The sequence below is a fragment of the Microvirga sp. 3-52 genome (assembly GCF_018383585.1).
GTDB lineage: Bacteria > Pseudomonadota > Alphaproteobacteria > Rhizobiales > Beijerinckiaceae > Microvirga.
Map to the genome: position 1 here is coordinate 55,125 of NZ_JAHAMK010000011.1, position 55,413 is coordinate 110,537.

56 protein-coding genes and 1 tRNA gene (2 of these 57 running past the window's edge) are annotated in these 55,413 nt (G+C 64.7%); 28 read left to right on the forward strand and 29 right to left on the reverse strand.

Annotation, left to right across the window (positions count from 1 at the left end; translation table 11 throughout):
* Together KHP60_RS10860 and KHP60_RS10865 are read left to right on the forward strand one after the other, a co-directional pair.
* Window positions 1–1,160 carry the 3' portion of an AI-2E family transporter gene (locus KHP60_RS10860; protein ID WP_213563913.1) on the forward strand. Its footprint begins 1,255 nt before the window's first position, so 1,160 of the gene's 2,415 nt are visible here — the last part of the coding sequence; its start codon lies off the left edge, out of view; it ends in the stop codon at window positions 1,158–1,160.
* Window positions 1,161–1,249: 89 nt separating this feature from the next.
* Window positions 1,250–1,603 (forward strand): RidA family protein, encoded by a 354-nt coding sequence (locus KHP60_RS10865; RefSeq protein ID WP_213563914.1) that lies wholly within the window; start codon window positions 1,250–1,252, stop codon window positions 1,601–1,603.
* A 14-nt stretch (window positions 1,604–1,617) separates the two neighbouring features.
* Here KHP60_RS10865 and KHP60_RS10870 read toward each other — a convergent pair whose 3' ends face one another.
* On the reverse strand, window positions 1,618–2,415 hold the full coding sequence (locus KHP60_RS10870) for a glycosyltransferase family 2 protein (RefSeq protein ID WP_213563915.1): 798 nt from the start codon (window positions 2,413–2,415) through the stop codon (window positions 1,618–1,620).
* A gap of 105 nt (window positions 2,416–2,520) precedes the next feature.
* Window positions 2,521–3,330, reverse strand: a complete 810-nt coding sequence (locus KHP60_RS10875) for an endonuclease/exonuclease/phosphatase family protein (protein ID WP_213563916.1) — start codon at window positions 3,328–3,330, stop codon at window positions 2,521–2,523.
* A 251-nt stretch (window positions 3,331–3,581) separates the two neighbouring features.
* Between KHP60_RS10875 and KHP60_RS10880 the strand changes: the two genes are divergently transcribed.
* Entirely contained in the window at window positions 3,582–6,119 is a 2,538-nt protein-coding gene (locus KHP60_RS10880; protein ID WP_213563917.1) for a heavy metal translocating P-type ATPase, read from the forward strand.
* Window positions 6,116–6,571: a Cu(I)-responsive transcriptional regulator gene (cueR, locus tag KHP60_RS10885; RefSeq protein ID WP_213563918.1), complete on the forward strand. Its 456-nt coding sequence runs from the start codon at window positions 6,116–6,118 to the stop codon at window positions 6,569–6,571. Before KHP60_RS10880 ends, cueR begins: the two co-directional genes overlap by 4 nt.
* Before the next feature lie 183 nt (window positions 6,572–6,754).
* Here cueR and KHP60_RS10890 read toward each other — a convergent pair whose 3' ends face one another.
* Window positions 6,755–7,333, reverse strand: a complete 579-nt coding sequence (locus tag KHP60_RS10890; protein WP_213563919.1) for a tyrosine phosphatase family protein — start codon at window positions 7,331–7,333, stop codon at window positions 6,755–6,757.
* A gap of 329 nt (window positions 7,334–7,662) precedes the next feature.
* Here KHP60_RS10890 and KHP60_RS10895 point away from each other — a divergent pair, with 329 nt between their 5' ends.
* The 3 genes from KHP60_RS10895 (at window position 7,663) to KHP60_RS10905 (ending at window position 9,637) form a co-directional block, all read left to right on the forward strand.
* Window positions 7,663–8,322 (forward strand): L,D-transpeptidase, encoded by a 660-nt coding sequence (locus KHP60_RS10895; RefSeq protein ID WP_249688690.1) that lies wholly within the window; start codon window positions 7,663–7,665, stop codon window positions 8,320–8,322.
* 212 nt (window positions 8,323–8,534) lie between these two features.
* Complete coding sequence (locus tag KHP60_RS10900) at window positions 8,535–8,759, forward strand: DUF2892 domain-containing protein (RefSeq protein ID WP_311924905.1); 225 nt, start codon at window positions 8,535–8,537, stop codon at window positions 8,757–8,759.
* A gap of 494 nt (window positions 8,760–9,253) precedes the next feature.
* Entirely contained in the window at window positions 9,254–9,637 is a 384-nt protein-coding gene (locus KHP60_RS10905) for a DUF1622 domain-containing protein (protein WP_213563921.1), read from the forward strand.
* Here KHP60_RS10905 and KHP60_RS10910 read toward each other — a convergent pair.
* Complete coding sequence (locus tag KHP60_RS10910; protein WP_213563922.1) at window positions 9,620–10,579, reverse strand: homocysteine S-methyltransferase family protein; 960 nt, start codon at window positions 10,577–10,579, stop codon at window positions 9,620–9,622. The two genes, KHP60_RS10905 and KHP60_RS10910, sit on opposite strands and share 18 nt — an antisense overlap.
* 471 nt (window positions 10,580–11,050) lie before the next feature.
* Here KHP60_RS10910 and KHP60_RS10915 point away from each other — a divergent pair, with 471 nt between their 5' ends.
* Window positions 11,051–11,881 (forward strand): alpha/beta fold hydrolase, encoded by an 831-nt coding sequence (locus KHP60_RS10915; RefSeq protein WP_213563923.1) that lies wholly within the window; start codon window positions 11,051–11,053, stop codon window positions 11,879–11,881.
* A 108-nt stretch (window positions 11,882–11,989) separates the two neighbouring features.
* Here KHP60_RS10915 and tyrS read toward each other — a convergent pair whose 3' ends face one another.
* Complete coding sequence (tyrS, locus tag KHP60_RS10920; protein WP_213563924.1) at window positions 11,990–13,243, reverse strand: tyrosine--tRNA ligase; 1,254 nt, start codon at window positions 13,241–13,243, stop codon at window positions 11,990–11,992.
* Window positions 13,244–14,550: 1,307 nt separating this feature from the next.
* On the opposite strand from tyrS, the gene KHP60_RS10925 reads away from it, so the two are divergent.
* Window positions 14,551–15,372 (forward strand): hypothetical protein, encoded by an 822-nt coding sequence (locus KHP60_RS10925; protein WP_213563925.1) that lies wholly within the window; start codon window positions 14,551–14,553, stop codon window positions 15,370–15,372.
* Between the two features lie 90 nt (window positions 15,373–15,462).
* On the opposite strand, the gene KHP60_RS10930 is transcribed toward KHP60_RS10925, so the two are convergent.
* The 4 genes from KHP60_RS10930 to galE form a co-directional block, all read right to left on the reverse strand.
* Entirely contained in the window at window positions 15,463–16,437 is a 975-nt protein-coding gene (locus KHP60_RS10930; RefSeq protein ID WP_213563926.1) for a phosphoribosylaminoimidazolesuccinocarboxamide synthase, read from the reverse strand.
* Window positions 16,438–16,688: 251 nt separating this feature from the next.
* Window positions 16,689–17,780: an outer-membrane lipoprotein carrier protein LolA gene (locus KHP60_RS10935; protein WP_213563927.1), complete on the reverse strand. Its 1,092-nt coding sequence runs from the start codon at window positions 17,778–17,780 to the stop codon at window positions 16,689–16,691.
* 381 nt (window positions 17,781–18,161) lie between these two features.
* Window positions 18,162–18,704 (reverse strand): DoxX family protein, encoded by a 543-nt coding sequence (locus KHP60_RS10940; RefSeq protein ID WP_213563928.1) that lies wholly within the window; start codon window positions 18,702–18,704, stop codon window positions 18,162–18,164.
* A gap of 118 nt (window positions 18,705–18,822) precedes the next feature.
* Complete coding sequence (gene galE / locus KHP60_RS10945) at window positions 18,823–19,815, reverse strand: UDP-glucose 4-epimerase GalE (RefSeq protein ID WP_213563929.1); 993 nt, start codon at window positions 19,813–19,815, stop codon at window positions 18,823–18,825.
* Window positions 19,816–19,937: 122 nt separating this feature from the next.
* Here galE and KHP60_RS10950 point away from each other — a divergent pair, with 122 nt between their 5' ends.
* Window positions 19,938–20,243, forward strand: a complete 306-nt coding sequence (locus KHP60_RS10950) for a hypothetical protein (RefSeq protein ID WP_213563930.1) — start codon at window positions 19,938–19,940, stop codon at window positions 20,241–20,243.
* Between the two features lie 498 nt (window positions 20,244–20,741).
* Here KHP60_RS10950 and msuE read toward each other — a convergent pair whose 3' ends face one another.
* A complete protein-coding gene (gene msuE, locus KHP60_RS10955) occupies window positions 20,742–21,326 on the reverse strand; it encodes an FMN reductase (RefSeq protein WP_213563931.1) in 585 nt (194 codons plus the stop codon).
* Between the two features lie 480 nt (window positions 21,327–21,806).
* Here msuE and KHP60_RS10960 point away from each other — a divergent pair, with 480 nt between their 5' ends.
* Together KHP60_RS10960 and KHP60_RS10965 are read left to right on the forward strand one after the other, a co-directional pair.
* The gene (locus KHP60_RS10960; RefSeq protein ID WP_213563932.1) at window positions 21,807–23,183 is read left to right on the forward strand and encodes a cystathionine beta-synthase; all 1,377 of its coding nucleotides are present in this window, start codon (window positions 21,807–21,809) and stop codon (window positions 23,181–23,183) included.
* A complete protein-coding gene (locus KHP60_RS10965; RefSeq protein ID WP_213563933.1) occupies window positions 23,180–24,340 on the forward strand; it encodes a cystathionine gamma-synthase in 1,161 nt (386 codons plus the stop codon). The genes KHP60_RS10960 and KHP60_RS10965 overlap by 4 nt, the downstream gene beginning before the upstream one ends.
* A gap of 108 nt (window positions 24,341–24,448) precedes the next feature.
* On the opposite strand, the gene hutC is transcribed toward KHP60_RS10965, so the two are convergent.
* Window positions 24,449–25,153, reverse strand: a complete 705-nt coding sequence (gene hutC / locus KHP60_RS10970) for a histidine utilization repressor (RefSeq protein ID WP_213563934.1) — start codon at window positions 25,151–25,153, stop codon at window positions 24,449–24,451.
* A gap of 7 nt (window positions 25,154–25,160) precedes the next feature.
* The gene (locus KHP60_RS10975) at window positions 25,161–26,519 is read right to left on the reverse strand and encodes a formimidoylglutamate deiminase (protein WP_213563935.1); all 1,359 of its coding nucleotides are present in this window, start codon (window positions 26,517–26,519) and stop codon (window positions 25,161–25,163) included.
* 150 nt (window positions 26,520–26,669) lie between these two features.
* On the opposite strand from KHP60_RS10975, the gene hutI reads away from it, so the two are divergent.
* From hutI to KHP60_RS11015, 8 genes are all read left to right on the forward strand, one after another.
* Window positions 26,670–27,872: an imidazolonepropionase gene (hutI, locus tag KHP60_RS10980; protein WP_213563936.1), complete on the forward strand. Its 1,203-nt coding sequence runs from the start codon at window positions 26,670–26,672 to the stop codon at window positions 27,870–27,872.
* Window positions 27,873–27,883: 11 nt separating this feature from the next.
* A complete protein-coding gene (gene hutH, locus KHP60_RS10985; RefSeq protein WP_213564012.1) occupies window positions 27,884–29,419 on the forward strand; it encodes a histidine ammonia-lyase in 1,536 nt (511 codons plus the stop codon).
* Complete coding sequence (hutG, locus tag KHP60_RS10990) at window positions 29,416–30,246, forward strand: N-formylglutamate deformylase (protein ID WP_213563937.1); 831 nt, start codon at window positions 29,416–29,418, stop codon at window positions 30,244–30,246. The genes hutH and hutG overlap by 4 nt, the downstream gene beginning before the upstream one ends.
* A 16-nt stretch (window positions 30,247–30,262) precedes the next feature.
* Window positions 30,263–31,927, forward strand: coding sequence for a urocanate hydratase (gene hutU / locus KHP60_RS10995; protein ID WP_213563938.1), 1,665 nt, complete (start codon window positions 30,263–30,265; stop codon window positions 31,925–31,927).
* On the forward strand, window positions 31,927–32,538 hold the full coding sequence (locus KHP60_RS11000) for a HutD family protein (RefSeq protein WP_213563939.1): 612 nt from the start codon (window positions 31,927–31,929) through the stop codon (window positions 32,536–32,538). Before hutU ends, KHP60_RS11000 begins: the two co-directional genes overlap by 1 nt.
* Window positions 32,539–32,895: 357 nt before the next feature.
* Entirely contained in the window at window positions 32,896–33,837 is a 942-nt protein-coding gene (locus KHP60_RS11005) for an ABC transporter substrate-binding protein (RefSeq protein ID WP_213563940.1), read from the forward strand.
* Window positions 33,838–33,942: 105 nt separating this feature from the next.
* Window positions 33,943–34,719 carry an ABC transporter permease gene (locus KHP60_RS11010; RefSeq protein WP_213563941.1) on the forward strand — a complete coding sequence of 259 codons (777 nt, stop codon included), beginning with the start codon at window positions 33,943–33,945 and terminating at the stop codon, window positions 34,717–34,719.
* Window positions 34,716–35,507: an ABC transporter ATP-binding protein gene (locus KHP60_RS11015; protein ID WP_213563942.1), complete on the forward strand. Its 792-nt coding sequence runs from the start codon at window positions 34,716–34,718 to the stop codon at window positions 35,505–35,507. The genes KHP60_RS11010 and KHP60_RS11015 overlap by 4 nt, the downstream gene beginning before the upstream one ends.
* Window positions 35,508–35,638: 131 nt before the next feature.
* Here KHP60_RS11015 and KHP60_RS11020 read toward each other — a convergent pair whose 3' ends face one another.
* Window positions 35,639–35,836 (reverse strand): hypothetical protein, encoded by a 198-nt coding sequence (locus KHP60_RS11020; RefSeq protein ID WP_213564019.1) that lies wholly within the window; start codon window positions 35,834–35,836, stop codon window positions 35,639–35,641.
* Between the two features lie 139 nt (window positions 35,837–35,975).
* Between KHP60_RS11020 and KHP60_RS25465 the strand changes: the two genes are divergently transcribed.
* Both KHP60_RS25465 and KHP60_RS11030 read left to right on the forward strand, forming a co-directional pair.
* The gene (locus KHP60_RS25465; protein WP_283770694.1) at window positions 35,976–36,500 is read left to right on the forward strand and encodes a hypothetical protein; all 525 of its coding nucleotides are present in this window, start codon (window positions 35,976–35,978) and stop codon (window positions 36,498–36,500) included.
* Window positions 36,501–36,544: 44 nt separating this feature from the next.
* Complete coding sequence (locus KHP60_RS11030; protein WP_213564021.1) at window positions 36,545–36,775, forward strand: hypothetical protein; 231 nt, start codon at window positions 36,545–36,547, stop codon at window positions 36,773–36,775.
* Window positions 36,776–36,860: 85 nt separating this feature from the next.
* Here KHP60_RS11030 and KHP60_RS11035 read toward each other — a convergent pair whose 3' ends face one another.
* Window positions 36,861–37,280, reverse strand: a complete 420-nt coding sequence (locus KHP60_RS11035; protein ID WP_213563943.1) for a hypothetical protein — start codon at window positions 37,278–37,280, stop codon at window positions 36,861–36,863.
* 333 nt (window positions 37,281–37,613) lie between these two features.
* Between KHP60_RS11035 and KHP60_RS11040 the strand changes: the two genes are divergently transcribed.
* Both KHP60_RS11040 and KHP60_RS11045 read left to right on the forward strand, forming a co-directional pair.
* Window positions 37,614–37,838, forward strand: a complete 225-nt coding sequence (locus tag KHP60_RS11040) for a hypothetical protein (protein ID WP_213563944.1) — start codon at window positions 37,614–37,616, stop codon at window positions 37,836–37,838.
* 140 nt (window positions 37,839–37,978) lie between these two features.
* Window positions 37,979–38,746 carry a calcium-binding protein gene (locus KHP60_RS11045; RefSeq protein ID WP_213563945.1) on the forward strand — a complete coding sequence of 256 codons (768 nt, stop codon included), beginning with the start codon at window positions 37,979–37,981 and terminating at the stop codon, window positions 38,744–38,746.
* Between the two features lie 178 nt (window positions 38,747–38,924).
* On the opposite strand, the gene KHP60_RS11050 is transcribed toward KHP60_RS11045, so the two are convergent.
* The 7 genes from KHP60_RS11050 to KHP60_RS11080 all read right to left on the reverse strand — a co-directional run bounded on the left by KHP60_RS11050 (window position 38,925) and on the right by KHP60_RS11080 (window position 45,872).
* Window positions 38,925–39,000: transfer RNA gene (locus KHP60_RS11050), tRNA-Phe, on the reverse strand.
* A gap of 100 nt (window positions 39,001–39,100) precedes the next feature.
* Window positions 39,101–39,304, reverse strand: coding sequence for a DNA gyrase inhibitor YacG (yacG, locus tag KHP60_RS11055; RefSeq protein WP_213563946.1), 204 nt, complete (start codon window positions 39,302–39,304; stop codon window positions 39,101–39,103).
* An 84-nt stretch (window positions 39,305–39,388) separates the two neighbouring features.
* Window positions 39,389–40,039, reverse strand: coding sequence for a Maf-like protein (locus KHP60_RS11060; RefSeq protein ID WP_213563947.1), 651 nt, complete (start codon window positions 40,037–40,039; stop codon window positions 39,389–39,391).
* 96 nt (window positions 40,040–40,135) lie between these two features.
* Window positions 40,136–40,990 (reverse strand): phosphatidylcholine/phosphatidylserine synthase, encoded by an 855-nt coding sequence (locus tag KHP60_RS11065; RefSeq protein WP_213563948.1) that lies wholly within the window; start codon window positions 40,988–40,990, stop codon window positions 40,136–40,138.
* A gap of 255 nt (window positions 40,991–41,245) precedes the next feature.
* Window positions 41,246–41,947 (reverse strand): phosphatidylserine decarboxylase, encoded by a 702-nt coding sequence (locus tag KHP60_RS11070; RefSeq protein ID WP_213563949.1) that lies wholly within the window; start codon window positions 41,945–41,947, stop codon window positions 41,246–41,248.
* A 159-nt stretch (window positions 41,948–42,106) separates the two neighbouring features.
* Complete coding sequence (locus tag KHP60_RS11075) at window positions 42,107–44,017, reverse strand: ABC transporter ATP-binding protein/permease (RefSeq protein WP_213563950.1); 1,911 nt, start codon at window positions 44,015–44,017, stop codon at window positions 42,107–42,109.
* A 559-nt stretch (window positions 44,018–44,576) separates the two neighbouring features.
* Window positions 44,577–45,872 (reverse strand): LysM peptidoglycan-binding domain-containing protein, encoded by a 1,296-nt coding sequence (locus KHP60_RS11080; protein WP_213563951.1) that lies wholly within the window; start codon window positions 45,870–45,872, stop codon window positions 44,577–44,579.
* 128 nt (window positions 45,873–46,000) lie between these two features.
* On the opposite strand from KHP60_RS11080, the gene KHP60_RS11085 reads away from it, so the two are divergent.
* A complete protein-coding gene (locus KHP60_RS11085) occupies window positions 46,001–46,609 on the forward strand; it encodes a TIGR00730 family Rossman fold protein (protein ID WP_249688686.1) in 609 nt (202 codons plus the stop codon).
* Window positions 46,610–46,618: 9 nt separating this feature from the next.
* On the opposite strand, the gene KHP60_RS11090 is transcribed toward KHP60_RS11085, so the two are convergent.
* The 4 genes from KHP60_RS11090 to cysS form a co-directional block, all read right to left on the reverse strand.
* Window positions 46,619–47,068, reverse strand: coding sequence for a DMT family transporter (locus KHP60_RS11090; protein ID WP_213563952.1), 450 nt, complete (start codon window positions 47,066–47,068; stop codon window positions 46,619–46,621).
* Between the two features lie 244 nt (window positions 47,069–47,312).
* Entirely contained in the window at window positions 47,313–48,908 is a 1,596-nt protein-coding gene (cimA, locus tag KHP60_RS11095; RefSeq protein WP_213563953.1) for a citramalate synthase, read from the reverse strand.
* Window positions 48,905–49,414, reverse strand: coding sequence for a GNAT family N-acetyltransferase (locus KHP60_RS11100; RefSeq protein WP_213563954.1), 510 nt, complete (start codon window positions 49,412–49,414; stop codon window positions 48,905–48,907). The genes cimA and KHP60_RS11100 overlap by 4 nt, the downstream gene beginning before the upstream one ends.
* Before the next feature lie 151 nt (window positions 49,415–49,565).
* Window positions 49,566–51,035, reverse strand: a complete 1,470-nt coding sequence (cysS, locus tag KHP60_RS11105; RefSeq protein WP_213563955.1) for a cysteine--tRNA ligase — start codon at window positions 51,033–51,035, stop codon at window positions 49,566–49,568.
* 293 nt (window positions 51,036–51,328) lie between these two features.
* Between cysS and KHP60_RS11110 the strand changes: the two genes are divergently transcribed.
* The gene (locus KHP60_RS11110; protein ID WP_213563956.1) at window positions 51,329–51,652 is read left to right on the forward strand and encodes a hypothetical protein; all 324 of its coding nucleotides are present in this window, start codon (window positions 51,329–51,331) and stop codon (window positions 51,650–51,652) included.
* A 12-nt stretch (window positions 51,653–51,664) separates the two neighbouring features.
* Here the strand turns inward: KHP60_RS11110 and KHP60_RS11115 are convergent, their stop codons facing one another.
* Entirely contained in the window at window positions 51,665–52,555 is an 891-nt protein-coding gene (locus tag KHP60_RS11115) for a LysR family transcriptional regulator ArgP (protein WP_213563957.1), read from the reverse strand.
* 70 nt (window positions 52,556–52,625) lie between these two features.
* The gene (locus KHP60_RS25645) at window positions 52,626–52,754 is read right to left on the reverse strand and encodes a hypothetical protein (protein WP_311924923.1); all 129 of its coding nucleotides are present in this window, start codon (window positions 52,752–52,754) and stop codon (window positions 52,626–52,628) included.
* Between KHP60_RS25645 and KHP60_RS11120 the strand changes: the two genes are divergently transcribed.
* Entirely contained in the window at window positions 52,695–53,261 is a 567-nt protein-coding gene (locus KHP60_RS11120; protein WP_311924943.1) for a LysE/ArgO family amino acid transporter, read from the forward strand. The two genes, KHP60_RS25645 and KHP60_RS11120, sit on opposite strands and share 60 nt — an antisense overlap.
* Before the next feature lie 251 nt (window positions 53,262–53,512).
* Here the strand turns inward: KHP60_RS11120 and KHP60_RS11125 are convergent, their stop codons facing one another.
* Window positions 53,513–54,019, reverse strand: coding sequence for a CreA family protein (locus KHP60_RS11125; protein WP_213563958.1), 507 nt, complete (start codon window positions 54,017–54,019; stop codon window positions 53,513–53,515).
* 169 nt (window positions 54,020–54,188) lie between these two features.
* Window positions 54,189–54,572 carry a VOC family protein gene (locus KHP60_RS11130; RefSeq protein WP_213563959.1) on the reverse strand — a complete coding sequence of 128 codons (384 nt, stop codon included), beginning with the start codon at window positions 54,570–54,572 and terminating at the stop codon, window positions 54,189–54,191.
* A 157-nt stretch (window positions 54,573–54,729) separates the two neighbouring features.
* On the opposite strand from KHP60_RS11130, the gene KHP60_RS11135 reads away from it, so the two are divergent.
* Window positions 54,730–55,413, forward strand: partial view of a DUF2865 domain-containing protein gene (locus KHP60_RS11135; RefSeq protein WP_213563960.1) — the 5' portion only. Its footprint extends 438 nt past the window's final position; only the first 684 of its 1,122 coding nucleotides appear in the window; its start codon is at window positions 54,730–54,732; its stop codon lies beyond the right edge, outside the window.

Sequence of the window (55,413 nt, forward strand, 5' to 3'; positions counted from 1 at the left end):
GCGAGTTCTACGACAATGTCGGCATCCCGGCCCTTCGTCTGGCCGAAAACGACCGCCAGCGCAGCACCACGGATACCAGTTACAGGCGGCTCGTCGCCGATACCGCCATCTGCGTCGTCCGGGAGGTCGAAGATCACGTTCGGGAAAAGGCAACCTCCGACGACGAGCCGAACGACAAGGCGGGCGGAGGCCGCGTGCCGCCTGCCGATGAGGCGCGTATCCTCTGTCTGGCCGGACGTACGGAACTTGATCGCGCGGCGGCCGAGATGATGGCGCAGGCGCTTGGAGAGCGTGGCATCGGTGCGCGTGTCCTACCGCCGATCGCCGTCACCCAGGGGGCTTTGGGGCAACTCGATCTCCAAGGCGTGAACGTCGTCTGCCTGTCCTATCTCCACCCGCAGCCGCAGGTGTATGCACGCTACATCTGCCGCCGCCTCCGCCGCCGAGCGCCCCACGTGAAGCTCGCCGTCTGCTGCTGGAACCCGGCGCCCGGCATAGGGCAGACGGATGCGCTCGCAAAGCAGATGGCGGCCGATGCGGCGTTCACCTCCCTTGAGGTCTGTATCGATCAGGTGGATGCATGGGTGACCCGCACCCCGTCTTCGGCCGGGACGTCCCCGGCCCATCCCGGCACAGAGCAAGAGCAACTCGAGGCGCTGCACGAACTCGGCGTGGCCTCCGTGAGCGGGCGGCGTTTTGACGAGGTATCCAGGAAAGTCGCCCAAGCATTTGGCGCACCGATCGCCCTCGTGTCCCTGTACAACGAGGGCGGCCGCCCCAGGAATGAGGCCGCGGATGCTGCCGTAGATCCCCATGCCAGCGGGCGGCCGGCTCACGAGTCGTTGGACGCCCACGTCATGGCGGCGAACGAAGTGCTCGTGTCCGAGGACGTAACCGAGGATCCGAGGTTCGCCGATGATCCGCTCGTTCTTGAGAAAGGCATCCGCTTCTACGCCGGAGCCCCTCTGCGGACGCGCTCCGGAGTGGTGGTTGGTTCCCTCTCCGTCATCGATACCCGGCCGCGCCAGTTCCCGGAACCCGACCGCCAGCGTCTTCAGGCGATGGCCGACGAGCTGGTGGCCGACCTCGAGCGTCAAACCTCGGACAGCGAAAGCCACTCCCGGATGGCTGTTCCAAGCGCAGGTGCCAACCGGCTCTGATGAGGCATTGGAGCGGCTTTGCTGTCGCAGAGGCCTGACCTGTGGTAGGAGCCGGAACGGTGGTGGCCGGACATGAGGAGAGCGGGACCGTGACAGACATCAGACGGGTCGGCATTGCCGCCCGCTACAGCGACCTCGTGATCCATGATGGGACGGCCTACTTCTCCGGCTACGTGCCAGAGACGACCCTGGGCCTAGCGGTCTCGGACCAGACCAAGGACATCCTCGGGCAGATCGAGCAGTCTCTCGACGAGGTCGGCAGCGACAAGTCCAAGCTTCTGCAGGCGACGATCTGGCTGGCGGACATTGCCTTCTACGACGAGATGAACGCGGTCTGGGACGCCTGGGTGGTCCCGGGGCAGGCTCCGGCGCGTGCTTGTGTCGAGGCGAAGCTGGCCGACCCGGACTACAAGCTCGAGATCCAGGTCATCGCCGCCCTCTGACCCGCGATTGCCGCTCAGGCGCGCTCCGTCCGGGCGCTCGATTTCGCGAGAGCTCCCAGACGCTTGCGCTCGTAGTGCTTCGCCAGGCGAAGGTGACGCCACGTGGCGTAGTTCATGGCGATCAGGAAGCCATAGGTGCCGCGCAGAAAGTGCAGTCGCCCGAAATAGGCCTTCAGGAAGGCGGCGGGAAACTCGAAATAGACCCGCCATGTGGGAATCGAGATTCCCCTCACCTCGAGATCTACGGCCTGCTGGTCGGCATAGCTGTTGAGCTTGGCGAGCTGATCGCCGAGAGAGCGCACGGACCTGTGATGCACGAGCCCCTTCAGCTTGCCGATATTGATTCCGGGCCTCAGATCGACCCGGTCATGGACGAGGGAGGAGGAATACCGGCCGGCATCCCGGCGATAGAGGCGGACGGGGGCGATCCGATAAGCCAAAGGATGGGGGGCGGTCTCGCCTGGATACGTCTCGGCGATCCGGATTCCATAAGCTTGGCAGGGCGGCTCGCCATGGGCAAACAGAGCGCGCATCTCGGCCAGCAATTCCGGTGAGACCTCCTCATCCGCGTCGAGGTTCAGCAGCCACTCGTGCCGGCACTGGTCCTCTGCGAAGCGCTTCTGGAGCCCGTAGCCAGGCCAGGGATTGAAGATCACCCGGGCGCCGAGCTCCTGGGCCACCGCCTGGGTTCCATCCGTCGAGCCCGAATCGACCACGATGATATCGTCCGTCAGCCCTCGGATGGCACGGATGGTCGCTCCGATCCGGTCGGCCTCGTTCTTGGCAATGATGAAAACGGAAACAGGAAGCATGGCACCGGGTGCCTAGCCGCCCTGAAGTGCCATGGCAAGGGCTTTGGAATCCTTCAGGGGGCCTGCTGCCGTCACCTCGCCCTTGTGATCCAGCGAGAGTGATCGTCAGAGAAGCTCGCCCTCACGGGCTTGACCTTCCGCGGAAAGCCCGATCCGCTTGCGCACGCGCAGCTCTGCCAGAAGCGGAAAATGATCGGAAGCCACCCGGGTCAGAGGGTTCCGAACCGGCCCGGCATCCACCACTTCGATGGCTTTCGTCACGAAGACATGATCGAGGCGCAGAACGGGTGCCCTCGTATGAAAAGTCGGTTGAGGCTCCCCGAAGGAGTTGGAGAGCTGGGCATCCTGCATCCGGTTTGCGATCAGCCGATAAGACCGGGAGTAAGGCGGCGCATTGAAGTCGCCCAGCAGCACGGCTGGTTCTGCGCAATCCGGATGGCCGACCCAATCCGGCCCAATGAGAGCCGCTGCCTGCGCCCGCCTCTCCCCGGAGCGCAGCGACAGGTGAGCGTTGACGACCTGGATCGTCTGACCGTCGACCTCGACGGCGACCCAGAGCGCGCTGCGCTTCTCGAAGGAAGGCCTTGTCGATTGCGTGGGAAGCCGCTCCGACCTCACGATTCTGGAGGAGTGGCGGGTCAGCACGGCAATGCCGTACTGCTCGCCCAGGATGCGGATCGTGGGCTGGAAATGCAGATCCATGCCGAGCCTGGATGCCACGGCGGCCGCCTGATCGATCTCCCCTGCCCGCGCGCGGCCGACGCGAACCTCCTGCAGCGCGACGATGTCCGGGTCGCAGGACGCGATGACCTCAGCTATCCGATGCGGTGAGATCTGCCTGTCCGTGCCGAGCCAGCGATGGACATTGTAGGTGAGGATCCGAAGGGTTCGCCCCTGTTTGTCGCTATGCTTCAAAGGTGAGTACCGGCTCAATTCGTTCGTTACAGGTAAAAGCACCGCGTCATTCGGCACAAGCAGGAAATCGTCCCAGCCACCTAAGCGGCAAACGTGTCGGATCAATGACCCAGGCTCGACCATGGTTCCGCCGGGAGAGGCCTTGGAGCCATCGGATGGGCACCTCCCCGAAGAATTTTTCGTGCCCGCTTGACCTTCCCATGATTGGAAGGATTACACCGTCTTCCCATATGAGGATCAGGAGATTCACCATGGCCGCCGGCAAGCCCGTCCCTACCGACAGCATCGACATTCCCGTTCAGGGCATGACCTGTGCCTCCTGCGTTGCCCGGGTGGAGAAGGCAATCCGCTCGGTGGAGGGCGTTGCGGCTGCAAACGTCAACCTGGCGACTGAACGGGCCCATGTGGAATTCGCTTCTTCCGAGGCTAACCCTACGGCCGTCGCGGACGCCATCCGGGCTGCAGGCTACGAGCCGTCCGAAAACACAATCGAATTGAAGATCGACGGAATGACCTGCGCCTCCTGCGTCAATCGGGTCGAGAAGGCGCTCAGGCGCGTTCCCGGGGTGGCGGATGCATCGGTCAATCTTGCCACCGAGCGGGCCTCCATCCGCTATCTCGGCAACGCGGACCTCGTGGACCGCCTGATCGGCGCGGTCGAACAGACGGGCTACAAGGCCAAGCCGGTCGGACAAGAGGATGATCAGGCGGACCGAGAGCGGAAGGCTCGGGACACCGAGATCGCCGCTCTCCGGCGCGCCGTGCTGATCGCGGCGATCCTGACCCTGCCGGTGTTCGCGCTCGAAATGGGCTCCCACTTCATCCCCGCCGTCCATGACTGGGTGATGGGAACGCTCGGGCACCGCAACAGCTGGTATCTGCAGTTCGCCCTGACGACCCTCGTCCTGTTCGGCCCCGGTCTGCGCTTCTTCCGGAAGGGCGTCCCCGCCCTCCTGCGCCGGTCGCCGGACATGAACTCGCTGGTCGTTCTCGGTACGAGCGCTGCCTATGCCTATTCGGTGGTGGCGACCTTCCTGCCGGGCCTCCTGCCCGAGGGCATGGACAACGTCTACTACGAGGCGGCGGCCGTCATCGTGACCCTGATCCTGCTGGGTCGTTCTCTCGAAGCAAAAGCCAAGGGCCGCACCTCCGAGGCGATCAGGCGGCTCGTGGGGCTGCAGGCGAAGACCGCCCGCGTCGTGCGCAACGGCGAGGCACGGGAGATCCCCCTCGACCAGGTTGTGGCCGACGATCTCGTCCAGGTGCGCCCCGGCGAGAAGATTCCGGTCGATGGTGAAGTGGTGGAAGGTTCTTCCTTTATTGATGAATCCATGATCACCGGCGAGCCTGTTCCGGTACAGAAATCTCATGGCAGTGAAGTGGTAGGCGGTACCATCAACAAGACCGGCAGCTTCACCTTCCGCGCCAACCGCATCGGGGCCGATACGGTCCTCGCCCAGATCATCCGGATGGTCGAGCAGGCTCAAGGATCGAAGCTCCCGATCCAGGCCCTCGTCGACAGGGTGACGGCCTGGTTCGTTCCGGCCGTCATGGCGGCGGCCGCCCTCACCTTCCTGGTCTGGCTCGTCCTCGGTCCCGATCCGGCCCTCACCTTCGCGCTGGTGAATGCGGTCGCCGTGCTGATCATCGCCTGCCCCTGCGCCATGGGTCTGGCGACCCCGACCTCGATCATGGTCGGCACGGGCCGGGCGGCGGAGCTCGGCGTGCTCTTCCGCCAGGGCGAGGCCCTGCAGAGCCTCAAGGAGGTCGGCGTCGTCGCTTTGGACAAGACCGGCACCCTGACCCAGGGGCGTCCCGAACTGACCGATTTCGTGACGGTTCCCGGCTTCTCCGAATCCGAGGCCCTGCGGCTCGTCGCCGCCGTGGAAAGCCGCTCCGAACATCCGATCGCCCAGGCCATCGCGGCGGCCGCCGCGGCGGCCGCCGAGCGGCGGGGCCTAGCCCTGCCTGCCACGGATAGCTTCGAGGCCGTGCCGGGCTTCGGCGTCTCGGCCCTGGTCGAGGGCCGGAAGGTGGATGTGGGGGCGGACCGCTTCATGACGAAGCTCGGCCTGACCGTCTCCGACTTCGCAGCCGTTGCGGCCCGTCTGGGCGCCGAGGGTAAGAGCCCGCTCTATGCCGCCATCGACGGCGAACTCGCGGCCGTCATCGCGGTCGCCGATCCGGTCAAGCCTTCGACTCCGGAAGCCATTGCGGCACTCCATGCGCTCGGGCTGAAGGTCGCCATGATCACCGGGGACAACCGCAAGACCGCCGAGGCCATCGCGAAGCGGATCGGGATCGACGAGGTCGTCGCCGAGGTGCTGCCCGACGGCAAGGTCGAGGTGGTCAAGCGCCTGCGCCAGCAGCACGGCAGGATCGCCTTCGTGGGCGACGGCATCAACGACGCTCCTGCGCTGGCGGAAGCCGATATCGGCATCGCCATCGGCACCGGCACGGACATCGCCATCGAGAGCGCCGACGTGGTGCTCATGTCCGGGGACGTGCGCGGCGTCGTCAATGCCATCGCCCTGTCGAAGGCGACCATCCGCAACATCCGGCAGAACCTTTTCTGGGCCTTCGCCTACAACGTGCTGCTGATCCCGGTCGCGGCGGGCGTGCTCTATCCGGTCGACGGCACCCTGCTCTCGCCGATCTTCGCCGCCGGCGCCATGGCGTTGTCCAGCGTGTTCGTTCTCGGCAATGCCCTGCGCCTGCGCGGCTTCAAGGCTCCGATCGCACCGGCGCCGGCAGCGCCTCACATTCAGACCGTCGAAGGTGTCGCATGAATATCGGACAGGCAGCAGCGGCCTCGGGCGTTTCGGCCAAGATGATCCGCTATTACGAGTCCATCGGACTGATCCCGAAGACCGTGAGGACGGAATCGGGATACCGGGTCTATTCGGATCACGACGTGCATACCCTGCGCTTCATCCGCCGGTCGAGGGACCTGGGCTTTTCGGTCGAGCAGATCGCGGATCTCGTCTCCCTCTGGCAGGACCGCGAGCGGGCGAGCAAGGACGTGAAGGCGATCGCGCTCGAACATGTCGGCGTGCTCGAGCGCAAGATCCGGGAGCTGCAGGAGATGGCTTCGACCTTGAAGCATCTCGCCAGGAACTGTCACGGCGATGCCCGTCCCCATTGCCCGATCATCGAGGAACTGGCGAACGATGATGTCACGCCGCCTGCGACGAAGCCGGACGCGAAGTTCGGCGCTTTGGGGAAGGCGTCCGCGCGTTAAACCAGCCGTAGACAATCCTTGTGCGTCATCCCCTCCACGTCATGGCCGGCCTTGTGCCGGCCATCCCGATGATGGGAGGCGCGGCGCTTTTCCGCATCGGGATCACCGGGACGAGCCCGGTGATGACGGGAAGAGTGTCAGAGCTGGCAGTAACGAGGCAGGTCGGTGATTTATGCGCCACCCTCACGCCGCCATCTCGACCTCTCGGCCTCGCCCGAGATCGTGCATCAGCTGCACGTAGTTCGGCATGCGCTGGATCTGGCGGCGGTAATGCCGGCGCAGCGCCTCCGTGAGCCGTCCGTTGCGCGACAGGAGTTCGTCCGCGAAGTCGATCATGAGGGAGTTCGGCCAGGCCTGCGGCCGGATTTCCACCAGGCGCTCGAACAACCTGTCTTCGCTCTCATTCGGGTTGGCCTGGACCATGAGGGTCAGCATTGCGGCGGTCGAGCGGGAGACGCCCATGTGGCAGTGGACGAGCAGGTGACCCTCCGCAGGCTCCGCCCGTCCGCCGGCCACCTCGTCTCCGAAGCGAAGGATGGCCTCCACATCCCTCGGAGCCGGCAGGATCATGCCCGGCAACGGATTGATGATGTCGTGAAAGCGCAGGATCGTCCTGTGATGAGGATCATAGGCCCCGAAGGCCTCCGGATCGGGATGATCAGGGTCGAGAATCGAGAGAATATGGGTCACGGACCGGTCGCGTTGGTCCGGCAGTTCCGAGATGCCGCAGATCGTGAGCATCTGAATGGGTATGGATTGCATGGAAAACGCTCGCTCGACACCTGAAATGGGACAAAAACCTTAGCGAACCTGTCGAAAGAGTTAACTCGCGTCTGCCGAAATGGATCGATGCGTTCAAAATACTGTGTCTTGCAAACCACAGTCCGGATTTGCCACATTTCCGCCATGCGAGATCCACCTTGTCGTCACCGCCAAGGCTATGTCTCTTTGAGAGTAACGCCGCCGCTCCCAAGGGTCGGCGAATGAAGCAAAAACAGAAACTGCAGGTCACCCCACTGATGTTTGCTGCCACGGCATCGAGCCCCTCACCGTTGAAAAACGCAATCCGCTTCTTTGCGGTTATTCTTCCGATGGCCCTAGCGGCCTGTGTCTCGACACAAGCGCCTCCGCAGCAAGCTTTGCGTCGCATCGATCCCGTCTATGCGGCCATGTACGGACCCCGCCCCGACGAGCCGCATCCGCTGCCCGCGACCGACATCTCCGAGGTCGATCCGCGCTTCCTGCGCCGCGAGGTTGCCTATTACGGCCGCGAGGAGCCCGGCACCATCGTGGTCGACACGGCCGCCCGCTACCTCTATCTCGTGCGCGAGGGCGGCCGGGCCATCCGCTATGGCATCGGCGTCGGCAAGGAGGGCCTTGCCTGGGGCGGTCGCGCCCGGGTCGGCCGCAAGGCCATGTGGCCGAACTGGACGCCGACCGCCTCCATGATCCGGCGCGAACCCGAGCGCAATGCCAAGTGGGCCGGAGGCATGCCCGGCGGCTTGAACAATCCGCTCGGTGCACGCGCGCTTTATCTCTACGACGGCGGCCGCGATACGATGTACCGGATCCATGGCACCACCGAGCCCTGGTCGATCGGCCAGTCGGTCTCAAGCGGCTGCATCCGCCTGTTCAATCAGGATATCATCGACCTCCACAGCCGCGTGCCGGTCGGCTCGCCCGTGGTCGTGCTCCAGGGCCAGCGCCTGTTCGACGTGGAGGATGAAACGCGGGTGTCCTCCGCCTATTGAGACAATGGCGAATAAACCAAAAGGCTGGCTGCAGGCCGGCCCTTTTTCTTTTGTCCCGTCTGGGCTTGAAGTAAGATCGGCCGGTCTCTGCTGGAGGCATGGTCATGACACGCATCGTGCGGACCCGAAGGGCCGCGCCAGCGAAAAGTGGCCCCGGTTTTCCGCGTCGAACGATGCGCTTTCCCATGAGGAGCATCGGATGAGCCCCAAAAGTGGATTCCACTTTTGGGTCCGATGCGCTGGAACGCGCGATCCTTCTGACCGTCGGCGGGCTCATCATCGTCAGTGTCCTGCTCGCGGTATACGTCAACATCAACTGGCTCTGGCTCACCGGACTCCTCGGCGCACACCTGGTTCAGGCATCCTTCACCGGCATGTGCCCCGTGGTGATGATGTTCAAGCGCGTGGGACTGCCGAGCAAACCGGGATTCACTTGATTGGCGGTCGAACAAGATCGTCTTCGACCGCGACCTCATCCTCGGTGCCTAACCGGATATTCCCCTCGGTCGTCATCACCGGGCTTGTCCCGGTGATCCCGGTTGTGTGGAGCGCCGCGCTTTCCGATCGGGATGGCCGGGTCAAGCCCGGCCATGACGGCAGAGGGTGTGACTCAGGTGGGTGCGGAACGAAGCCGGGTGCAGGACGCAGGAGGGTGGAATCCAAGACAGCGGCATGCTTCACCGCGTCATCACCTCCTCCACGTCATCACCGGCCCTGCGCCGGTGACCCCGATCGGAAAGGCACCGCGCCTCACCGGATCGGGATGGCCGGCACAGGCCCGGCCATGACGGCGAGAGAGTCACGTCATGAGCCGTCCTCTCGGACGGGAGGTTGGAGCGGGGTCGAACGGGGGAACAGCTCAGGCACCTTCCCCTTGGAGCCTTTGCCCGGCTGACCTATGAATCCAGTCCATGAACCTCAAGGATTGCTCATGGACGATTGGTTCTTCTCGGCGCTCAAACTGACCACTCGCGCCATCGAGGTCGGCGGGATCGCCATCATCGTCCTCGGGATCCTCGGAGCGAGCATCGCCGTGCTCTGGCAGATCCTGCACGGCCGCTCGGGATCGGACGCGTTCAACCTCTACCGCTCGAATCTGGGACGGGCCATTCTGCTCGGCCTCGAATTCCTCGTCGCCGCCGACATCATCAACACGGTGGCCATCGAGCCGACGCTCCAGAGCCTCCTCATCCTCGGTGGCATCGTCCTCATCCGGACCTTCCTCAGCTTCTCGCTGGAAGTCGAGATCGAGGGCCGCTGGCCCTGGGACCGACACAAAGGTGAAAGCGACAACGCCTCACGCCGCACGGCCTGAGGCCGGAACGCAGGCCTCGCAGATCGCCGCGATATGGCGATGGTCGGTGCCGCAGCATCCTCCGAGCACGGAGAGCTGCGTCATGCGCTGGCGCAGACCTCGATAGCGCCGGGCAAGATCGCCGGGATCGCCCGGATCGAGCTCGGTGGATTCATCGAGTTCGGCGTGACTTTTAGCCGATGCATTGGCTCTCAGCCCACGGATGCGCCGGGTCCATCCGCCGCTCTCCGACAGTATCCCGTCGAAGTGGCTCGGGTGCGCGCAGTTGATCATGTAATAGGCCGGACCATGGCCGGTCTCGCGGTCCGTCCGCTCGATGGCGGAGTGGAGCGTCTCGCCGGTTGCCATCCTGCCATCCGTCTCGACCGTGAACGAGATCACCACGGGGACACCGAGCGCCTCCGCGGCGCGCGCGATGCCGATGGCCTCCTCGGCATAATTCATGGTGACGGCGCTCACCATATCGGCCCCGGCCTCACGAAAGGCTTCCACCTGCGGCGCATGATAGGCCTGCGCCTCCTCCGCGCTCATCTGCGCATCGGGTCGATAGCCGTCCCCGCGCGGACCGATGACGCCGTTGATCAGGATCCGCTCCCTGGTGTCGGAGAGCCTGTCGCGCAGACCGGAGGCCCAGCGCACCGCATCCTGATTCACGGTCGCGAGGTCGTCGGCCGAGACGTCGAGCTTCGCGCCCCAATCCGTATTGGCCCGCCAAGTGGGCGTGTCGAGAATAAACCCGACGTCGTGCTCGACGGCGGTGCGGATATAGGGCTCGAAATAGCGTTCGAGCCTGGCTTGCCCCTCCGGGCTCCGCAAAAGCGGAAACGCCGCAAAGCAGGGGAGATCGACACCCTCGAGGAAGACGAGAGTCGTCTCGAGACCGCCATCGGTGAGAAAGATCGCATCGCTCGAGGGTGGAAAGGCAAATCGGCTGCTGGTCATCGGAGTGCCTCCCGCATTCCTTGCGACAAGGGTCCACCGTCAGCCCGATCCAAGAAAAGGATCCGCATCATGATCCGTCCGTCGATGCGGGACCGCGGGCTGCGGCAGGCAGCGAGATTGCCCGAACGCGCACGCTCTTGATGTGCCATTCCTCACGTTAGGGCAATCGCAAGATCTTTCCCCTATCGTCCTGTGGAATTCTTCAACTTGCGACCCGTGCGAACGCGGCAGTTGACGTAACAGTCGAGTCCGATTAGGAACCTCCTCCCGGCCGCAAGCCGTCGCCACTCTTCCAGTGTCCGACGGCTCCATTCCTGCCCGTTCAGGCAGCTTCAGCCTCGTGGCTGGAGCGTTCCGTCGCTCGTCTCCATGGGAGGCGACATTTCGGGCAGATGTCACTTCCCTGCAGCCGCACCGATCAGACGATTTCACGCTCTCGGCCCGGCTCGCTTCCGACATTGCGTATCCCCCATGAAGGACTTTCGAACAGGTCTCTTCCTGAACAAGATTCCCTATGTGCAATCTGGTTCGGGCCCCCATCCCGTCGTCGTGCTCAACGGTGGACAGGCTTTCGTCAGGCGCCCTACTCCGGCGCGTGCGCACCGGGACGCCAAGCGCATCGCCCGGCTGCTGCCCAAGGGGCGGTCGATCCATGTGCTGGGATACGAGCCGTCGCCACCGGCCGGCTATTCCATCGCGACCATCGTCGACGACGTCGCGCGGATCCTGCGAGAGGAGATCGGCCCCGCAACCGTGATGGGCATCTCCTTCGGCGGCTTCGTCGCCGCACGGCTTGCCGCGGACCATCCCGATCTCGTGAAGGAGATGATCCTGATGGTGAGTGCGCACCGCTTCTCACCGGAGGGACGCCGCAGCGTCGACCGGCAGATCGCATGCGCCTGGTCCGGCGACTTCGAAGGATTTCTCGACGAGTTCGGCCTCGTCTTCCGCCGTCCCTGGCTCAATTGGCTGGTCCGCTGGAGGTTCAGGCAGGAGCGGACGCGACTGCATGAGACGATGAACGATCCCGCGGCGATCGTCCGCGGTCTCAATGCCGTCGCGGGAGAGGATTTCGGCGGCGACCCGTCATGGCTCGCACATGTCGCGGCGCCGACCCTGATCGTCGGCGCGACGCGCGATCCCTTCTTCGATGTCGCGGCCCTCGAGGAGACGGCGCGGCACATTCCGTCCGCGCAGCTGCAGCTCTTCGAGCACGAGACGCACATGCTTCCCGTCGAGCGGGCCAGGGATGTGGCGAAGGTGGTCACGCGGTTTCTTGCGACGCAACGATGCGCTCGGTGAGACCCATCAACACTCCTCTCCCCGTCATGGCCGGCACGAGGCCGGCCATGACGGGGAAGTTTCGCCCAGCTGAACCACCTTCTCCCGTCTGAGAGAGGACGCAACCGTTCAATCGCTCACATGCACCAGCACATGCCGCTTCTTGCCGGCCGTCAGCTTGAAGGACCCATCGGTCAGATCCGCGGTGCCGACTTGGGCATCCGCGTCCTGCACGACCGTTCCGTTGAGTCTTGCCCCGCTGTTGAGGACCAGGCGGCGGGCCTCGCTCCTGGAGGTTGACAGGCCCGCGCGCACGAGAAGCTGCGCGACCGTGACGCCGCCATGGAGCTCGGACCGGGAGAGACCGATGCTCGGAAGCCCGGATGCGTTCTCGCCCTTCTCGAAGGCGCGGCGTGCGGTGTCGGCCGCGTCCCGTGCGGCCTCCTCTCCGTGGGCGAGACGCGTCGCCTCATTGGCCAGGATCTGCTTCGCCTCGTTGATCTCGGAGCCCTTCAGCTCGCCGAGACGATGCACGTCCTCGAGCGGCAGCTCCGTGAAGAGCCGCAGGAAGCGCGCGACATCGTCATCCTCGGTGTTGCGCCAGAACTGCCAGAACTCGTAGGGACTGAGCTTTTCGGCGTTGAGCCACACGGCGCCACTGGCCGTCTTGCCCATCTTGGCCCCGGCCGAAGTGGTGAGCAGCGGCGTCGTCAGCCCGAAGAGCTGGCGCTGGTCGATGCGGCGCGCGAGCTCGATGCCGTTGACGATGTTGCCCCACTGGTCCGAGCCGCCCATCTGCAGCTCGCAGGCGTGATGGCGCGACAGCTCGAGGAAGTCGAACGCCTGGAGCACCATGTAGTTGAACTCTAGCAACGTGAGCGGCTGCTCGCGTTCAAGGCGCTGGCGCACGCTGTCGAAGCTCAGCATCCGGTTGATGGTGAAGTGGGTGCCGAAATCGCGCAGGAACGGCAGGTAGCGCAAGGGATCGAGCCAGGCGGCATTGTCCACCATCACCGCATCGGTCGGTCCGTCGCCGAACGTGAGGTAGCGGGAAAAGACCCGCTTCAGCCCCGCGGCATTCCTGGCGATCTGCTCGTTGTCGAGCAGCGGCCGGCTCGCATCGCGAAAGCTCGGATCGCCGATCTGCGTGGTGCCGCCGCCGATGAGCACGACAGGCTTGTGGCCCGACTTCTGAAGCCAGCGCAGGGTCATGATCTGCACGAGGCTGCCGACGTGGAGGCTGTCGGCCGTGGCGTCGAAACCGATGTAGGCGGCCACCGGCCCGGCCGAGAGCCGCTCGTCGAGGGCGCCGAGGTCCGTGCATTGGTGAATGAAGCCGCGCTCGGCGAGCGTCTTCAGGAAGGTCGATCTTGGGGTGCTCATCTTTTCGTCTCCTGGGGATTGGCGGGAGCCGCTGCCCGGAGACCTGATCACCTAATGAAGATGCCGCCGGAGAGCGGCGGCATCGAACGTCTGGTCGCAACCGAACGGAGCCGCCCTATGGGGACGGCGTAAAATAGTTCACGAAGCTGTGGCGACCGGTGATCATGGGGGCAAAATACGTGCGCTGAGCCGCATCGTCAATCGGTTCCTGCGCGATGCGTCCGCCGACCGGTGCTGGATCAGCCAAGACCCGCGAAGCCGCTGTCGGATTGCCGCAGACCGAAGCCGTATCGCGCCCTCCCGCCCAAGCCGCGGCCCTCCGCCCATGCCGAACACAAGCGCGCCGGCAGGGACCTAAAGGGCTAGGTCTATCCCTACTGAAGTTTAGTCTAGTATTACTTCGTAGGTATTAATACTGGATATTGCAAGGCTTTTCCTGAACTTAGCCTAAGATGATGACGTTATCCGCCCGAGAATGTGTTTCGGCAAATACTTCCAAGAGTATGGAGCGTTCATGAAAGTCCGGCTTTTAATCGGGGCCTTCGCCCTTTTATCTTCAACAAGTGCGTTCGCCGCAGACTTAAGTACCCGGAACACTACACGTAATACTTCATCCGGTCATTACACGGCCGCGGCACCACGGCAGGCGATTACTCCTGGCATCCGCGCCGCGAGACGCTCCGAAACCGCCGGAACGCGGTCCGTGGCGCCCCGTAGCCGTGCCGCGGCGAACCGGGCGGCCCCCGCAACGGGCCGGAGTGTCAGGGCTGCCCCTGTCTATACCGAGAACGTGGACGCCTCCTTCCAGCAAAACTGCCGGCCGGTCACGATCCGCGGCCTCTTCGGTCCGCGTCAGGTGTGGGAATGCCCGACGTACCCAGGCGCTCAATACGCAACCGGCCTCATCAACACGAGCCGGGATAGAGGCGAAAGCCCGCGGGATAGCGCCAGCCTCGCCGGATCTCCGCCGTCCGGCCCCGCCACGGGCGGTCCGAGCAATCCTCCCGCATCAGGCGGCGGCAATCCTCCCACATCAGGCGGCGGAACGAGCGGAAGCAACAATCCACCGCAGAGCGGCGGAGGCGGACAGTCTTCCGGCGGCGGCACTGCCGGCGCGGGCGGCGGTACGGGACCGAGCACGGGCGGCAACGCGCCCGATCAGGGTGGCGGCACGACCAATCCAGGCGGGGGGACCAACCCCGGTGGCGGCACGAATCCGGGCGGCGGCACTCCGGGAGGTGGCACCAACCCTGGGGGTGGAACTAATCCCGGCGGCGGCACTCCAGGCGGAGGAACCAATCCCGGCGGTGGTACGAACCCGGGAGGCGGCAATCAGTGCGGTTGCGGCGGTTCGGGCGGCGGTCACCACGGCGGTGGACACCACGGCGGTGGACACCACGGCGGTGGACACCACGGCGGTGGACACCACGGCGGTGGACATCACGGCGGTGGACATCATGGAGGCGGTCACCAGGGTGGCGGTCATCAGGGCGGCGGTCATCAGGGCGGCGGTCACCATGGTGGTGGACATCAGGGTGGCGGTCACCACGGCGGCGGGCACCAGGGTGGTGGGAGCGGCCATGGCGGCGGACATTCGGGTGGCGGCTGGTCCGGTGGCGGCCACGGCGGACATCATGGGGGCGGCGGCTGGTCCGGCGGCCATGACGGGAAGCCCGACCGCGACGGCCACGGCGGTGGCCGCGGCGGTGGCCGCGGAGGCAAAGGCCACGACGGTGGTGACCGCGACGGCGGCAAGGGCCACGGAGGCAGGGACCATGGTGGGAACGACCATGGCGGCAAAGGCTCCGACGGCAAGGGCTCAGGCGGCAAGGGATCCGATGGCGGCAAAGGCCGTGACGGCGGTCACGATGGCGGCCGGGGCGGAGATCGCGGCGGCCGCGACGGTGGCCATGGAGGTGGCGGCAGCGGCGACCGCGACGGCGGCAGGGGAGATGGCGGTGGCCACGGCGGCGGCAGGGACGGCGGCGGCGGCAGCAGGCGCTGACCTCCGAGCAGCTTCAATCCGAGAAAGGGGCGCTTCTGCGCCCCTTTTTTACGTCGCCAGTCAAGTGCTACGGATCGCCCTCATCGACTGCGTTCCGGCTGTCATCATCATTGGAACGCGTTGACCAGGTGGACCTGTGCCTCCGCGCCTTCATCAGAGCCGTCCAGAGGCTCGGGACCATGCCCCCGGCGAAGGTGAACGTCGACGTGGCAGTTCAGAAATACGTCTTCAAATTCCGCCGCACCCTCTCCAGCACCGGCACATCCTTCGGCGGCAGCACAAATGTCTGGCCCGTGATGCGCTCGAAGGCGTCGATGTAGACGCGCGAGGTCTCCATCACCACGTCCTGCGGGATCTCGGGGATCGCGTCCCTGTAGGGATCGCAGCGGGCGACCACCCAGGTGCGGATGAAATCCTTGTCGAAGCTCTCGGGCCGCTCGCCGGCCTCGAAGCGCTCCTGGTAGCTCTCCAGGAACCAGTAACGGCTGCTGTCCGGCGTGTGGATTTCGTCGGCGATCATGATCGTGCCGCTCTCGTCGATGCCGAACTCGTATTTGGTATCGACGAGGATGAGGCCGCGCTCGCGCGCCAGTTCCCTGCCCTTCGCAAAGAGTGCGAGGGCGTAGTCGGAAACGGTCTGCCACTGCCCGGCGGTCAGCAGCCCGCGCTCGACGATCTCCTGCGCGGTCAGAGGCTCGTCATGGCCCCCGTCGAAGGCCTTGGTGGTCGGCGTGATGATCGTCTGCGGCAGCTTCTGGTTGTCGCGCAGGCCCTCGGGCAGGCGGATGCCGTACATTTCGCGCTGGCCGGTCTTGTAGAGGGAGAGGATCGAGGTGCCGGTCGTGCCGGCGAGGTAATCGCGCACCACGATCTCGACCGGCAGGATGGTGAGCCGACGGCCGACGAGCACGTTCGGGTCCGGATATTCGATCACGTGATTGGGGCAGATATCCGCCGTCGCCTCGAACCAGAATTTGGCGGTCTGCGTCAGCACCTGACCTTTGAGCGGAATGGCGGCCAGGTTCCGGTCGAAGGCGCTGATGCGATCGGACGCGATGATGATGCGACGCCCGTCCGGCAGATCGTAATTGTCGCGTACCTTGCCGCGATAATGGTTCGGCAGTTCCGGGATGGTCGCGTCCTCGAGGACGTAACCGGTATAGGCTCCAAGGGCTGCTTTATCCACCATGCTCACCTGCCAGGAAATTCGGGTGCCGCGCTCGGCGGCGCGCAGGCCGAGTTCTAAACCGAAATCCCCGGCACGCTAGGCCCAAACCGGCAGAAACAGCTTTTTCAGGGGCACAGTCGGCGAGCACCGGAAACATCCCCACGTCATCACCGGGCTTGTCCCGGTGATCCCGCTTAGATAAGGCCCTGCGGCCTTCGGATCGGGATGGCCGACCCTTTGCCGGCCATGACGGGGAGGAGAATGGAGCGCGGCTATTGGGTCGCCCTGGCATCCCGGCGATAGGTGGCGTTGATGCCCGACAGGGTCACAGAGGTCTCGTACCCCTGGGCGTCGATGATGGTCCATTGCTTGAGCGCATTGGCCCGGCTGTCGAAGCGCAGAGTGATCTTCGAGGTGCCGCCCAGGGTCGCGCTGTCGTCGAACCGGACCGTGACCATGCCGTCCCGGCCAACCTGGACGTCGCGCACCTTGGTGTCTCGCGCCAGATCGATGCTGTCCTGGACCAGGAATTTCAGGGGCGTCTGCCCGACGGGATAGACGTCGTTGGTGCCGAGCTTCTTGTCGCGGATCGCCACGTTACGCCCATCGGAGATCACCTCGAGGGTGCTCGGCGGGGCATAGGCGAAGTGGAACTGGCCCGGGCGGCGCATGGACAGCGTGCCCTCGGCCTGCTGGCCGTTGGGGTTCTTCTGCACGAAATAAGCCGACATCACGTCGAGGCTGTTGAAATAGGCATTGACCCGGTCGAGAGCCTCATCGGGCGTGCGGGGCCCGGGCGGGGATGTCGGCGTAGGGGCCGAGGACGGGGCGGCGACGGCGGTCGGAGGAGGCGCGGACGGCGCCGGGGTGGACCGGGCAGGCTTCGGCGGCTCCGCCACCTTGGCCGGGGGCGGCGTGGCGGGTTTAGCCGGCTCGGCTGCCTGCACGGGCGCTTCGTCCGCGGGCTTCTGCGGTTCGGGGGCGGCCGGTTTCGCCTCCACCTTCTCGGGAGCGGGCGCCTGCGGCCGGGACTCGGGCTTCGCTGCGGTCTGAGGCGCGGGTTTCGGTTGCGGCTGGGCGGCCCGCTGCGGCGGCGTTTGAGGCTTCTGTACCGTCGCCTTCGGCTTGGGCGCCTGTTGCTGGCGCGCTTGCGGCTGCGCCTGAGGACGCGCCGCAGCCGGCGGCTGGGGGGCTGCCTGCGGCGCATTCTGCTGGGGAGCGCTGCCGGCCGGAGCCGAAGGCCTCTTGAAAACGCCGTCGAGGAAGCGAGTCAGGGGATCGGAGGGCTGCTGGGCAACGGCGGGAGATGCGCACGCAAGAGCGACGGCAAGACCAAGAATGCAACGCACAGACGAATTGAGCATGACGCCACTGCTAACCTGAAAGTTCACCGATGCCCGTGCGCAAAAGCACGGCACAGCAATGCTTTATGGCTTGGATAAGAGGCTGAATGAAGGCAGGAGCCTTGCAGGCAAAAGCGAGTCGTGTCCAGAGCGGGCGCGCTTGGTCTCAGAGACTGGCCCCATATTCGGCACCTTCCAGGCCCTCATCCTGAGAGTCCGACTCATCAAGGACCGCCAACCTCCTCACGTCATCACCGGCCTCGTGCCGGTGATCCCGATGGCCTGAAGCGCTGCGCTCGTCCGATCGGGATGGCCGGGACTGATCCCCGGATCAAGTCCGGGGACGGCCATGACGACGGCGGGGTGGATGACGGCAAGGGAAGCGCGGGCTGAGCCCGCATATCAGGCGGCATCAGCCAGTTCGTCCTCATCCGCCACGGGGCGAGTCGGCGCCGGCCGGGGCTTGGGTGTCCGTGGGCGGGACGGCTGCTTCTTCCTGCCCTTGGCGGGCTTCGCCTTGCCGTTCAGGCCCCGCCACCAGCCCTGCCAGCTCCAGGCGCCGGGGCCGGTCACGCCATAGAAGAGAAGACCGGCCAAAACCCCGAGGTGAGACAGGAACACCGCCTGCTCGGCTTGGCGGTTGAGGCCGCCGTAATCCCAGAAGCGATGCAGGGTGCCTGTCGTCACCACCAGCGCCACAATGAGAGCGGAGGCGCTCAGACGCGGTGCGAACCCGAAGATCAGGGCCAGCGGCCCGAACACCTCGGCCAGGACGATCATGGTCGCCACCGCATCGCCATAGGGCATGCCCTTCAGGGTTAATGCGGCGGCAAGCCCGGAAATGTTCGAAAGGCGCCCGATCGCGACCGGCAGGAAGCAGCCTGCCAGAAGCAGGCGGTTCAGCAGCAGAATTCCATTGATGCCCGCGCCTCTGTCCTCGCCCATGCCTTCGCCCTTCCGCTCGCCAGTTCCGGCGGGGCCGGGAATCGGCCGGCCGCCTGACGAGCATTTGAGGCAGAGGTTCTTAACCCGCTCTTAGCGGCGGGCCGGGATCCACCGGTCTTCAGAGCCTGAGGTTTCTTTCCCGGAGCATGGTCTCCCAGCGCAGGGTGTGGTCCACGATGGTCGCGAGATCGTCATGGCGCGGCTCCCATCCCAGCCTGGAGCGGATGCGGGACGGATCGGCCACGATCGTCGCCGGATCGCCGGCTCGCCGCGGCCCGATCCGTGCCTCCACCGGTTTGCCCGAGACCTGCCGGACCGTCTCGATGACCTCGGACACGGAATAGCCGTGCCCGTAGCCGCAGTTCATGACGAGGCTCTCGCCGCCGCTGTCGAGATGGGTCAGCGCCTGCATGTGGGCGGCGATCAGATCGCTCACATGGATGTAGTCGCGGATGCAGGTGCCGTCCGGCGTCGGGTAATCCGTGCCGTAGATTTCCATGTGCGACCGCATGCCGAGCGCCGTCTGGACCGCCACCTTGATCAGATGAGTGGCATTCGCCGTCGACTGGCCGTGGCGCATCAGGGGATCCGCCCCCGCCACGTTGAAATATCGCAGGACCACGTAGCGCATGTCATGGGCGGCCGCGACATCGCGCAGCATCACCTCCGTCAGCTGCTTCGAGCTGCCGTATGGCGACAGAGGTCCCAGGGGCGCGTCCTCGTCGATCGGCTTGTCGGAGGTGTCGCCATAGACGGCGGCGGTCGAAGAGAACACGAATTTCTGCACGCCTGCCGCGACGGCCGCTGCCATGAGGGAGCGGCTCTTGACCGTGTTGTTCAGGTAGTAGCCGAGGGGATCCGACACGGATTCCGGCACGATGAGCTTGGCGGCGAAATGCGCGATGGCATCGATCCGATGCTGCTGAAGCGTCCGAAGGACGAGCTCGTAATCCCCCACATCGCCGACGACGAGAGGTACGCCGTCCGGAACCGACCAGCGGAAACCGGTCGACAGATTGTCGAACACGATCGGCTCGTGGCCCGCATCGAGGAGGGCCAGGACCATGTGGCCGCCGATATACCCTGCCCCGCCTGTTACGAGAACGTTCATGGAATCTCCTGAAAAACCCTGCTTACCTTTTTTGCCACGCTGGCTTTATTGGCTCTGGATTTCCAGATCAAGCTAGGCCCAATAGCCGTTCGGGCAACCTCCTGAGCTTGGAAGACTGCAGAATGGACGATCGCAAGGAATACTGGTGGGTTCATCATGACGCCAGGGTCCAGCCGGCCGAGGTCGATTTCGTCGGCGGAATTCCCGTGAGCTTCAGATTCATCGGAACGGCCGGCAGCATTGCCGCCGCATCGGCCGAACTGATCGAGCGCCTGCCTGCGCCTCCGACACCTGTCATCCGGCCTCATGTGCCCCATCTGCCTCCCACCACGCCGCAGCGGAGCGGATCCTGGCTCTGGTTCATCGGCATTCTTCTGCTCATCCTCGTCGCCCAATGTTCCGGACAAGTTTACGATCTCATCAAGTGATCAGGGGCTCGCGCGAAAGCCGATCGACAGAGGTATCGCGCCCTATCAAAAAGGCTTCGTCCCATTCGGGTCTATGCTTCAACCGCATCGCGCCTGTTCATGGCGTCGAGTCCTTCAACTCCGAACTGTCCCACGCGTAGAAAATCGATCCATGTCACTTTGGCCGTTATGCCGATTTAATTCTGCGCAACCAGGCCGATACCGCGGAGGAAAATGCCCCGATGCTCATGACTGGGAGAAGGACAACGACCTGATCGACAACAGGAAGACGGGCGTCCTTGGCTACGATGCCGACGGATCGGATTGAGGCCGTGGCATTCGCGCAGCGTTCGAAGAACCTCACGCTGACCTGCAAGGACTTGTTCGTGATCTGACGCGTCGGAATGAATGAGGGCCCCGGCCGCGGGCGCGGGTCCCTTTCTTTTTGATCTTTTGACCAGAACAGGAATGCGGCCGGCCTAAGCCGCTTCAGGAGCGACCGCTCACGCGGGCCGCTCCTCAGCGGACGGCGGCGAGCCGCACCGGTTCTCGGTTGTGGGTCTGCTCGACCCGTTGGCCCAGCACGGCCGAGAGCTGCGCGGCAGCCGTCGACGCCCGTTCGCGCACGGCGGCGTCCACGAGCGTGCCGTCGATGAAATTGCTCTCGCTCGCATAGACGGCCGTGGGAATCGTGAGCGCCTCGAAGAAGCCGAAGAGCGGGCGCAGGTAGTGCTCGACCACGAGGGCGTGGCGCAGCCCGCCGCCGGTGGCGGTCAGCAGCACGGGCACGTCCTTCAGAGCGTCCGGCTCGACGAGGTCGAAGAGATGCTTGAACAGGCCTGTATACGATCCCTTGAAGACAGGGGTTCCCACGATCAGGGCGTCCGCGGTCTCGATGTCTCTGAGAACGCGGGCAGCGTCCGGCGCCAATTGCATGCGCGAAAAGGCACTGCCGAGGCCAGGCCCGATTTCCACCAGATCGTGAACGACGAAGTCGACCGGCCTCGTCCGCCCGATCTCGGCGCCGATCGTTTCGACAAGAGATCTTGTCTTGGACGGGCGGCGGAAGCTGCCGGCGATGCCGACGATCCGAGGGTGAGTCATGGAGAACCCTTTCCGATGTGAAGCGGACAACGCTTCACAGCATCCGAGCAACGGACTCAAAAGTGGAATACACCTTTGATCCTCGTCCGATACTCAATCGTTTCGGTCGCGCATCGTTTGATGCGGAAGACCTGATCCACATTTCCGCGCGATGCGCTTACGTTTGATCATGCGGTTTTCGCAGCCTCTTCAGCCTCGAAAACAAGAGCAGGTTCATCTGCGATATCCGCTCTGTCAACGCGTTTGTTCTTTAAACCGAACAAAAAGAAAATTTTTCTCTTTTGCGGGGCTTTGGGAGATTCTGCCGAGTGGGCTTCAACCGAAGCAGATCAGGCCCTTGGTCCCAGGAGACCCAAGGCGGCGGATCGCAGTTGAGTGATTAGATCGACAGGTGACAATCTACAGATGCATCTGTATGGACAATCCTGTTTCACGTCAGAAAAGAAACAAATAATCTATTCTACATTGGAAAGATGCTAAATGTCTGCCCATGGAGCCCTGGACCTCATCGGAAAAACCCCTCTCGTCGAGGTGACGAGTCTGGACACCGGTCCGTGCAGGCTCTTCCTCAAGCTTGAGAGCGCCAACCCCAGCGGTTCCATCAAGGACCGACCGGCGCGCGCCATGATCGAAGCGGCGGAAGCCGACGGGCGCCTGAAGCCCGGCGGCACGATCGTCGAAGCAACCGCCGGCAACACCGGTGTCGGCTTGGCGCTCGTCGGGGCCAGCAAGGGCTATCGCACCCTCCTCGTGGTTCCGGACAAGATGTCGCGGGAGAAGGTCCTGCACGCCAAGGCCCTGGGCGCCGACGTCGTCATCACCCGCTCCGACGTGGGGAAAGGCCACCCGGATTATTACCAGGACCTCGCCCAGGCGATCACCAACAAGACCCCGGGGGCCGTCTACATCAACCAGTTCGAGAATCCCGCCAACCCGGCCGCCCACGAGGCGAGCACCGGCCCCGAGATCCTGGAAGGGATGGAGGGCGATGTGGATGCGGTGGTGGTCGGCGTCGGCTCCGGCGGTACGCTCACGGGCGTCGGGCGCTTTCTCAAGCAGGCCTCGCCCAAGACCGCGATGGTTCTGGCGGATCCGGCAGGCTCGATCCTCGCACCGCTGGTCGAGACGGGCCGGATGACCGAGGCCGGCTCCTGGGCGGTCGAGGGGATTGGCGAGGATTTCGTGCCGCCGAACTGCGACCTCTCCCTTGTCAAGAAGGCCTATTCCATCGGCGACAAGGAGAGCTTCTCGGCCGCCCGCGAGCTCCTGCGCAAGGAGGGCATCCTGGCAGGCTCCTCCTCCGGCACGCTCCTAGCAGCGGCCCTGCGCTATTGCCGCGAGCAGACCAAGCCCAAGCGGGTCGTCACCCTCGTGTGCGATACGGGCGCCAAGTACCTGTCGAAGGTGTTCAACGATGCCTTCATGGCGCAGGAAGGCTGGCTCGACCGCAAGGCGACCGGCACCGCGCGCGACGTGGTGATCAACCCCTTCGGCGAAGGCGCCACCATCTTCGTCTCGCCCAGCGAAACCCTGCGTTCCGCTTTCGCCCGCATGCGCTCCTCCGACATTTCGCAGCTGCCGGTGATCGACGATGGCCAGGTGGTCGGGCTGATCGACGAGAGCGACATTCTCGATGCGCTCGTCGCCAACGAGGGCGCTCCTCAGCGCGTCTTCGACAAGCCGGTGCGGGACGTGATGGTGACGCGCCTTCAGACGATCTCCGCCGACGCTCCGGTCAAGGAGCTTCTGCCCCTCTTCGCCGCCGGCCTCGTGCCGGTGATCATGGACGGCGCGTCCTTCGTCGGTCTCGCCACCCGCATCGATCTCATCAACTTCTTCCGGATCCAGGCCCAATGACCGCCCGCAACCAGCTCGATTTCTCCACCCGCTGCATCCATGCAGGCCAGTCGCCGGATCCCACCACGGGCGCGGTGATGATGCCGATCTACGCCACCTCGACCTTTGCCCAGGAGAGCCCGGGCGTTCACAAGGGCTTCGAATATGCCCGCTCGCAGAACCCGACCCGCATGGCTTTCGAGCGCTGCATCGCGGATCTCGAGGGCGGCACTGCGGCCTTCGCCTTCTCCTCCGGCCTTGCGGCGAGCGCCACCGTGCTCGACATGCTGGAGCATGGCTCGCACATCGTCGCCTCCGACGATCTCTATGGCGGCACGCGCCGCCTCTTCGAGCGCGTCCGCAGGCGGTCGGCCGGGCTCGACATCACCTATGTCGATCTCGGCAACCCCGATGCGGTGAAGGCGGCTCTGCGACCCAACACCAAGCTCGTCTGGGTCGAGACGCCCACCAACCCGCTCCTGAAGCTCGCCGACCTGGAAGCCATCGCGGCCGCGACGCGCGGGCACGGCACCTGGCTCGTCGCCGACAACACCTTCGCCAGTCCTTACGTGCAGCGCCCGCTCGAGTTCGGCTTCGACATCATCGTGCATTCCACCACGAAATATCTCAACGGCCATTCGGACATGGTCGGCGGCGTGGTGATCGTCGGCCAGAACCAGGAAGTGCGCGAGAAGATCGCGTTCCTGCAGAATGCCGTCGGTTCCGTCTCCGGCCCCTTCGACAGCTTCCTGGCCCTGCGCGGCCTCAAGACCCTGTCGCTGCGCATGGAGCGGCACTGCACCTCGGCGCTCAGGATCGCACAGTTTCTTGAAAACCATCCGGACGTAAATGGCGTGATTTATCCGGGCCTCGCCTCGCATCCGCAGCACGAGCTGGCCAAGCGCCAGATGCGTGGCTTCGGCGGCATCATCACCGCCCGCATCAAGGGCGGCCTCGACGGTGCAACACGCTTCCTGGAGCGTTGCCAGCTCTTCACGCTTGCCGAGAGCCTGGGCGGCGTGGAGAGCCTGATCGAACATCCGGCGATCATGACCCATGCCTCCGTGCCGCCGGACGTGCGGGCCGAGCTCGGCATCGACGACGGCCTCGTGCGCCTGTCGGTCGGTATCGAGGATGCGGACGATCTGATCGAAGACCTGCGCTCGGCTTTGGGGTGAGAGACCCGACGGATCGACATCGGTTCGATGTAAGGCCCAAGCGCTATTTCCCTCCCCCTTGTGGGGAGGAGAGTTCCAGCACCGGACTAATCCGCACCAGCCGCCATTCTACGCAACCGGCGAGAAGCGACCGACGAGCTGGTGACGATCACCGGGATAGGTGATCCGCGCCTCGGTCACGAAGGCTCCCGCCTGCCAGGTGCGCCTCTCCAGCACGAGACAGGCCGTCCCCGTCTGGACCTGCAATCGCTTCGCCGTCGCGCTGTCGGCATTGACGGCGCGCACGATGTGCTCCGCATCCGTCCATGGAACACGCCGTAGCAGCCAGGTGCCCGGCGGGTGTTCCTCGAACGGCTCCTCGCCGGCTTCGGGCACGGTGGCGAGATTGATCAGACGCTGCTCGAAGGCCTGCGGCACGTCATCCATCACGTGAAGCGTGGAGAGACAGAGCATCTTGGCTCCTACCGGCTGCCCCGTGCGCTGCGCGGCGGCGGCATCGAGCCTATCGATGCCGCGATGCAGGATCTTGAAGCGGTACTCGACGCCCGCCCGCGCCGCCTCGAGGGCGAAATCCTGGATCTGCAGCACGGCCTGCTGGCTGCTCGGCTCCGCCACCACCGTACCGGCGCGCCGCCGGCGCGTGATGAGGCCGTTGGCCGCGAGCGTGGACATCACTTTGTTCACCGTCATGCGCGAGCAGCCGTATTCGGCCATCAGCTCGTGCTCGTAGGGAATCCGGTGGCCCGGCGGCCACTCGCCGGACATGATCCGGGCCTCGATATCGTCGCGGATGCGCTGGTGCAGATGCTTCATGGTTGTCTCACGCCAGGATGCGGGCCATGGCGCGTCCATAGCGGGCACGGATCGCCTCGTGCTTCACATGCCGGCCGCTCCTGACCAGGTCCTTGCCCGCGACGAACACGGTGTCGATGGCGGCCTTGCCCGCGACGAACACGTACGCGTCGATCCAGCGGTCGTCTGAGACGGCGGCAAGGTCGGGATGATCTCCATCGAGCACCACGAGATCGGCGCGCTGCCCTGCCTCGATGGCACCGATACGGCGACCGAGAGCCTGAGCGCCGCCCGCCAGGGCCTTGTCATAGAGACTGCGCCCGGTCGATTGGCCCTGGTGCTGGGCCAGGACATTGCGGGCGCGGTGCCTGAGGCGCTGGCTGTACTCGAACTGCTTGAGTTCTGCCGACACCGATATCTCGATGTTGGAATCCGACCCGACACCGAACCGGCCGCCGGCTCCGAGATAGTCGACACCCTCAAAAATGCCGTCGCCGAGATTGGCCTCGGTGATCGGGCACAGGCCCGCCACCGCGCCGCTCATCGCGGTGCCTTCGACCTCCCGCGCATCGAGATGGGTCGCGTGGATCAGGCACCAGCGCTGATCGACAGGTGCGTGGTCGAGCAGCCATGCGACGGGGCGCTGGCCCGACCATGCCAGGCAATCCTCGACCTCCTGCACCTGTTCGGCGATGTGGATGTGGATCGGCCCCTCGCCTGCCAGTGCCATCACCTCGCGAAGGCTCTCGGGCGTGACGGCGCGAAGGCTGTGGGGCGCGACGCCGACGATGGCGTCGTCGAGCCCAGCAACGGCCCTGCGCGCACCTTCGAGCAGGCGGGTATAGCCTTCCACATCGTTGATGAAACGCCGCTGACCCTCCGCCGGCGCCGCAGCGCCGAAGCCGCCCTGCGCATAGAAGACCGGCAGGAGCGTCAGGCCCATGCCGGTTTCCTGCGCGGCGGCCACGATGCGGCCGGAGAGTTCCGCGATATCGGTGTATGGACGGCCGTCGGCGTCGTGATGCAGATAGTGGAACTCCGCAAGCGCGGTGAACCCGCCCTCGAGCATTTCCATCATGGCGAAGGCCGCGATGGCCTCCACATCGTCCGGCGCGAGGGAGCCGAGGAACCGATACATCACCTGCCGCCAAGTCCAGAAGCTGTCCCCTTCCGGTCCTCGGGTTTCGGCAAGCCCAGCCATGCCGCGCTGGAAGGTATGGCTGTGCAGGTTCGGCAATCCGGGTAGCGCAATCCCGGCGATGCGCTCGCGTGTCTCGCCGCGTGCATTCGGCCGGACGGCGGCAATCGTCCCGCCCTCGATGTCGATCCCGACGTTCGCCGCCCAACCGTCCGGCAACAAGGCGTGATCGAGAATGAGCCTGCGCATGCTGACACCTTCACTGTCGATGGTCCCGGACCGCAGCCGCCAAAAAGCCACGCCGAGGCGGGACCATCAAAAACGATCGAATACGTCTAGACAATATCGATCTTTCGCGATTATGTATAGACATTATCGCAACCTCACCGGAGCAGGAACATGCGCTTCGATCGGGTCTGGTTCAACGCTCGCCTTGCTACGCTTGCCGGTGACGATCTCGGGATCGTCGAGAGCGGGGCCGTTGCCGCCAAGGATGGCCGGATTGCCTTTGCCGGATCGGCGGCGGATCTCCCGAGCGGCTGGGATGCCGCCGAGCGGATCGACTGCCGAGGTCGCTGGATCACCCCCGGCCTTATCGACTGCCACACCCACCTGGTTTTCGGCGGCAACCGGGCCCATGAGTTCGAGTTGCGGCTGAACGGCGCGAGCTACGAGGAGATCGCCCGTGCCGGTGGCGGCATCGTGTCCACCGTGAAGGCCACCCGCGCGGCGACCGAGGATGAGCTTGTAGCGACCGCCCTGCCCCGCCTCGATCACCTGATTGCCGAAGGCTGCACCACCATCGAGATCAAGTCGGGCTATGGGCTCGACCTGGAGACGGAGGCCCGGTCGTTGCGCGCCGCGCAGCGCCTCGCCGACACGCGGCCCGTATCCGTCACCACCACGTTCCTCGGCGCCCATGCGCTGCCGCCGGAGGCGAACGGCGACAAGGACGCCTTCATCGACAAGGTCTGCTGCGAGATCCTGCCGGCGCTCGCCCGGGACGGGCTGGCCGATGCGGTCGACGCCTTCTGCGAGGGCATCGCCTTTTCTCCCGAGCAGACCGCCCGCGTGTTCGATGCCGCCAAGGCGCATGGCCTGGCGATCAAGCTCCACGCCGACCAGCTGTCCAACCTGCATGGCGCCAAACTTGCTGCCGATTACGGAGCCCTCTCCGCCGATCATCTCGAATACACGGACGAGGAAGGCGCTGCCGCCATGGCGAAGGCGGGCACGGTCGCGGTGCTGCTGCCGGGCGCCTTCTACGTGCTGCGCGAGACGAAAGCGCCGCCGGTCGCCGCCTTCCGCAAGGCAGGCACGCGCATGGCCCTGGCGACCGATTGCAACCCGGGCACCTCGCCCCTCACATCGCTCCTGCTCACCATGAACATGGGCGCGACCCTGTTCCGCATGACGGTCGAGGAATGCCTCGCCGGGATCACCCGCGAGGCGGCCCGTGCGCTCGGAAAACTCGACGAGATCGGCACGCTGGAGCCGGGCAAGTCCTGCGATCTCGCGATCTGGAACATCGAACGGCCGGCGGAGCTCGTCTACCGCATCGGCTTCAACCCGCTTCACGCCCGTGTCTGGAGGGGACAGTGACCAAAGAAGTAATGCTTCATCCCGGCTCCGTTTCGCTCGCCGATTGGCGCCACGTCTATTTCGGCGCCGACGTCGCGCTCGATCAGGATTGCCGTGCCTCCATCGAGGCCGGTGCGAAGACCATCGAGGCCATCGTTGCCAAGGGCGAGCCGGTCTATGGCATCAATACCGGGTTCGGCAAGCTTGCAAGCGTACGCATCGGTTCTGCCGATCTCGCGACGCTCCAGCGCAACATCGTGCTCTCGCATGCGGCCGGTGTCGGTGAGCCATTGCCGATTGCGATTGTGCGGCTCGTCATGGCCCTCAAGCTCGCGAGCCTCGCGCAAGGCGCATCGGGCGTGCGCTGGTCTACCATCGAGCATCTGACAGCCTGCTTGCGCGCCAACCTCATTCCCGTCGTTCCCGGGCAAGGGTCGGTCGGCGCATCAGGCGATCTCGCCCCACTCGCACACATGACGGCAGCCCTCATGGGTGTCGGCGAGTTCTTCGTCGACGGCGCACGCATTCCCGCGGAGGCGGCCCTCGCACGCGCGGGTCTCTCGCCCCTCTCGCTCGGTCCCAAGGAGGGCCTGGCGCTTCTCAACGGCACGCAGGTTTCGACCGCGCTCGCGCTGGCAGGCCTGTTCGAGGCCGAACGCGTGTTCCGCGCTGCGCTCGTCACGGGAGCACTGGCGACCGATGCCGCCAAGGGTTCCGACGGTCCGTTCGACGAGCGCATCCAGAAGCTGCGGCGTCATCACGGCCAGATCGAGGTCGCCGCATCCTTGCGCACCCTGATGCTGGGCAGCGCCATCCGCGCGTCTCATCTCACCAACGACGACCGCGTGCAGGATCCCTATTGCCTGCGATGCCAGCCGCAGGTGATGGGCGCGGTCCTCGACCTGCTGCGCCAAGCCGGCGAGACCCTCGGTACCGAAGCGAACGGCGTGTCCGACAACCCCCTCGTCTTCTCGGATACCGGAGAGGTCATCTCGGGCGGCAACTTCCATGCCGAGCCGGTGGCGTTTGCCGCCGACATGATTGCCATGGCATTGTGCGAGATCGGCTCGCTCGCCGAGCGACGCATTGCCATGCTCGTCGATCCGGCCCTCTCGGGCCTTCCCGCCTTCCTCACGCCGAAGCCCGGGCTCAATTCCGGCTTCATGATCCCGCAGGTGACGGCGGCGGCTCTCGTATCGGAGAACAAGCAGCGCGCCTATCCGGCGAGCGTCGACTCGATCCCGACCTCCGCCAACCAGGAAGACCATGTCTCCATGGCGACCCATGGAGCAAGACGGCTGCTTCCCATGTCGGCGAACGCGGCCAACGTGATCGGAATCGAGCTGCTCGCCGCCGTCCAGGGCTGCGACTTCCACGCGCCCATGAAATCGAGCGAGCGCCTGGAGCGAGCCCGTGCGCTGCTGCGGGCAAAAATCGCGCATCTCGATGACGACCGTCACATGGCGCCCGACATGGAGCAGGCCACGGCCCTCGTGGTTTCCGGCGCCTTGGTCGAAGCCGCGGGGACCGACGCGCTGCCGCTCGTGACCGACGAGGTGCGGGCATGAGCACGCGTCCGGACTGGCTCACTGTCATTCCCGGCGAAGCGCCCCTCGTGGTGAGTCTCCCGCATACGGGCACGGAGATCCCCGCCGCGTTCGAACGCGGCCTCGTCTCGCCGTGGCTGGCGCGCAAGGATGCGGATTGGTGGATCGAACGGCTCTACGATTTCGCCCCCTCGCTCGGCGCGACCGTGATCCGCACCACGATCTCCCGCACGGTGATCGACGTGAACCGCGATCCGTCCGGCGTGTCGCTCTATCCGGGCCAGGCAACCACGGAGCTGTGCCCGACGACGACCTTCGACGGCGAGCCGCTCTACGAGCCGGGTGCAGAGCCGACGGCAGAGCAGGTTGCCAAGCGCCGAGCCCTCTTCTTCGATCCCTATCACGCGACGCTCCACGCCGAGATCGAGCGGCTTCGGGCACGGCATGATAATGTCGTGGTCTATGATTGCCACTCGATCCGCTCGGTCATTCCCCGCCTGTTCGACGGCGCCCTGCCCCATTTCAACATCGGCACCAATGGCGGCACCACCTGTGCTCCATCCCTGAGCGACGCCATCGAGAAGATCTGCACCGGCAGCGGCTTCAGCCACGTGGTCAACGGTCGCTTCAAGGGCGGCTACATCACGCGCAGCCTCGGCAAGCCTGATGAGGGTGTCCATGCCGTCCAGATGGAACTTGCCTGCCGCGGCTACATGAAAGAGCCGCTCGGCCCCGTCTCCGAGGGCGAATGGCCGCCTTCCTACGACGAGGATTATGCGGCGCCGATGCGTACGGCGCTCGCCCTCGTTCTTCAAACCTGCCTCACCTTCGCTCAATTCAAAGCCTGATCCGAGGATCCGTCCCATGACTCGCATCGACAACGCCCGCGTGATCCGCGCTCCCCATGGCACCGAACTGTCGGCCAAGAGCTGGCTGACGGAGGCGCCCTTGCGCATGCTGATGAACAACCTCGATCCCAATGTCGCCGAGAAGCCCGGCGAACTCGTCGTCTATGGCGGCATCGGCCGCGCCGCGCGCGATTGGGACAGCTTCGACCGCATCGTGGCGGCTCTGAAGAACCTGGAAGCCGACGAGACGCTCCTCGTGCAGTCGGGCAAGCCGGTCGGCGTGTTCCGCACCCATGCGGATGCGCCGCGCGTGCTGATCGCCAATTCGAACCTCGTGCCGCATTGGGCCACCTGGGACAAGTTCCATGAGCTCGACCGGAAGGGACTCATGATGTACGGCCAGATGACGGCCGGCTCCTGGATCTATATCGGCACGCAGGGCATCGTGCAGGGCACCTACGAGACCTTCGTGGAGGTGGGCCGCCAGCACTACAACGGCGATCTCTCCGGCCGCTGGATCCTCACCGGCGGCCTCGGTGGCATGGGCGGCGCGCAGCCGCTCGCCGCCACCATGGCGGGCGCCTCCTGCCTCGCCGTGGAATGCCAGCCGAGCCGCATCGAGATGCGCCTGCGCACCGGCTATGTGGACCAGCGCGCGGACACGCTCGACGAAGCCCTCGCCATCATCGAACAATCCTGCCGCGACAGGAAGCCGGTTTCGGTCGGCCTCCTCGGCAACGCCGCCGAGATCTTCCCGGAAATCTACCGGCGCGGCATCCGCCCCGACGCGGTGACGGACCAGACCTCCGCGCACGATCCGATCAACGGCTATCTGCCGAAGGGCTGGACGCTGAGCCAGTGGGAGGCCAAGCGCGAGAGCGATCCGAAGGCCGTGGAGCACGCCGCCAGGCAGTCCATGGCCGAGCACGTGCGCGCGATGCTCGACTTTCACAAGGCCGGCGTGCCGACCCTGGATTACGGCAACAACATCCGCCAGATGGCCAAGGAGGAAGGCGTCGACAACGCCTTCGACTTCCCCGGCTTCGTGCCGGCCTATATCCGCCCCCTGTTCTGCCGCGGCATCGGACCATTCCGCTGGGCTGCGCTCTCGGGCGATCCGGAGGACATCTACAGGACCGACGCCAAGGTGAAGGAGCTGTTGCCCGACAACAAGCACCTGCACAACTGGCTCGACATGGCGAAAGAACGCATCAAGTTCCAGGGCTTGCCCGCGCGCATCTGCTGGGTGGGTCTTGGCGACCGCCACCGCCTCGGCCTCGCCTTCAACGAGATGGTGGCAAAGGGTGAGTTGAAGGCGCCCATCGTGATCGGTCGCGACCACCTCGATTCCGGCTCGGTCGCCAGCCCGAACCGTGAGACGGAGGCCATGAAGGACGGCTCGGATGCCGTGTCCGACTGGCCGCTCCTCAACGCGCTGCTCAACTGCGCGTCCGGAGCCACCTGGGTCTCGCTGCATCATGGCGGCGGCGTCGGCATGGGCTTCTCGCAGCATTCCGGCATGGTGATCGTCTGCGACGGCACGCCGGAAGCGGCCAAGCGCATCGAGCGCGTGCTCTGGAACGATCCGGCGACCGGCGTGATGCGTCATGCGGATGCCGGCTACGACATCGCCATCGACTGCGCCCGGGAAAACGGTCTCAACCTTCCGAGCCTGCGGTGATGACGGCGCGGATCATCCGCAATGCGGATCTTGTCCGCGTTCCCTGGAAGAATGGCGGCGGCACCACCGCGGAGGTCGCCGCCTTTCCGGAAGGCTCCACATTCGACACCTTCGGATGGCGCATCAGCATGGCGGATGTGGCCTCAGACGGGCCATTCTCGCTCTTTCCGGGGATCGACCGCACGCTGATCGTGATCGAGGGCAACGGCATCGAACTCGATGTGGAGGGCATCGCCTATCCGCTGGATCGGACCTCCTCCAAGCTCTCCTTTTCCGGCGATGACATCACCACCGGGCGGCTCCTCTCGGGCCCCATCCGTGATCTCAACGTGATGACGCGGCGGGGGCGGTTCCGTCACCGGACGCGGTTCGTCGAATCGGGCGTCGCATTGCTGTCGGAGGACACGACTGCTGCTTTTCTCGTCCCGCTCGATGGTTCGTTCGATGTGACGCTCGATTCGACGATCCATTCACTCCAGGCGCTCGATACGCTTATCCTCGAGGCGACGGAGAAACTTATCCTGCTCTCCGGGTCCGGACGGGCCATCTTCGTCGAGATTACGCCGGACCAACCTGAAAGTCCGGCTCATGAATCTCCAACCTCATCCTGAGTGTCCGGCTGAGAACAGGAACGAAAGGCGCGCCAGACGTCATTTTCTCACGTCATGACCGGCCCTGTGCCGGCCATCTCGATCAGAAGAGCGCCGCGCCTTTCGCATCGAGATCACCGGCACAAGGTCGGTGATGACGTCACAGGGAATAGCCGTCAGACTCTTGGAGACGCTATTTTTGGCGCGAGATGCCTGAAACAGCGGCAAATCAAAATGTCTATACATTTGACATTGCCGCTCCGGCATGGTGCCATTCGCGCGTTCGAAAAAGAATGTCCGACGCATGACTTCCTGGAATCTTCCCGAGAGTGCTATCGGCAGAACGAGTCAGAGGATTTGGACAGAACGGAGGCTGCAATGAAGGCGGTATTGAGTGGTTTGGCCGTGTTGGCGCTGGCGGTCGGATCCGCCTCGGCGCAGGAGACGAAGGTGGCTATCGGCATCTCGGGCTGGACGGGCTTCGCGCCCCTGACGCTTGCGAAGGAAGCCGGCATCTTCAAGAAGAACGGCCTCGACGTGACGATCAAGAAGGTCCCACAGGCCAGCCGCCACCTCGCAATCCAGTCCGGCGACATCCAGTGCGCCGCCACCACGGTCGAGACCTGGATCGTGTGGAATGCCAACGGCGTCCCGACCAAGCAGATCTTCCAGCTCGACAAGAGCTACGGCGCTGACGGCATGGTGGTGAAGAACGACATCGCCGCCATCAAGGACATCAAGGGCAAGCAGGTTGCGGCCTCCGCGCCGGGCACGTCGCCCTATTTCGCGCTCGCCTGGATGCTGAAGAAGAACGGCCTCTCCGTGAAGGACGTGACGGTAGTCAACATGGAGCCGGGTCCGGCAGCGCAGGCCTTCATCGCCGGCCAGAACGATGCGGCCATGACCTATGAGCCGTATCTCTCGTCCGTGCGCGCCGCGCCCCAGGCCGGCAAGATCATCGCCACGACCCTCGATTACCCGATGGTCATGGACACCTTCGGCTGCACGCCGAAATTCCTCGCCGACAATCCGAAGGCCGCGAAGGCCTTTGCCGACAGCTATTTCGAAGCCCTCGACATGATCGCCAAGGAACAGGCGAAGGCCTACGAGATCATGGGCGCGGACGTGAAGCAGACCGGCGAGGCCTTCGGCAAGTCGGCCCAGTTCCTGCGCTGGCAGGATCGCGAAGCCAACAAGAAGTTCTTCGCCAGCGAGTTCAAGACCTTCTCGGCGGAAGCCGCCGACCTGCTGCTCGAGACTGGCATCATCAAGCAGAAGCCCGACATGGAAGCGCTGGCCGATACCAGCTTTATCCAGTAACGCCCTTGCCGCGGCGATGGCCCGATTCCATGCGGGCCATCGCCTGATCATTTCCTCACGAGCACCATCCGGCCCATCAAATCCGGATTGTAGAGCAGATCCTTCATGCCTCGTCCTCTCGACCCCGTCAGCCAGGGCACGCGCGTCACGCTCGGCGTTTCCTTCTTCATCCTTTTCCTCGCAGCATGGGCCTTCGCGACCCTCGGCGGCTTCGTTTCGCGGACCTTCCTCGCCGATCCGATCACCATGGTGCAGGACGGGTGGCTGCTGCTCACCCGCTTCGGTTTCCTGGGCGACATCGGCATCACGGTCTGGCGCGTGGTCGGCGGCTTCGTCCTGGCCGCGCTCGTCGCCGTGCCGCTCGGCATCATGATGGGCGCCTACAAGTCCTTCGAGGCTTTCCTCGAGCCCTTCGTGTCCTTCGCACGCTATCTGCCCGCGTCCGCCTTCGTGCCGCTTCTCATCCTCTGGGCCGGCATCGGCGAGATGCAGAAGCTCCTCGTGATCTTCATCGGTTCCGTCTTCCAGATCATCCTGATGGTGGCGGTGGCCGTGGGCAACACGCGCCGCGACCTCGTCGAAGCGGCCTACACGCTGGGCTCCAGCGACCAGGGCGTCGTCAAGCGGGTGCTCATCCCCGCCAATGCGCCGGAGATCGCGGAGATCCTGCGGCTCGTGCTCGGCTGGGCCTGGACCTATGTGATCGTGGCGGAGCTCATCGGCTCATCCTCCGGCATCGGGCACATGATCATCGACAGCCAGGCGCTGCTGGCGACTGGTCAGATGATCTTCGGCATCATCGTCATCGGGGTCATCGGCCTCATCTCGGATTTCCTGTTCAAGGCTCTCAACCGTTCGCTCTTCCCGTGGAGGCTCGCATGACCGGAACGATCCTCCAGATCGACAGCGTCTCGCGCGTGTTTCCGGGCGTGCGCGGCGGCGCACCCGTTCGCGCGCTCGAGCCCACGAACCTGCAGGTGGCGCAGAACGACTTCATCACCATTCTCGGCCCCTCCGGCTGCGGAAAATCCACGCTCCTGCGCATCGTGGCCGGCCTCGACCGTCCGAGCGGCGGACGCGTTCTTCTGAATGGACGCGAGATCAAGGGTCCGGGTGCCGACCGGGGCATGGTGTTCCAGTCCTATACCCTGTTCCCGTGGCTGACGATTGCCGAGAACATCGCCTACGGCCTGCGTGAGAAGGGCATGCCGAAAGCGCAGCGTCAGGAGATCGTCGCGTCCTACACCGAGAAGGTGGGGCTGCTCGGCTTCGAGAACCATTATCCGAAGCAGCTCTCCGGCGGCATGCAGCAGCGCACCGCCATTGCGCGCGCGCTCGCCAACGATCCGGAGATCCTGCTCCTCGACGAGCCCTTCGGCGCCCTCGACAACCAGACCCGCGGGCTGATGCAGGAACTGCTGCTGGGCATCTGGGAACGCGAGCGCAAGACCGTGCTCTTCGTCACCCATGACATCGAGGAGGCGATCTTCCTCGCCTCCCGCGTCATCGTCATGTCGGCCCGCCCCGGCCGCATCAAGGCCGATATTCCCGTCGACCTGCCTCACCCGCGCCACTACACGATGAAGACCACGCCCGAGTTTTCAAGCCTGAAGGCGCAGCTGACGGAGGAGATCCGCGTCGAGGCGATGCAGGCGGAAGGCGTGCATTAGCTCTCTCTGCAGCCACAATGCGTACAGCGTAAGGCCCTCCCGATATCCTTCCGGGTGAATTGACGCTCCGGCCTTCCTCGGGCGACGCTTCGTGTCTCTGATGTGGGGAAGGCACGATGCTCAAACGCCTGTTAGCCGGATCCATCCTGATCGCCAGCGGCATGCCCGCCATGGCCGATATCGTCATCGATCAGGCCATGATCACCGCCGGTGAGTTGCGTGTCGTCGGTCGACTGAGCAAACCGCGGCAGGTGTCGATCTTCCTCGATGAACGCTTCGAGACGAAGGCCGATGCCAACGGTCGGTTCACCTTCCGGATCGCCTATCATCCCGCAAGCTGCATCGTGAATCTCCAGGCGGAGACCGAGCAGCGGCAGGCGGTCGTCGGCTTCTGCGGTCAGAAAGGTCCGGAAGGCCCGGGCACGGCATCGCAATCCGCGGCCGTCGCACCTGTCGAGCCCGGGCCTGTTGGCCCTCCCGGTCCTCAAGGCGAACCTGGACGCGACGGCGCGCCCGGACCGAAGGGCGACCCGGGACCGGAGGGGCCTCCCGGCCCGCAAGGAGCTGCCGGCCCTGCCGGGCCGCGCGGAGAGCAAGGCGAGGCTGGCCCGATTGGGCCGCAAGGGCCCGCCGGACCGCCAGGACCGCCTGGGACCACGGAAGCGCGGGCCGTCCCTGAAGGGCAGCCAGGTCCTGCGGGACCAGCAGGTCCAATCGGCCCCGAAGGCCCGGCGGGTCCTCCCGGCCCGCAGGGGCCACAGGGGCTTGCAGGCCATCAGGGGCCTCAAGGACCTCAGGGGACGCCGGGGCCGCGTGGTGAACCTGGACCGGCCGGTCTGCCTGGTTCGGTCGGTCCGGCTGGCCCTGCAGGGGCGGAAGGGCCCATCGGACCCGTGGGGCCTGCCGGGCCTCCGGGGCCGCAAGGTGTTGCTGGAGGCATCGGGCCGATTGGGCCTCCCGGTCCCATCGGGCCGATCGGCCCGGCCGGGCTGACGGGTCCTGTCGGACCTCCCGGGTCCGTCGGCCCGGAGGGAAGGATGGGACCTGAGGGGAAGCCCGGGCCCGCCGGAACGATCCTGCGTGTCTTCGTGCAGGAATGTGCGTCCCAGGGCCGATGCATGGCGCGCTGTGAGCAGGACGAGTACCCGATCAACGGCACCTGCAACCGGGGCGACCGTCTCGATATGGATGAAGTCGGCGTGTACTGCTTCTCCACGGGCGAGAGCCCGAAAGGCATGATCGCCCGGGCGATCTGCGCGAAGAAGTGAATCGGCTCGGCTGCCGAGAAAGGCCCGCCTCTGATCCGTCAGTTGTGACAGCCCAGAGGCGGGCGATAGGATTGGTCCGGAGGAATCAGCGAACTGCGTGGCTGTCTTTGCGAGCCTGACTTGTGGTCTCGTCTGCGAGGCTCGGAGCAAAGGTCCCGTTGCACGGATGCGGGTTCCATGTGTCGTCGGACGACGACACAACCTTGAGCGCTCCGAACCAGCGGTGCCTGAAGCGCGTCGCAGTTCTCAGGTCGTCGAAGCCCACCAGACCCCATTCATCGAGCAGGTGATAGAAGTCCCAGGTCTCTTCCTGCTCGTCGAGCCATCGAATGACCTCCTGGTTCAGGTCTCGCCCGCTCTCGTTCCACACACGCCAGTCGTTGACCATGAAGACATAGGGCCAGTGCTTCGAATAGGCGTCGATCCCATAGCACGCAGACGATGCCATTTCCTCGTCGCGCCACGTCGCGGCAATGGTCCTCTTCAGCTCATCCAGATTCGTCATCGCCTATGTCTCGGATTGCGCAATCCACGCATTAGGATTGCATCGTGAAATTAAGGATAGCATAGCAGCGTAATCCAAGAGTAGTAGATAAAATGCTTCTGCATGTCACGGCGTTCCGAAACTGCTCCACGAAGAAGTGCAGCAGTTTTTTCGCCATGGGGCGGTCCGGAATCCACCGACGGAAATGATCCTATAGTCGCTCTGATCTCGAAAGTGGTAGCAGGTTGAACAACATCAAGGACTTCTTATTTCTCGCAAGTGGTACTCACAAAGAGACACGGAACGAATGCCTCTCCAAGCACCTATCTGGTTAATAGGTGCAGGGAGACTTGCATGACACCAGACCAAGTCGAGCTTGTCGCGCAGGCGTTCTTTGCTGCCGAATATTCAGACGACTGGGATGATGCTCCCGCGATCGTGCAGCAGCAGTTCAGGGATCTTGCCCGCACGGCCATCACCCTTCTGCACCAGCAGATCTCCCACTGCCGATCATCCCTCGTCCTGGCGAAGGTGTCCGGAGCTGCCCACGGGGAGGACGCGGTTCAAGTCCCGTCGTGAGGATGATGCCGGCGGAATCCGGCAAGCCTGCCGCCGCAGAACATGACTGCTCGGGCAAGACCAGCCGTCCCGACCCTTTGCTCGGTTGCCCCGCTTCCTATGACGAGCTACAGCACCCTATCCATTCATAGGGGGCAACAATGGCAACACTCACGTGGAACGGCTCGTCCGGGTTCAACCTGGCCGATCTCGATCTGAGCAATCTCGCTTACGGAATCGACTACACCCAAACCTCGACCCGCTTCCTGGTCGAGTACAACTACGGCGGCTCGACCCGCGACGAATTCCGGGGCTACGGTCTCACCTACAGTCGCGATGGCATTCCGACGGGAGGCGTTGTCACCGGCTACGCATCCTACGAGTACGGAAAGAAGATCGGGTCGATCGAAGGCACGTCGATTGCCGTGACAAGCCTCGTGGCTGCAGCCTCGACCGGTTCGAGTTCCGACGACCACAAGGTCTTTCGTTCCCTTCTCTCCGGCAGTGACAGGATCACGGGCGGCAGCTACGGCGACAAGCTGGAAGGTTTCGGTGGAAACGACGTGCTGTATGGCCGTCAGGGAGCCGACCGGCTCTACGGCGGCGCCGGCGCCGATGCCTTCACCTTCAAGTCCGTTCGAGACAGCACCGTCGATGCGGGCGGGCGCGATACGATCCAGGACTTCTCGGCCGCTCAGAAGGACAGAGTCGATCTGCGCAGCATCGACGCCAACACGACGGTCGGCGGCAATCAGGGGTTCAGCTTCATCGGCAAGAACGGATTCCACAACAAGGCCGGCGAACTGCGCTACGAGAAGTACGGAAGCGGCGTTCTCGTGAGCGGTGACGTCAACGGGGACAGCAGCGCAGACTTTGCGATCTACATGAAAGGCCTGTCGAGCCTTTCAAAGGGATATTTCATCCTGTGATCCGCTGAAGCGCTGATCGCGAACAGGCGCTCTGAACAAATCCAAAAATGAAGGGCAGCCAGATCAAGGCTGCCCTTTTCCGATTCCGTGCTTCTGCATCGGTGGATCCGGCTCACAGGCAGACCCTCCTGCTGTCGGGCAGCGGGGAGCGCGGAACAGGTTCTATCAAGGGGATAAGTGGTGCCCAGGGGCGGAATCGAACCACCGACACTGCGATTTTCAGTCGCATGCTCTACCAACTGAGCTACCTGGGCATCGATGCGCGGCGGAGCCGTGCGCGTCGTGGAGGGGTGTATAGTCAGACATGGATCGCATGTCCAGCGGTTCGGGCGACAAAAATTCCGGGAAATGCGTTCAGGCTTCCCGGTCATCCTCGTCCCGGTCGTCTTCCTCGCTCTCGACGGCTGGAATCGCGTAATTGCCCGAGAGCCAGCGGTTCAGGTCCACGTCGGCGCAGCGCTTGGAGCAGAAGGGATTGTATTCCGGCTGGGCGGGCTTGCCGCAGATCGGGCACTTGCCGGACGAAGCCAGAGGCTTGTTTTCATTGGCGGCGTTCATGTCGCGCCTCCTTTCATTGCATTTCGGCAACGTGGTTACCTGCGTCCCTTCGCGCAAGACAGTGATGACACTGGGAAAACGAACTCAGGCCGCGTCGAGCCAGCTGAACCGGACGGGATAGCCCTCCCCGTCGAGCAGGGCCGCCGCCTCGTAGAGAGGCAGCCCCACGACGTTGGAGTAGGAGCCGACCAGCTTGACCACGAAGGTGCCGGCGAGCCCCTGGATGGCATAGCCGCCCGCCTTGCCGCGCCACTCGCCGGAGGCAAGATAGCGCTCGAACTCGTCTCGGGAGAGGCGTTTGAAGCGGACGCGGGTTTCCACCAGACGCTCACGGACGGATTCCTTGGGCGTGATGAGGCAGACGGAGGTGTAGACCCGGTGGGCGCGTCCCGAGAGCAGCCTCAGGCAGGCCGCCGCCTCATCCACAAGCTCCGCCTTGGGCAGGACCCGCTTGCCGACCACCACGACGGTGTCGGCGGAGAGGATGTAGGAATCCTTCAGGTCGTCGCGGGTGCGCGCGACCTTCCGGGCGACCTCCGCCTTGGAGCGGGCCAAGCGCTTCGCCAGTTCCTTGGCTCCCTCGTTCTTCAGGGGGGCTTCGTCCACATCGGCCGGCAGAAGGGCGTCGGGCTCGATGCCGGCCTGCTGCAGGAGAGCGAGCCTGCGCGGCGAGGCCGACGCGAGAACGAGCTTCGGACGCCAGCTGGGATTCGACACCTCGGAAGAAGACGCCACTTTTCTCTCCACGCTCTAGGCCCCTCAAGGATATTCATAAAGCAAACAGCTGCGCCGGGTCACAAGATGGCACCCGGGACGATCGAATCAAGCCGATCACGCGACGGGAGGCGACTCGATATCGGACAGCGGCGACTTGGTCTCGGCATCGCCCGCGGTGTCGAGCTGATCCAGCTTGCGGTACCGCATCACGCTGACCGGAATCGTCACGAGGAAGACGACGGTGATCAGGCTCAGCATTTCCCAGGGGAAGCTGATGAGTAGGCCGAAGGCCGCGACGGACAGGACGAAGATCGGCAGCACCCACTGGCGTGGCACGTATTTGCCCATAGTCTTTCCCGAATAGGTCGGGATCGTCGAAACCATGAGAAAGGCGATGCCCACCACATAGATGAGGATGACGGGCGCAAAGGACGAACCCTGGATGGGGACGCCGAGGAAGGACAGATAAAGCGGCAGCAGGGCGCACATGGCGCCCATGGGGGCCGCCATGCCGACGAAGAAGTTCTTCTTCCATTCGGGGCGGTTGGGATCGTCGATCATGACGTTGAACCGGGCCAGCCGGAGGGCCGCCGCGATGGCGAGAACGATGGAGCCGATCCAGCCCACGCGTCCCAGTTCGTGCAGGACGAAGCTGTAGATGATCAAGGCGGGCGTGACGCCGAAATTCAGGAAGTCGGCCAGGGAATCGAGCTCTGCGCCGAACCGGGAGGTCCCCTTCAGCAGGCGGGCGATCCGCCCATCGACGCCGTCCAGGAAGGCGGCCACGATCACGGCCACGACAGCCCTCTCGTACTGCCCATCGAAAGCCAGCCGGATGGCCCAGAGCCCCAAACAAAGGGCAATCAACGTGATGATGTTGGGGGCGATCATCCGGAACGGAACCGGCTTGAACAGCCGCTTGCGCGGTTCGTTCGGATCCGGGGCGAAGGGCGGGAAGAGGTCACTCATGGCAACAACCTAGCGCATCGTGCGGAAAAGTGGACCCGGTTTTCCACTTTGAACGATGCGCTCTTCAAAGAGGGGAGCATCGGAATGAATCCCAGATTTTGACACGGCTTCCGGCTCCGATGCTCTGGAGGAGACCGCCCGAACGACAAGCAGAGCTGGGCAGTTTGCGGGTGATGGAAGAAGTGCAAACCGCGGCGGACGGTTCCGTCCGAAGAGCCTGCAGGGGGAGAAAACCTCCCCCTGCAGGCGCAATGATCAGCCCACCCGGTACTGGCGCGCGGGCTCGTTGGCGGTCAGATCCGCAAGCACCGTCTCGCCGGCGACCGCCGTCTGGCCAAGACCCACCAACACCTGGGCGTTGAGCGGCACGAAGATGTCGAGGCGGGAACCGAACCGGATGAGGCCGAAGCGCTCGCCGGTGCTTAAGGCCTCGCCCACCTTCACGAAGGACACGATGCGGCGCGCCACGAGGCCGGCGATCTGGACCACGCCGATCTTGGCGCCTGCCGTCTCGATCACGAGGGCGTTGCGCTCGTTGTCCTCGCTCGCCTTGTCGAGCTCGGCATTGAGGAAAAGGCCCGGCGTGTAGAGGATCTGGGCGATCCGGCCCGTGACCGGCGAGCGATTCACGTGGCAGTCGAACACGTTCATGAAGACCGAGATCCGAGTCATGGGCTCCGGCGGCAGGTCGAGTTCGGCCGGCGGCACGGCGGTAGTGATGAGGTTCACCCGCCCGTCGGCCGGGGACACGACGAGGCCCTCCCGGATCGGCGTCACCCGCGGCGGGTCGCGGAAGAAGTAGCAGACCCACACGGTCAGGATCGCACCGATCCAGCCCAGCGGCGACCAGAGCCACGCCAGGACGATCGTCGCAAACAGCGCGACCAGGATGAAGGGATAGCCCTCCTTGTGGATCGGCACGAAGATGCGGCGCATCGATTCCAGGATATCGGTCATTCTTTCACAGCCTTAAGAAGGGCCAGCGCATCGTGCGGACCCAGAGGACCGCGCTCAAGGATGCGCTGGTCAAAAAGGAGCATCGGATGGATCCCAAGAGTGCAAATCCACTTTTAGGTCCGATGCCATAGTGGGGATGGCAGGCGAAAGAGCTTTTTGTCAACCTGCCACGCTCTCGGGGCTGCGCTCTTCCTCCTCGGCCCGTTTGAGCGTCTCGCGGGCCTGATCCGCCTCGCGCTGGCGGTTCCACATGGCGGCATAGACCCCGCCGTGGCTCAGCAGGCTCGCATGATTGCCGCGCTCGACCACCCTCCCCTGGTCCAGGACGATAATCTCGTCGGCTCCGATGACTGTGGACAACCGGTGGGCGATCACGAGAGTGGTCCTGCCACGGCTGATCCGGTCGAGGGCATCCTGGATCTCCTTCTCGGTGAAGGTGTCGAGCGCCGACGTCGCCTCGTCCAGGACCAGGATCGGTGGGCTTTTCAGAATCGTGCGGGCGATGGCCACGCGCTGCTTCTCGCCCCCTGAGAGCTTCAGGCCGCGCTCGCCCACGGGTGTGTCGTAGCCCTCCGGCAGGAGGCCGATGAAGCGGTCGATCTGGGCCAAGCGCGCGGCCTCCCTCACCTCCTCCGGGGTCGCATCCCACCGGCCGTACTGGATGTTGTAGCCGATGGTGTCGTTGAACAGCACCGTGTCCTGCGGGACCATGCCGATCACCTTGCGCAGGGAGGCCTGCTGCACCTCGGCGATGTTCTGCCCGTCGATGAGAATGCGGCCGCTGGTGGGTTCGTAGAAGCGGAACAGCAGGCGGGAGATGGTCGACTTGCCGGCGCCCGACGGGCCGACGATGGCGACCGTATGGCCGGCAGGAACCTCGAAGCTCACGCCCTTGAGGATCGGACGCTCGGGGATATAGGCGAAATGCACATCCTCGAAGCGCACGACGCCCTCGGACACCTGGAGGGGTCTGGCGCTGGGCTTGTCCTGGATCTCGGGATTGCGCTCGATGATCGCGAACATGTCGTCGATGTCGATGAGGGCCTGTTTGATCTCGCGGTAGAGCATGCCCATGAAGTTCAGCGGAATATAGAGTTGCACCAGCATGGCGTTGACGAGCACGAAGCTGCCGATGGAGGCCCGTCCCGCCATGATGTCCCGGGCGGCCAGAACCATCACGATGGCCATGCCGATCGAGAAGATCACGGCCTGGCCCGCGTTGAGCACGGCAAGGGACGTATAGGTCTGGGTGGAAGCGCTCTCGAACTTCGCCATGGAGCGGTCGTAGCGGGCGGTTTCCCGCTGCTCCGCGCCGAAATACTTCACCGTCTCGTAGTTCAGCAGCGAGTCGACCGCCTTGGTGTTGGCGTCCGTATCCGAGTCGTTCATCTGCTTGCGGATCGAGATCCGCCACTGGGTCGCCTTGTAGGTATAGGCGAGATAGACGACCACCATCACGAACACGACGGCGGAATAGAGCCAGTTGAACTCCCAGGCCAGCAGGCCCAGCACGAGGATGAACTCGAGGATCGTCGGGACGAGGGTGAGTACCACGAGGCGGGACAATTCCTCGATGCCCTCGCGGCCGCGCTCCAGCACCCGGGTCAGGCCGCCGGTCTTGCGCTCGAGATGGAAGCGGAGGGACAGGCGATGCATGTGCTCGAAGGTCTGCAGCGCGAGATTGCGCACCGCATGCATGGCGACCTTGGCGAAGAGGCCGTCGCGCAGCTGGGTCAGTACCGCCATGAGGATGCGGGTGAGGCCGTAGATCGCCGTGAGCAGGATCGGTGCCTTCCACAGCCAGGAGCCTGCGGTGGCGGCTGCCTCGGCGCCTTGGTTGCCGCCCGTGACCGCCACGAGCGCGTCCGTCGCCCATTTGAACGCGAACGGCGTCACCATCGTCACGCCCTTCGCGACCAGCAGAAGCCCGAAGGCCAGGAAGACGCGCCGCTGGAGATCGGGCCTGCCGTGAGGCCAGAGATAGGGCCAGAGCTTTGTCCAGGTACCTGCCAGGCCATTCGGCTGTGGCACAGTGGCGCTCGTCGGAGGGACGGCGGTGGAGGGAGGCATACGCGGGAATCCAATCGAAATATCGGACCTCGATATAGGCGATCGGGAGGATGAATTCACCCCGAGTCTGTAATTGTTCCAGGTTGCTCTCAGGGACGGCATCCCTCAGAGCTGTTTCGGCCTCTCCCTCACCCTGAGAGGTTGATGCTTCATCGGTCTCGTCATCCTGGACGGAGCAACTGATCCGGGGCCGCGTGAGGAGAGCGGCGCCCGATCCCCGATACGGCCATCCCCGCGCCGACATTGTCATTTCCCGCAGGCCGGGGATCCATAATCGCGACGGCTCAGGCAAGGGCGAGCAGTGTTGCACCTCTGTCTGCACCGTCAGCGGTTCTGGATCCCGGGCTCCGCTGAAGCGGCCCCGGGATGATGGTGCCAGGCTGGCTTTCACGATCCCGGATCGGTGCGCGCTGTCCGGCCCTGATCCCCTCAGCCCTCGCGCCCTCCGACGTCATCACCGGCCTTGTGCCGGTGATCCCGATCGGAAAGGCACAGCGCCTGTCAGCATCGGGATGGTCTGGACGGGCCTGGCTCAGGATGTGGGTCTACGTCGAAAAGCTCAGTTGCTCTTCGGCCCCTGCTCACCCGGCAGGACGAACACTTGGCCCGGATAGATCAGGTCCGGATTGCGGATCTGCTCCTGGTTCGCGCCGTAGATCACCGTATAGCGCAGGCCCTTGCCATAGACCCGCTGGCTGATCCGCCAGAGATTGTCGCCGCGGGACACGATGGCGGTGTTGATATTGGGGATCACGATCGTCCCGGCACTGGCCATCTGACCTTCAGGCAGGGCGGAGGCCACCTCTCGGGAAGGCTGGGCCGGCGGGTTGCCCCCCTGAGGCGATGCGGGAGCCTGCGGCCGCACGGAAGCCACTTGGACCGGCACGTTGAAGCCCACCTCGGCGCGGGACCTGACCTGTCCCGAGACCGGGTCCACGTCGTCGAGGCGGATCCGGTAATCGCCGGGCTTCACGCCGCTGGCAATCGAGAAGGATACCTTGCCGTCACCGCCCGCCCCGCCGGGTGCGATGAGGCTTTCGTTGAGGTAGAGGCGCACGGTCGCTCCGGGCGACGACAGGCCGGACACGAAGAGCTTCCCCTCCTCCGCCTCGACGGTCACGATCTTGATCTCGGCCCGCGCGGCCGTTTGCCCAGGAGGGGCCGACGGCGGCGGAACCGGCGGCGCGACCCCGGCCTGCTGCTGCGGCCCGGGCTGAGCCGGCTGAGGCTCTGCCGGCTTGGCTTCGGCGGCCTTCGTTTCAGGCTTGGGCTCCTTGGTCGGCGGCTCGGGGTTCGAGAGAACCACCGTCGGCATGTCCGGTGCCGTCAGGGTGACGAGCGGCCGGGTCTTGGCATCGGTGATGACGACCGTCACGCTCTGGACGGAGCGCTGGCGGGTGCCGTCCGGGGCGATGGATTGCAGCGCAACCTGATGGGAGCCGGGCGGCAGGGGCGGAGGCACGATGGCGAACAGGCCGGAGGCATCGGCTGCCGCACGGGCGTGAACCTGATCGCCCCTCAACAGTTCAATGGTCGCACCGGGCGCGGCGCGCCCTGCGATCACGCTCTCGCCGTCCGGCTCGACCCGAACCAGATCGAAGGAAGGCGCGAGAGGGGAATCCTTGGATTGCGCCGGGGGAGCCTCGCTCGGGGCGACCGGCTTGGCGGCCTGCTGGCCCGATCCGCCCTGGGTGTTGGCCGAGGGCTCGGCTGTCTGGGCGGGAGCGGCGTTCCGCGAGGTCTCGGGCCTGTCGGACCAGGACCAGTAAAGCACCCCGAGAAGGACTGCGACAACGGTTGCAGCGGCGACGCCCAGCAACGCAATTGTACCTTTGATTTCCTTCGGATGCGCCATGGTGCATTTTCTCGTACGCGGCACTTTCGTGCATTTAAACCGTTTATCTTTCAAAAGGCTACGGCCATAAAGGACAAATAATGCTCTACGACTCGACGCGGGAGGTTCCCCGCCTCCCCGAAATGCCCATGTCATCCATCAGATCGATCAAATCCATATGCGTCTATTGCGGCTCCGGCTTCGGGGACGATCCGGTTTTCGCCGAGAATGCGGCGGTATTGGGCCGCTCCATGGCCGAACAGGGAATCAACCTGGTCTATGGGGGCGGCAATGTGGGCCTCATGGGCACGGTCGCCCAATCCGTGCTCGATCACGGCGGTTATGTCACAGGGATCATCCCTGACTTTCTGAAGTCCCGCGAGAAGCTCCTCGACGACGTGCAGGAAACCATCGTCGTGCCCGACATGCACACCCGCAAGCGCCTGATGTTCGAGAAGGCCGACGCCTTCGTGGCCCTGCCCGGCGGGATCGGGACCCTGGAGGAGCTCGTCGAACAGATGACCTGGTCGCAGCTCGGCCGGCACACCAAGCCGATCCTGATGCTGAGCACCAAGGGCTTCTGGAAGCCGCTTCTCACCCTGATCGCCCACATGCACGAACAGGGCTTCATCCGCCCCGGACTGGAGCTCAACTACCTCGTCGCGGAGCGGGTCGAAGAGGTCATTCCCATGCTCGAGAATGCCGCCCGGCGGGTCGGGATCGTGAGCAACGAAGAGGCCATCGGGAGCCGCTTCTAGAAAGCCACATCATCCTGCGCGCGACAGCACGAGCCCGCCCAGGATCATGCCCGCTGCCAGCAGCCGCTGCCACGTGATCGCCTGCACGGGAAGGCCGAAAGCTCCCACCGCATCCAGGACCAGCGCGGCGGCAACTTGGCCGAAGACCAGGGCCGCCACGGTGCTGACCACCCCGAGCTGCGGCACGCCCCAGATCACGATGGCAACGTAGAAGGCGCCGAGCAAGCCTCCCAGCCAGGACCACCATGGTGCCGAGGCCACGGCGACGCCCGACGGCCATGCGCCTTTGAACGCACTGATGGCCGCCAGAATGACGAAGCCGATCCCGAAGGAAATGCAGGCCGCCAGCACCGGATCGCCGAGAGACCGCGCCAGGGCGGCATTGATGGGCGCCTGAGACGAGAGGAACACGCCGCCCAGAAGAATGCCCAGGAGCGGCAGCAGGATCGAAACGTTCATGGGATTGCCTGGAGTGATTCTCGGTTTCAGCAATGTCGAATTCATGCACTGCCCTGAGTCGGAGTGTCTGGGCCGTCATGCGCCTTCCCTCACCGTCATGGCCGGGCTTGTCCCGGCCATCCCGATATGAAAAGCGCAGCGCCTCACCGAAGTGGGATCACCGGCACAAGGCCGGTGATGACGTCAGGAGGGCTATTGGCCATTGATGAACCAGACTCAGAATGACGGCAGAGTCTTGCGGTTCTCAGAGCGACGCTCCGCTTTTGAGAAGCTTGTAGACCATCGAATCCGTCAGCGCCTGGAACGATGCGTCGATGATGTTCGGGGAGACCCCGATGGTGGTCCAGCGCTCGCCGGAGCCGTCCATGAACTCGATCAGCACGCGCGTCACCGCATCCGAGCCGCCCTGATAGATGCGGACCTTGTAGTCGACCAGCTCCAGATCCTGAATCAGGTTCTGATACTTGCCGAGATCCTTGCGCAAGGCCACGTCGAGCGCATTCACCGGACCGTTGCCTTCGGCGGCCGAGATCAGCACCTCGTCGCCCACACGCACCTTCACGATGGCTTCCGAGGCGGTGACGAGTTCGCCGACCGCATTGAAGCGGCGCTCCACGTTGACGGAGAAGCGCTCCACGTCGAAGAAGGCCGGCACCTCGCCCAGCATGCGCTTGACCAGCACGTAGAAGGACGCGTCCGCGCCTTCGAACGCGAAGCCTTCAGCCTCCTTGCGCTTCACTTCGTCGAGCACGCGCGCGATGCGCGCATCGCCCTTCTCCAGCGCGAAGCCGCAGCGCTTCAACTCGGCCAGGATGTTCGATTGCCCGCCCTGGTCGGAGACGAGAAGCCTGCGCGCATTACCGATGACCTCCGGCTCCACATGCTCGTAGGTGCGCGGATCCTTCAGCACCGCGGAGGCATGGATGCCTGCTTTCGTCGCGAAGGCGCTCGAACCCACGAAAGGCGCATGGCGGTTCGGCTGACGGTTGAGGATCTCGTCCACCTGCCGCGAGACATGGGTGAGCTGACCAAGCGCCTCATCCGTGACGCCGAGATCGAAGCGGGCGGCGTAAGAGGCCTTCAGCTTCAGGGCGCCGATGAGCGTGATGAGATTGGCGTTGCCGCAGCGCTCGCCGAGGCCGTTGAGCGTGCCCTGGATATGGCGCGCGCCCGCTTCCACGGCGGCGAGCGAATTGGCGACCGCGCAGCCGCAATCGTCATGGGCATGGATGCCGAGATGCCCCCCTGGCACGACCTTTGTCATCGCCGTGACGATCTCCGTCACCTCGTGGGGCAGCGTGCCGCCGTTGGTGTCGCAGAGCACGATCCAGCGCGCGCCGGCCTCGTAGGCCGTCTTCACGCAGGACAGAGCGTAATCCGGATTGGCCTTGTAGCCGTCGAAGAAATGCTCGCAGTCGACGAGCACTTCGCGGCCCTTCGCGCGAGCGGCCTCGACGCTCTCATGGATGCCCGCGAGGTTCTCCTCCGGGGTCGTCTCGAGCGCCACCCGCACATGATAGTCCCAGGACTTGGCGACGAAGCAGATGGCATCGGCCTCAGCCTCGAGCAGGGCCGCGACGCCGGGATCGTTGGAGACCGAGCGCCCTGCCCGCTTCGTCATGCCGAAGGCCGTGAACTTGGCGTTCTTGGTGCGCTTCTCGGCAAAGAACGTGGTATCGAGCGGGTTCGCGCCCGGATAGCCGCCTTCCACGTAGTCGATGCCGAGTTTGTCGAGGAGTGTGGCGATCGCTTTCTTGTCCTCGAGGGAGAAATCCACGCCCGTGGTCTGCGCTCCGTCACGCAGGGTGGTATCGAAGAGAGTGATGCGCTCGCGGCTCATGACGACAACTTCCTGTCTTCCTGGGGCGTCAGACGCTTTTCCATGGTGGTGGTGCCGAGCCATTCGTCGCCAAGCGGCATGGTGTTGCGGCGCTGCGGCTGGAAGCCCTGCTTCTGGAAGAAGGGCAGCGCGTTGTCGCTGACCTCCGCCACGAGGCGCGGGGCACCGCGCGCGCCGGCGAGCTTTTCGACGGCGTCGTAGAGCATCGTGCCGATCCCCTGCCCGGCCACGGCGGGATGCACGTAGAACAGATCGATCAGCTCGTTGTCTTTCAGCGCAATGAAGCCGACGGGGGAGCCTTCGACGGTCGCGATCAGGGTCAGGCCCTTCGCGAGCCTCTGGGCAAAGGAATCGTCCGCCGCGAGAGCCATCCAGGCCTCCTGCTGGCTCTCGCTGTAATCCTCGCCCGTCAGCTCGGCGATGCTCTCCTCGTAGATGTCGACGAGCACCGGCAGATCCGCTGGCAGGAAGGGCCGAAGCCCCGGTTTCGGCAAGGCCTGTCCCATCAGCGCGCCCTTCCTTCGATCAGACCACAACGTATCCCACGCATGTCATGGCCGGGCTTGTCCCGGCCATCTCGATTGGAAAAGTGCGGCGTCTCTCGGATCGGGATCACCGGCACAAGGCCGGTGATGACGGTGGAGGGTGTAAGAGCGTTCATCGCGCCACCTCCCAGGTGGTGGTGCCGTCCTTGTTGTCCTTCACCACGACGTTCAGCGCCGCGAGCTCGTCACGGATGCGGTCGGACTCGGCCCAGTTCTTGGCGGCGCGCGCCTCCTTCCGGGCGGCGATCAGCGCCTCGATCTGTGCAGGATCGACGCTGAGAGAGGCCTGCTTGCGGGCTCTCCAGGCCTCGGCTCCTTCGAGGAGGAAACCGAGCGAACGAAGGTTCGCACCGAGTTCCTCGTGAGCGCCCTGCCCGTCGAGGGCATGAAGCTCCGCCAGCATCTTCGGCGTGTTGAGATCGTCCGTGAGCGCATCGACGATGTGGTCCGAAAGAAAGGCGCTGTCGCCCCTGCCCGCAAACTCATACCAGCGGTCGAGGGTCTTCTCGCTCTCCTCGAGGCCCTTCACCGTCCAATCGATGGGCTGGCGGTAATGGGTGCGCAGCATGTTGAAGCGCAGCACCTCGCCGGGCCAGTCCTGCAAGAGTTCGTTGATGGTGAAGAAATTGCCGAGCGATTTCGACATCTTCTCCCCTTCCACCTGCAGGAAGCCGTTGTGCATCCACACATTGGCCATGCGCAGCGTCTCGAAGGCGCAGCAGCTTTGTGCGATCTCGTTCTCGTGGTGCGGGAAGACGAGGTCGATGCCGCCGCCATGGATGTCGAAGATCTCGCGCTCCGTCGGATCGGTGCAGGTGAGCCGCGTCTCGAAGGCCTGGACCAGATGCTTCCAGGACATGGCCGAGCACTCGATGTGCCAGCCGGGACGGCCCGGGGTCGCGATGCCGGCCGGCGAGGCCCAGGCAGGATCCTGCGGCCCTGACGGCTTCCAGAGCACGAAGTCCATCGGGTCGCGCTTGTAGGGCGCCACGTCCACGCGGGCGCCGGAGAGCAGCTCGTCCAGGGAACGCTTCGAGAAGGCGCCGTATTGCGGCACGCCCGCGAGCGTCTGCATGGCCGCGACGGAGAAGAGCACGTGCTCCTCGGCCACATAGGCCGCTCCGCGCTCGATCAGCCGCTCGATGATCATGCGCATCTCGTCGATGTGCTCGGTCGCCCGGGGCTCGACGAAGCGCGCAGGCTTCCCCGCCTCGTTCACGTCCTCCGGCATGAGCACGCCGAGCGCCCGGATGTCGGCGTGGAACTGCTCCTCGGTCCTGCGGGTGACGGCGCGGATGGCCTCGTTGTGGGGCAGGTCCGGATAATCCCGGGCCGCGCGGGCGTTAATCTTGTCGTCCACATCGGTGATATTCCGCACATACGTGACGGCTTCCTTACCGTAAACATGCCTCAGCAGACGGAAGAGAAGGTCGAAGACGATGATCGGGCGGGCGTTGCCGATGTGGGCGTAGTCGTAAACGGTGGGGCCGCAGACGTAGAGGCGCACGTTTTCAGCATCGATCGGGACGAAGACGTCCTTCGACCGGGTCAGCGTGTTGTAGAGCCTCAAGCTTGCCGCCATGAAACCAAATCCCTGTCAGGCCGCAGGCCGGAGGATGGTTTCGATCTTGGAATGAGAACGAGACGGCTCCAGCCAGCGAAATGCGCTAGCCGCAAATAATCCCGGAAATGAGGATCGTTGCCGTGTTCATGAAGTCATCAATGCCTTTTCAGGCTGAAGTCGTCAAGATTTCCGATTTGGTAATCATGTTTAATTTGCACGGCCGCATGAAACGGGTTCCGGCCAAGCGCGTTAGAGCTTTGTTCACGCACACTCGTGGCATAATGGCCCGAGTTCAAACAAAGAGGTCTACGATGCGCCGCGCATTCGCCATGCTCGGAATGGGTACTGTCGTGTTTTTTGCAGCCGCGTCCCTGACACTGCTCCCCAACGGCTCCCAGGCCTCTTCGACCCAAGCCACCTTCATGGTTCCCGCCGCCGACGGCTATGGCGTTGCGGAATGTCTCATCACAAACCAGGCTTGTGGCCAAGTTGTGGCGAATGCCTGGTGCGAAGCCCATGGCTATACCAAGGCGGTTTCCTACCGGCAGATCACCCCCGACGAGGTGACGAGCAACATCCAGAAGGCCTCCCTCGGGCCCAAGGAGCCGCCGGTCTCCGTGACCTGCTCGAACTGAGGCGGGTCCGCCTCAGGGCGGCATCGGCGCAAGCATGGCCCGGGCAGTCGTGAGGACGGCTCGGGTCAGGTGCCCCACCAGAGGTCCGACGATCCGGCTCTGCTGCCAGTAGAGCGGCACCTCCAGAGGCTCGGAGGGTTCGAACGCCACCAGGCGGCCCGAGCGGACATGTTCCCGAACCACCGCTTCCATGTTCATTCCCCACCCCAGTCCCGCCAAAGCCGCATCCACGAAGGCCTGCGATGACGGCAGCCAGTGGACGGGCGGCCTCACATCCGTCCCGAGCGCCCTCCGCAGCCAGACCGCCTGGAGCTGATCCTTCCGGTTGAAGACGAGGCACGGCGCCAGAGAGGCCGATCGCACGTTCATCCCGTCCGGCAGCCACCGCGCCACGAAGCCTGGGCTGGCGGTCGCGAGATAGCGCAGGCTGCCCAAGGGGTGGCAGTTGCACCCCTGGATCGGCTTTCCGTATGAGGTCACGGCGGCGACGACCTCGCCGCGCTGCAGCCACTCGGCGCTGTGATCCTGGTCGTCCACCACGAGGTCGAACAGGAATCCATCCGTCTCGGCCATGGCCGGGATGAACCAGGTGGCGAGACTGTCCGCGTTGACGGCGATGCGCAGGGTGACGGGGCGGCTCTCGGGCTGCAGGCCCGGCAGGGTCTGGCGCAGGGAGCTTTCCAGCAGGGCGACCTGCTCCACGTGCTGGCATAGGCGCTGGCCGGCTTCGGTCGCCAAGCAAGGCTGCCCCCGGATGACGAGAACGGCTCCGATCCTCTCCTCCAGCAGCTTGATCCTCTGCGAGACCGCCGAGGGCGTGACATTCAGCTGTTGCGCCGCCCGCTCGAAGCTGCCGGTGCGCACGACCGCTGCAAGAGCGGAGAGAAGGGCATAATCCAGCATGGTTCAGTTTTTCTAATTCGGGATCAGACACTTTAACTGTCCTAATCAGAAGGCCAGCCTTAGGGAAGGGTCAGATCCCGTTCGGACCATCACCCTGATCGCTCCCCTCGTCGCCGGTTTCCTGCTCGGCCTCAGCCTCATCCTCCCCATCGGGGCGCAGAACGCCTTCGTCCTGCGCATCGGCCTGCGCGGCGAGCATGTGCTCGCGGTGTGCTTCACCTGCGCCCTCTCGGATGCGGTGCTCATTTTGGCCGGCATTTCCGGCTTCGCGCAGCTCAGCGCACGGGTGCCCTGGGCCGAGACCCTCCTGCTTTACGGGGGTGCCGCTTTCCTTCTCGCCTATGGGGCACGCAGCTTCATGGCCGCCTTCGGATCGGCATCCTTGAGGCCGTCCGAGGCGGCGCCGGAAAGCCTTCGCCGGGTGGTTCTCACCTGCCTTGCCCTCACTTGGCTCAATCCGCATGTCTATCTCGATACGGTGGTCCTGATCGGCTCGATTTCGACCCAGTTCGACGAGGGCAAGGGATGGTTCGCCGCGGGCGCCATGCTGGCTTCCTTCACGTTCTTCTTCTCCCTCGGCTTCGGGGCCCGCCTCCTGAAGCCGCTCTTCGCCCAGCCCGTCACGTGGCGCGTTCTCGATATCGCCATCGGGTTGATCATGTGGGCGACCGCCGCACGGCTGCTGCTGAGCGAGGGGTCTGTTTGAGGCCGGTCCGTGACTCTTGGCCCATGCTGAGGGACGGGAAACCCACCCACACGTCATCACCGGCCTTGTGCCGGTGATCCCGATGGATTGAGGCATCGCGCTCTTCCGTATCGAGATGGCCGGCACAAGGCCGGCCATGACGTGCAGAGGTCATTCACGAGGGGCGAATGCTCTTGGCCCCATTTTACGGCCAGATGCGGACGGATGGGGCCTCCGAAAAAAGCTACCAACCAAGGCCGTCACGAACCGTCCTACTTATTCAGCCATTCCCCGCATTTCGGCGGCACTTCCGTGCCCCACGGCATGAGCGGTACGGTCGAGGTGGAATTCTTGGGGGAGCCTTCGATGGGCCGGTCCGAATAGACCATGTAGACCAGGGTGTTCCGCTTTGCGTCGCAGCCGCGCACGATCTGCATCTTCTTGAAGATCAGCGACCGGCGTTCGCTGAACACCACGTCGCCCTGGCCGAATTTCTGCTTGAACTTCACCGGGCCCACCTGCCGGCAGGAGAGCGAGATGTCGGAGACCTCCTCGGCCACGCCGAAGGTGCCGGAGATGCCGCCGCGCTCGGGTGTCGTGTAGTGACAGGCCACGCCCTCGACCACCGGGTCGTCGATCCCGTAAACCGCCAGCTTGTCGTCCGGGGTCAGGGCACGCCAGACCGTGGACTTCTTGAAGATCAGGTCCGGCTCCTGGGCGGCGGCACCTGTTGCGGCAGCCATCGTCAGGGCCAGAGCCAAGGCAATTCGAGCAAGCATCGTTCCAATCAACTCCCACGGTTACGCTGTCATGTGGGGATTGTTTCGGCCTTTGACGAGATGCTCGCGTTCTCGACGTGCGCGTCGTTGGGTGCGGAAAACCGGAGCCACTTTTCACCGGCGTGGCCCTGCGGGTCGCTGACGCGGCCCTCCGGGTCCGCACGATGCGCTATTCGGCGTGATGGCTGACGATGCAGATCTTATTGCCGTCGAGGTCGCGAAAGTAGGCGCCGTAATAGTTGCGATGGTAATGCGGCCGCAGGCCCGGGCCGCCCTCGTCCGTCCCGCCCTGCTCGAGGGCTGCGGCATAACAGGCATCGACGAGGCTGCGCTTCGCGGCCAGCAGCGCGATCATGGGACCGTTGCCCGCGCTGGGCGCCCTGCCATCGAACGGGCGCACGACCAGGAACTGCGGCCGCCCGCCCGGAAGGCCCCAGCCGATGATCCCGTCGTCCGCGAACCGGACCTCGAGCCCCAGGGGAGCCAGGACCGCATCGTAGAACGCCCTCGCCCGGGCGAGGTCATTTGCTCCGATGGTCGTATGAGAGTACATGCAGGATCACTTTTCGGAGTCGCTGTTCGGGACCAAGCTAGGCAGCTTCCCTCGAAGGGGGCAAGGCGTTAATCACAATAGGGTCAAATTCCAGCGTCACATGACCAGCTTACCCAGGCATGTGACGCCGCAACGGACCGGTTCTGCGATCAGCTCTATGGCAAAGACATCATTTCTCCGCTCACTCATCGCCCTGACGGCCTTCCTCGCCGCCGGCCAGGCCGCTTATGCCCAGTCGTCGCAGTGCCAGCGTTTCCAGGCCGAGCTGGCGACATTGGACCGTAGCGGCGGGAGCGCGCCGACCGGCCAGATGCAGGCCCAACGGACCGAGATCAACCGCCTCGTCGGCTATTACCGCAATATCGGCTGCGAGCGCGGCCCCCTCGGCTTCCTCGCCGGTCCGGCGCCCGCCGAATGCGGCTCGATCGCCGCGCAGGTCCGCCAGCTCGAGGCCGGCTATGCCCGCTTGGCCTCTCAGGCCGTCGACCAAAGCCAGATCGAAGCGCGCCGCCGGCAACTGCAGGTGGCCGTCCAGCAGACCTGCTCCACGGAACCCCGCGGCTTCTTCGAATCCCTGTTCGGCGCCCCGCGTCAGCAACAGCAGCAGGAGATCATGCCCGAGGGCCAGCCGATCATCGCCGATGACGGACCGCCCTCCATGGGTGGAGGGCGCCTGATCTGCGTGAAGACCTGCGACGGGTCGTTCTTCCCGCTGACCACCCCTCCGGGCGGCGGCCAGAGCGCCAACGAGATGTGCCAGTCCCTGTGCCCCGGCACGGAAACCCTCGCCTTCGCCTATCCGGGCGGCGACCAGGGCCTCAACCGGGCCGCCTCGCTCTCC

Excerpts from the sequence above, each read along its gene's own strand:
- KHP60_RS10895 (WP_249688690.1), top strand. The coding sequence starts at position 7,663 with ATGGCCCTAGCGGCCTGTGTCTCGACACAAGCGCCTCCGCAGCAAGCT.
- KHP60_RS11030 (WP_213564021.1), top strand. The coding sequence starts at position 36,545 with ATGGGACCTGAGGGGAAGCCCGGGCCCGCCGGAACGATCCTGCGTGTC.
- KHP60_RS25645 (WP_311924923.1), bottom strand. The coding sequence starts at position 52,754 with ATGCTCGCCGCGCAGGCCGATGCGCAGGACGAAGGCGTTCTGCGCCCC.
- KHP60_RS11115 (WP_213563957.1), bottom strand. The coding sequence starts at position 52,555 with ATGCTGGATTATGCCCTTCTCTCCGCTCTTGCAGCGGTCGTGCGCACC.
- KHP60_RS11015 (WP_213563942.1), top strand. The coding sequence starts at position 34,716 with ATGACCGGAACGATCCTCCAGATCGACAGCGTCTCGCGCGTGTTTCCG.
- KHP60_RS10975 (WP_213563935.1), bottom strand. The coding sequence starts at position 26,519 with ATGCGCAGGCTCATTCTCGATCACGCCTTGTTGCCGGACGGTTGGGCG.
- KHP60_RS11040 (WP_213563944.1), top strand. The coding sequence starts at position 37,614 with ATGACACCAGACCAAGTCGAGCTTGTCGCGCAGGCGTTCTTTGCTGCC.
- KHP60_RS10940 (WP_213563928.1), bottom strand. The coding sequence starts at position 18,704 with ATGGGCGAGGACAGAGGCGCGGGCATCAATGGAATTCTGCTGCTGAAC.
- KHP60_RS11085 (WP_249688686.1), top strand. The coding sequence starts at position 46,001 with ATGTCATCCATCAGATCGATCAAATCCATATGCGTCTATTGCGGCTCC.
- KHP60_RS11045 (WP_213563945.1), top strand. The coding sequence starts at position 37,979 with ATGGCAACACTCACGTGGAACGGCTCGTCCGGGTTCAACCTGGCCGAT.
- KHP60_RS10910 (WP_213563922.1), bottom strand. The coding sequence starts at position 10,579 with ATGACCAGCAGCCGATTTGCCTTTCCACCCTCGAGCGATGCGATCTTT.
- KHP60_RS10930 (WP_213563926.1), bottom strand. The coding sequence starts at position 16,437 with ATGGTGGATAAAGCAGCCCTTGGAGCCTATACCGGTTACGTCCTCGAG.
- KHP60_RS11075 (WP_213563950.1), bottom strand. The coding sequence starts at position 44,017 with ATGCCTCCCTCCACCGCCGTCCCTCCGACGAGCGCCACTGTGCCACAG.
- KHP60_RS11100 (WP_213563954.1), bottom strand. The coding sequence starts at position 49,414 with ATGGGACAGGCCTTGCCGAAACCGGGGCTTCGGCCCTTCCTGCCAGCG.
- cysS (WP_213563955.1), bottom strand. The coding sequence starts at position 51,035 with ATGGCGGCAAGCTTGAGGCTCTACAACACGCTGACCCGGTCGAAGGAC.
- galE (WP_213563929.1), bottom strand. The coding sequence starts at position 19,815 with ATGAACGTTCTCGTAACAGGCGGGGCAGGGTATATCGGCGGCCACATG.
- hutC (WP_213563934.1), bottom strand. The coding sequence starts at position 25,153 with ATGAAGCATCTGCACCAGCGCATCCGCGACGATATCGAGGCCCGGATC.
- KHP60_RS10950 (WP_213563930.1), top strand. The coding sequence starts at position 19,938 with ATGGACGATCGCAAGGAATACTGGTGGGTTCATCATGACGCCAGGGTC.
- hutU (WP_213563938.1), top strand. The coding sequence starts at position 30,263 with ATGACTCGCATCGACAACGCCCGCGTGATCCGCGCTCCCCATGGCACC.
- KHP60_RS11000 (WP_213563939.1), top strand. The coding sequence starts at position 31,927 with ATGACGGCGCGGATCATCCGCAATGCGGATCTTGTCCGCGTTCCCTGG.
- KHP60_RS10965 (WP_213563933.1), top strand. The coding sequence starts at position 23,180 with ATGACCGCCCGCAACCAGCTCGATTTCTCCACCCGCTGCATCCATGCA.
- hutH (WP_213564012.1), top strand. The coding sequence starts at position 27,884 with ATGCTTCATCCCGGCTCCGTTTCGCTCGCCGATTGGCGCCACGTCTAT.
- KHP60_RS10935 (WP_213563927.1), bottom strand. The coding sequence starts at position 17,780 with ATGCTCAATTCGTCTGTGCGTTGCATTCTTGGTCTTGCCGTCGCTCTT.
- KHP60_RS11125 (WP_213563958.1), bottom strand. The coding sequence starts at position 54,019 with ATGCTTGCTCGAATTGCCTTGGCTCTGGCCCTGACGATGGCTGCCGCA.
- KHP60_RS11035 (WP_213563943.1), bottom strand. The coding sequence starts at position 37,280 with ATGACGAATCTGGATGAGCTGAAGAGGACCATTGCCGCGACGTGGCGC.
- hutI (WP_213563936.1), top strand. The coding sequence starts at position 26,670 with ATGCGCTTCGATCGGGTCTGGTTCAACGCTCGCCTTGCTACGCTTGCC.
- KHP60_RS10880 (WP_213563917.1), top strand. The coding sequence starts at position 3,582 with ATGGCCGCCGGCAAGCCCGTCCCTACCGACAGCATCGACATTCCCGTT.
- hutG (WP_213563937.1), top strand. The coding sequence starts at position 29,416 with ATGAGCACGCGTCCGGACTGGCTCACTGTCATTCCCGGCGAAGCGCCC.
- KHP60_RS11090 (WP_213563952.1), bottom strand. The coding sequence starts at position 47,068 with ATGAACGTTTCGATCCTGCTGCCGCTCCTGGGCATTCTTCTGGGCGGC.
- KHP60_RS10890 (WP_213563919.1), bottom strand. The coding sequence starts at position 7,333 with ATGCAATCCATACCCATTCAGATGCTCACGATCTGCGGCATCTCGGAA.
- KHP60_RS11070 (WP_213563949.1), bottom strand. The coding sequence starts at position 41,947 with ATGACCGATATCCTGGAATCGATGCGCCGCATCTTCGTGCCGATCCAC.
- KHP60_RS11080 (WP_213563951.1), bottom strand. The coding sequence starts at position 45,872 with ATGGCGCATCCGAAGGAAATCAAAGGTACAATTGCGTTGCTGGGCGTC.
- tyrS (WP_213563924.1), bottom strand. The coding sequence starts at position 13,243 with ATGAGCACCCCAAGATCGACCTTCCTGAAGACGCTCGCCGAGCGCGGC.
- KHP60_RS10915 (WP_213563923.1), top strand. The coding sequence starts at position 11,051 with ATGAAGGACTTTCGAACAGGTCTCTTCCTGAACAAGATTCCCTATGTG.
- KHP60_RS11005 (WP_213563940.1), top strand. The coding sequence starts at position 32,896 with ATGAAGGCGGTATTGAGTGGTTTGGCCGTGTTGGCGCTGGCGGTCGGA.
- KHP60_RS11020 (WP_213564019.1), bottom strand. The coding sequence starts at position 35,836 with ATGATAGGCGATCCGGAAGGTGAACCGACCGTTGGCATCGGCCTTCGT.
- cimA (WP_213563953.1), bottom strand. The coding sequence starts at position 48,908 with ATGAGCCGCGAGCGCATCACTCTCTTCGATACCACCCTGCGTGACGGA.
- yacG (WP_213563946.1), bottom strand. The coding sequence starts at position 39,304 with ATGAACGCCGCCAATGAAAACAAGCCTCTGGCTTCGTCCGGCAAGTGC.
- KHP60_RS10960 (WP_213563932.1), top strand. The coding sequence starts at position 21,807 with ATGTCTGCCCATGGAGCCCTGGACCTCATCGGAAAAACCCCTCTCGTC.
- KHP60_RS11010 (WP_213563941.1), top strand. The coding sequence starts at position 33,943 with ATGCCTCGTCCTCTCGACCCCGTCAGCCAGGGCACGCGCGTCACGCTC.
- KHP60_RS10870 (WP_213563915.1), bottom strand. The coding sequence starts at position 2,415 with ATGCTTCCTGTTTCCGTTTTCATCATTGCCAAGAACGAGGCCGACCGG.
- msuE (WP_213563931.1), bottom strand. The coding sequence starts at position 21,326 with ATGACTCACCCTCGGATCGTCGGCATCGCCGGCAGCTTCCGCCGCCCG.
- KHP60_RS10905 (WP_213563921.1), top strand. The coding sequence starts at position 9,254 with ATGGACGATTGGTTCTTCTCGGCGCTCAAACTGACCACTCGCGCCATC.
- cueR (WP_213563918.1), top strand. The coding sequence starts at position 6,116 with ATGAATATCGGACAGGCAGCAGCGGCCTCGGGCGTTTCGGCCAAGATG.
- KHP60_RS11110 (WP_213563956.1), top strand. The coding sequence starts at position 51,329 with ATGCGCCGCGCATTCGCCATGCTCGGAATGGGTACTGTCGTGTTTTTT.
- KHP60_RS11065 (WP_213563948.1), bottom strand. The coding sequence starts at position 40,990 with ATGAGTGACCTCTTCCCGCCCTTCGCCCCGGATCCGAACGAACCGCGC.
- KHP60_RS11130 (WP_213563959.1), bottom strand. The coding sequence starts at position 54,572 with ATGTACTCTCATACGACCATCGGAGCAAATGACCTCGCCCGGGCGAGG.